Consider the following 57,671-nt stretch of genomic DNA (forward strand, 5'->3'; position numbering starts at 1 on the left):
TCCTTACTTTTTGCTGATTCAACCAGGTCGTGAAGCGTCATTTTTCGATGCAGAAGTCGCGGGTCTCGAAGCGTTTGAAGCAGCGGGTGTGACGGCGCCGAAAGTGATTGATCAAGGACAGGTTGATCAAGATGCTTACCTATTACTGAGCTATTTAGACGAAGGACAAAGTGGCAGTCAAAAAGCGCTCGGAAAATTGGTTGCACAATTGCATCAAACACATGAACGAGAAGGTCGATTTGGATTTCATTTGCCTTATGAAGGTGGGGATATTCAATTTGATAATAGGTGGGCAGACGATTGGCAAACATTATTTTTAAAACAACGGATGGACCCGCTTGCTGAGGTGATTCGTCAGCGTCAATTGTGGTCTGATTCGGATGATGCGTTATTTGAAAAGGTATACGGCTTAATGGCAGACACGTTAGCCCAACATGAGAGCCTACCGTCTTTGTTACACGGAGATTTATGGGCAGGCAATTATATGTTTTTAACTGATGGCCGTCCCGCGCTGTTTGATCCTGCACCTTTATACGGCGACCGCGAATTTGACTTAGGAGCAACGAAAGTTTTTGGTGGATTTAGTCCAGCATTTTATGAAGCTTATGATACAGCCTATCCACTCGCTGAAGGGGCGACGTTACGCATTCGATTTTATGAGTTGTATTTATTGCTCGTCCATTTAGTGAAGTTTGGCACGATGTATCTAGGTAGTGTCAGAACCACGATGGAGGAAATTGTAGATGAAGCAAATTAATCGCTGTATTCCAATTTTGTGGTTGGTTTCGATCGTCATATTAGCGCTATTTTATACGCAACTCCCTGCGCAAGTGGGGACACATTTGAACTTCAATGGTGATGTAGACGGATGGGGTGCGAAAAGTCAATTGTGGATTTTACCGGTGATATTTTTGGTTATCTGGGTTTTTCTATCTTTGTTGCTACACTATGCGCCAGTATGGGAACACACTATTCAAGGGGCAACCGTTGAAAAAAGTCGGTCACAACGTCGAGATGTATTGCACACTTTAGTTATCGTACAGTTGACAGTGTGGGTGCTTTACATGGTGTATCTGATTGGTACGATAAATGGTAAAGAAGGGATACCGTTTTGGCTCATGTGGCTTGCGTATCTCGCCATCGGATTGACATTGGTCACTCGTATCGTCCATGTCTTTAAACGAAATCAAGCATAACAACGATAAGAAAGAGGCTGAGTTTAAGTTACCAGCCTCTCTCTTTTTTATGTATGCTTTATGCAGCGATTGCGGTAAATACGACACTTAGGATGAACACTGCGATGCCTAATAGCCAAGACCACTTGGCAGGTAAATGACCATTTGAATGAAGCATGACACCGAATAACCAACCTGACAACAAATTCGTTAAACTAAAGGCACTTAAAAGCGCGTTATCTGGTGCGAAAATATTTAGCGAATCAATTTTAACTGTTGTGATATCCAAATGAAATAGTAGTTGGATGGCACTGATAATAATAGTGGCACATAATACCGTATTGTAGTAACGTAATACGCCACCGAATATCCCTTTTTTAGAGAGTGCTTTCTTGAAAATCTTATAAATGATCAATGTGATGACGAAAGTGATCCCGACAAAAATTATACTTACGATGATGACACCAATGATGCCGATCACCATGACGATAGGTGAGGCTTGTTGTGCTTGTGCTTCCGTTAATCCTTGTTCAGTGAGCTGTTGAGTGTAATCTACCGTGAAAGTAGCGAGTGCAGCATGGATGATGATTAAAACTAGAAGTAATAAAATTTTCTTCCATAAATGAGGTTGTGTCCTATCTCTGTTAAAAGCTTCTATATACAGTGGTTTTGAAAATACCATAGACCTGCCTCCCATAAAAGTATTAAAAATAGTATAGCATTAAATAATATAATTTTATACTTGAATCACGATATTTGTATAAGCTTTTGTCATATTTTAGAATTTTTACTTGAAATATAAAAAAGCCTCTAACAATGTGATAATATTAAGATAATCTTTTTGAGGAGGCAAACAAAGTTGGTCAAGACAAATCCACCTCTATTCCAACATTTTGAAGACTTGCGCAACCACCCGACATGGAAAGTGAAAGCAATTTTAATGATGGTTGTGACACTCATTCATGCGTTTTTGTTGAAAATTGATACGGATAATACAACGTTATTAGAAGGTTTTGGTTATTCAAAACAAGATATTGAAGAGTTCCATCAAATTCATTGGTTCGCTGATACGATGAGTAGTTTGATGGGGGTATTGATTAGTTTTTTGTTTACATTTGTTGTATTTATGATGTTTTCTAAACTGTTGCACTCCGATGTTTCGGCCCAAACGATATTATCTGCCTCATTCAGTCATTCGCTTATTGTGACGACGGTTGCTCTAGTATTTGTATGTATTCAACTGATCTTTCATTTACCATTTCCTACATATAACATTACAAGCTTGAATATATTTCTACCAGGGAATATGTACCTAGCTGCTTTTGATGTACAAACGATATTCAAAGGTTATGTGACATTTATCGTTTATTATGCGACAAGTCGTTTGTCTTTACGCGCTGCTTTGACTCTAGGCTTGTTAACCATTGCATTGACGATATTACTGGCGTTAGGTTCAGCGGCTCTAGAAGACACGATACTCAGTTTAGCCGGAGAATTGTAACGGTCTGCTATATATATATAAATTTATTGTTTTTTTAAAGAGAATTTATCCTTCTTAATGTTATAATACAACCAAAGTATCTTATGCCATTAAGGAGGATTTTTATTTTGAAGAAAAAAACTTTGATTGTGTCATCACTGATAGGCGTTATCTTACTTACAGGAATAGCATTTTTGGTGAAAACATTTGGTGATGTCGGAGGCCAAAAAAATGAAGCTGCTTACGATACATATACTGTAAAAACTGAAAAACCGCTGCGTGTGACGGGGAAGATCTCTCCGGAGACGATTAAAACATATTTAAATAATGCACAACTGGGGACTTTTTTAAATGTTCAAGTGAAAGATGGACAGACAGTCACTCAAGGCACGCCATTATTGAATTATGATATTGACCCAACGCAACGCCAAAAGTTAGTCAAACAATTGACGGACGCGCAACAAAGTGGGGATCAACAAGCGATTAACCAAGCTTGGAAACAATTGAATCGCTATGACGGTCAAGTGAATAACAGTGTAAATGCGACATTTAATGGAACAGTATCTTTCGTCGATAACAGTCAAGTCGGTGAAGGTGAACCAATTTTGAAATTAATTGCGAATGAGTTAGAAATTCAGTCAACGATTTCGGAATTTGATTTAGAGAAGATTAAAGTCGGCGATACGGTCAATATTAAAGTAACAAGTACCGGTAAAGAAGGTAAAGGGAAAATCACGCACATTTCACAACTTCCGACGAGCTATCAACAAGATGCTAAAGGAGAAGCTGCTGGTAGTGCGCCCGTTGTAGGTGAAGGGAGTGAAGGCGCTGATTCATTAACAACGAATAATCCTGTACAATCGCATCCAACAGGTGAAAGCGACAAAGAAACATCGAAATATAAAATGACTATTGGTGAACTAGATTTTGATGCGCGTAACGGCTATTCCGTAGAGGCAATGATTCCGTTAGAAACACTCAAAATTCCAAAATCTGTGCTAACGAAAGATCATCATGTTTATATTGTAGATCAATCTGGTGTGGCACATCGTACGAAAATTACGTATGACGAAAAGAATGGTGAATTAATCGTGAAAAAAGGTGTTAAAAAAGGCGATCGTATCATCAACCATCCTGACGCTAAAATTAAAGATGGTGAGAAAGTTGAGGTGACCAAATGATTGAACTGAAGGGGATCAATCGTCATTTTAAAAATGGGAACGAAACCAATCACATTTTAAAAGATATCGAGTTGCGGATTGAACAAGGTGAATTTGTCGCGATTATGGGCCCTTCAGGATCAGGTAAGAGTACACTTATCAATATTTTAGGTTTTATCGATCGCGGTTATGAAGGGGACTATTTGTTTAATGGTGAGAATTACCAAAAAACGTCAGATAATGAATTGGCAGCGATTCGTAACCGGACAGTAGGGTTTGTATTTCAAAATTTTAAACTCATACAAAACAACACGATTTTAGAAAATGTCAGTGTGCCGTTATTGTATGCCGGAATGCGACCAGCTGAACGTAATCGACGTGTGTTGGACATTTTACATCGTGTCGGATTGTATGATAAAGAAAATTTAGTGCCTAACAAATTATCAGGGGGACAACAACAGCGTGTGGCGATTGCTAGAGCGATTGTGAACCGTCCTCGATTTATTATTGCCGATGAGCCAACTGGGGCACTCGATTCGAAAACGTCTGAAGATATTATGGCGTTGTTTATGGAGTTGAATCAAGATCAAGGCACAACGATGATTGTCGTGACACATGATCCAAAAGTCGCTGCACAAGCGGATCGTGTCATTCACATTTTGGATGGCCGAGTTCAAAGAGAAGAGGTGCTGTCGCATGGCGTACATCGCTAACATTCTCCACGTTTCATTACGTTCGATTATGAAAAATAAACGCCGTAATATTTTTACAATGATCGGGATTATTATTGGGATTGCGGCCGTAATTACGATTATGTCATTAGGAAATGGTTTTAAAAAGACAGCCGACGAACAGTTCAGTGATGCAGGTGCGTCGAAAGATAGTGCTTTGGTCAGCTTTTTACCAAATAATTTTGATACAGTGAAAGAACCGCCTTTTACGACTGAAGATATTGAGGTTGCACGTCAAGTCGAAGGGGTTCAAGATGCGAGTATTAAAGAAGATGATACACTCGGCTTAACGGCTGAAGCGCGCACTGTGAAAAAGAAAGCGGATGTGGCCGTCGTTAAAAGTGAAACTGTCACGGAACCAGACGAAGGGGAAGGTTTTAGTAAGGAAGACAATGCATTGAAACAGCGTGTGGCAACGGTATCTTCGGAAGTGGCGGAAACGTTATTTAAAGGTGATGCAGTCGGTCAAACACTGTATATTGACGATATCGGTTTTGAAGTCGTCGGTGTAAAAGAAAAGGCACAGGTTCCGAATGCTGTCCAAATTCCGACAAAAACAGTTGAAGCGGATTTACCTAACTTGAAATCTGACTATCCACAATTGATGTTAAAAGTTGGTGAAGATGCGGATAAAAAAGAAATAGCGACAAAAGTTGCGGATCAATTGAATCAACGAGGTTCAGCTGTTGCGCAAGGCAGTTACGAATATGCAGATACTGAAGCGTTGATGAAGAGTATCGGTAAAATCTTTGACTCTATTACGTACTTTGTCGCAGCGGTGGCAGGGATTTCACTCTTTATTGCAGGTATCGGTGTGATGAACGTGATGTATATTTCGGTAGCAGAACGTACTGAAGAGATTGCCATTCGACGTGCATTCGGTGCAAAAGCAAGAGATATTGAGTTTCAGTTTTTAATCGAAAGTGTCGTGCTTTGTTTAATCGGTGGGATTATCGGTTTAGTCATCGGTATTTTGATTGCGAAATTGGTCGATGTGGTGACACCTGAATATATTCAAAGCGCTGTGAGTTTAGGTTCGATTATTTTAGCCGTCGGTGTGTCAACTTTGATTGGGATTGTGTTTGGGTGGATTCCCGCACGTGCCGCAGCGAAGAAAGAGTTGATTGATATTATTAAGTAACCCCACATATTGGTGATGCTGAAGTGTTTCAAAATTATTTATTTTAAAAATATAGGTGAGCATCTTACAGGTTGCTGAACCTTTTTTCTCAGTTTAATCATTTAACCCTTTATAGATTGTTGTTTTGGGCTTCGCGTTCCTAGGTGCCTCGCTTCAACTAACCAACGCTTGATTTGACAGTAGCAGAGGTGGATTTTCCGCTTCGACTGGATGCCTCAGGAGTCTCGCCTAGCTCGCAAACGAATAAAGGCTATTGATTTTGTGAGAGAAGAAAGGTTCTAGCAATCTTTATTTTGGTTTTCTGACTGTTAACAGGTGAATGTATGAATCTCATCATTATCGTCGCGTAGGGAGTTGAGTGTGAAGTAGTAAGAGTGGTTTTGTATTGCACTACATTTTTGAAGCGGTTTAAACAATGAAAGAGGGAGACATAGAAAATTTTAGATTTCAATCTATTCATAGATTTATGATTCATTAATAATTATAAAACAGTATTAAAATAAAGGGAGGGATTGAACATAACAAATTGATGATATTGGTCGTCATCATTTCAGAAACTTGCCCTCTGTCTCGGTGTATTAGGTCTAAGATTGCCCAGAAGGCTAAGACTCTTGAAGGAGCAGTCCCTAAGAATGCGTAACCATGAGGGCAATCAAAATCCACAAATCATACGGAAAGCAAGTTAAACAAAATAATGTATCAATAGCATCAAAATTTTTTGTGTCCGGATGCCGTGTATATTAAATAGGATTAAAATTTGAAAATCGTTTTAATGACGTTAAAAATGGATAATAATAGTTCTATTGGTGTTCCTGCCATTGTCCTAACCTCCTTATGCTGTTTGATCCTCTGATTTGACTAAGTCTTCCGCGAGTTTGTGCCAGAATTCTTTAAGTTCGTCTTGTGAATGTGCGGTATCATTCGTATCTTGACCCACAAAGTCGACGTGGTCCCAACCATGTTGTACAGGCATCACTTGCCATACCCCTTTTTTCACTTCATCTGTAGCATCGATCCATGCTTGGTTGTACGGATGTTGTGATGAAACGACTGACACGAGACCATCATTTTCACGCCATTCTTTTTCAGCAGCTTTACCGATGATATTGGCTGTGAGTGTGAATGGGAAAAACAGGTTGTAATCAGCTTTTTGTTTACCTGAAAGTGACGGATGTGTGGCTTCACCTGTGTACGTTTTATAGACGATATTTGGATTGAGTGAAGTCTTTTTGTTCAATTTTGATGCGCCTTCACGTGTTAGATCATAGAATCCGTTATCTTCGGTACGCCACAATTGGTCATTATTTGCAACGCGATTAAAGTAATCATCCAATGACTCGCCTTCTTTACGCTGTAGCCCCCATTGATTTAAGCCAAAGTCCACGCGTGCTTTATTTTTAGCAAGAACTTGTGCGACATCGAAAACGATTTGACGTACAATCGGCTCATTACCGAGTTGATCTGATGCGTGTGTTCCATTATGTGGTGTGCCGAGTGTTGTAATAGAGGATACCATGTTGTCGTTATTACCAGTGAACAGTGGAGAAATATCGCCACCGTGTTCCTTTTGGTAGGCAATTTCTTCAGGATTTCCATTGCGTAACAACGCTTCTAATTGGCGAATCGTTTGTCCACCCATGCTGTGACCGACAAGGTGAACTTTTTGACCTGGCTTCCAATCTTTGTAAACACCTTCATATGTTTTACCGTAACGTGAATGACCGTATTTTGCGGCGTGTGCTGCACCGTAATCCACAGTACCTCCCTTAATGTAGTAATAAAGTTCTACTGCACGGTCGTAGTTACTACCGAATGCACTAATACTTGCTTCATATGTGTTGTAACCGTTCTCTTCTAAGTCTTGTCTAATATTCAGTTTTTCTCCACCCCAATAGTGAGATAAGACAGAAGGGTTTATATTGTCTGTAAAGCCATTAAAACCGTGCACTAAAATGATAGGGTCGTTGTTTTTATAGAAGCCTTGTTTCGCTTTTTTATCTGCTTGTGACTTCACTTGTTCAGCTTGACGTTGTTGATTTTGTGGTTGTGTCGTCGCTACATTGGCTGTCGTTAGTGTTTTCACATCATCTTTTGTAGGTTTTGGCGCTTTTGTATTCACGAGCGTATTTTTGTCCACGCTTTTCGTTGTCACTGCTCGAGGTGCAACGCGTGCATTGAACGTTTTTGTATTATTATCAGACTGTTCTGTCAATTCTTGGCGTTGATGTGTTTCGTCAGCAGATAAATCAATTGTTGTAGGTACACGATTTTCATCAGATGGTAAATGTGCCTTCTGTGAGTGAGTGGGTTCATTTTTAGATAAAGTTTCTTCTGTTTGCTGTGCGCTGTTTTCACTAGTTTGAACTGTATTTAGCACGTCTTTTTGTGCGTCATTATCCACTTGTGCGTCGGAATCAATAACTGTTTCTGCTGTCGATGGTGATTGTTCCGAAGTTTCTTTCAAATCAGCTGTTTCTTTAGGTGCTTCTGCTACTGATTTGGATGATGCTTGATCTGTTTCAGAGGCCGTGTCATCTTGCATTTTGTCAGTATGTAAATCTTTTGTTTCGGTTGATTGTTGAGCAGAAGGTGTTTTTGTAGATGACATGACGGATGTATCTTTTGTTGTTTTCTCGGATGTTGGTGTCGATGCTTCTTTAGCTTGAGGAGAAGCGGGTGTATCTTCTTGTGCGTGATTTGTTTCAGCAGTCGATTTTGCTTGTGTAGCGTCTTTGGTCGCAGGCGCTTCTTGATTGGTCGCTTGTACAGTAGACTTTTGTTCTGATGAATGGGCCGTTGATTCAGTATCGGCTAAAGCAGGTGCGTGAGATAAACCTATGAAAAATAAAGATGCGATAACGACTGATGAGGCACCGCTGTTAAATTTACGAATACTAAAAAGTTGTTTTTGATCTTTCATTTTTCCACCTCTTTGTTTATTAAATTAAATGAATAGGGTTTAGACAAAAATGTTAATCAGTAAACGTGGTAAGAAACCGAATATTTTAGCTAAAATAGCAGACATTAGTTTTCCCCCCTTTATATTGAAAAACCGAAAATATAATTTGAAAAGGTTTTCATTAATTTGGTGTAAGGATACAGTAATTTTAAAAAAATGTCAAAACGATTAATTCAAAATTTGATTTTTTATTTTATTACTTTAAATGCTCTGAGACATGAATTTGAAGGGGAATGTGGCGTTAATTTTGACGTTCAATATGAAGTCTAAAATTTTTTGAGCATAACAAAAAGAGAGGGCTGGGATATGATGATATGCTCCCCCAGCCTCAATCCATGCATAGGTTTTTGATGGGTTAATTGATTTTAAAGCAGTTGGAAAACTAGAGTGAATGAGGTAAAAAATTGATGCTATTGTTTTGCTAGGTTTCAAAAACTTGCCCTCAGTTCTCTGAATTCGATATAAGATTGCCCAGAAGGCTGAGACTCCTGAGGGATCAGCTAAAGGCTAAACAACGTCATTTAACTTTAAAAGTGGCTACCATTTAACGCAGTAGCTGTCTGACTTCTCAATGCGCATGCTTTTTGAGAAGTCTAGTCAGCCTTGCGGGGCAGTACGACGAAATCTTTGTTACACATGTGATTCCTGTACTGCTCCCAAAATCCACAATGAATGGGTGCGCTGGGAATCAATAAACGGTGTTCCAAAAGCAGGATTTTCGACAGAACTCCCGCGATTTCGGCAAAATTTGGAAAGCAATTTTGCTCATCGCTCGGTTCTGCTCAAATCCTAAGCGCTTTTGTCACAACCTCCCTTCAGCCTCTAGGAAAGGGAAGCTATGAGGGCAATCAAAAACCAGAATCTTAGGGAGAGGGCAAGTTTAATAAAAATACTGCATCAATAGCATTAAAATTTGAAAATATTTCTTAGTAACTTAAAAATTGAAAGTAAAAGTTCTAAAGGTGTTCCTGCCATCTACACCACCTCCTTATTTTGTTGTTTCTTCTGACTTAACGAGATCTTCAGCAATACTATGCCAAAAATTTTTTAATTCATCTTGTGATCGTGACGTATCATTCGTATCTAGGCCGATAAAGTCTAAATGGTCCCAACCTTCTTGTACAGGCATGACTTGCCAAACACCTTTTTGTATTTCATCTGTTGCCTCCACCCAGGCTTGGTTGTATGGATGTTGAGAAGAAACAACAGAGACGACACCATCATTGACGCGCCAATCTTTTTCAGCAGTTTTACCGATAACATTGGCTGTCACTGTTAATAAGAAGAACATGTCGTAGTCCGCTTTTTGTTTGCCTGAAAGTGTTGGATGTGTCGCTTCACCTGTGTACGTTTTGTAAACAATATTGGGGTTCAATGATGTCTTTTTGTTCAATTTTGCTGAACCTTCTAGTGTGAGGTCATAGAAACCTTGATCCTCTGTACGCCATAACTGATCGTTATTCAAAATGCGCTCAAAATAAGCATCGAGTGATTCTCCTTCTTTACGCTCAAGACCCCATTGTTTTAATCCAAAGTCTACGCGCCCTTTATTTTTAGCAAGATATTGTGCGGCATCAAATACGATTTGACGTACAATTGCTTCGTTACCGAGTTTGTCTGATGCATGTGAACCGTTATGCGGTGTACCTAATGTTGTAATCGATGAAATCATACCATCGTGACCGCCTTTGAAGACTGGAGATATTTTACCTCCATGCTTTTTTTGATAAGCAATTTCTTCTGGGTCTCCATTACGCAAATATTCTTCAAGTTGGCGGATGGTCTGTCCACCCATACTATGGCCGACTAAGTGAATTTTTTTACCAGGTTTCCAATCTTTGTCGATACCTTCATATGTTTTGCCATAACGGGAGTGTCCATATTTCGCTGCATGAGCTGCACCATAATCGACAGTACCACCTTTGATATAGTAATAAAGTTCAACGGCGCGGTCATGGTTACTACCAAATGCACTCACACTGGCTTCATATGTGTTGTAGCCATTTTCTTCTAAATCTTGCCTAATATTCAGTTTTTCTCCACCCCAATAATGTGGATAAACCGATGGGAGTAAATTATCTGTAAATCCATTAAACCCATGGACTAAAACAATCGGGTCTCTGTTTTTGTAAAAGTTTTGTTTGGCTTTTTGACCGTCTTGTGTTTTGACTTGTTGAGTGGTGATGTTTTGATTTTGTACCTGGGATGACGTTTTATTTTCAGAATTGAGTGTTTGTACATTGCTTGTTGTTTTGGAGTGTAATGTGTCATATGATGTATTATTCACTGAAGATCGCGCTGTTTCTTGTGCTTTTTTAGAAGAAGGGTGCATCGTTTCTGAATTGGCTAAAGCGGGTGTGATGGATAAGGTTGTGAAAAACAAAGATGCGATAACGACTGATGAGACACCGCGTTTAAATTTACGAATACTAAAAAGTTGTTTTTGATCTTTCATTTTTCCACCTCTTTTTTTTAATGAGTTGAAGTTGTAATGGTTATACAAAAATATTAATAATAAGTCTTGGTAAAAAGCTGAAAATTTTAGCTAAAATCGCTGACATACGTATCCCCCCTTTACTTTAAAAGTGGCACCCTAAATATTTGTAAGGGTTTTCGTCAATCCAATGTAATAATATAATAATTTTAAAAAAATGTCAAAACGATTTATTCTAAATTTTGTTTTTTATTTTTGAACTTTTATAACATATTGTAAAGTTTTTTTAGCAGAGAGATAAAGTATGTTTATAAGCAATAAGTGATAGGGTATGATAAAATAAAAATCAACATGGAGGCTTGACTGTGGCAGTCCGCCCGTGTTTAACTGATCGACAATATCAAGTAGACGAAAGTTTAGTGAATGACGATTTTATAACATATAGCAAGTAGAACTCATGAGGTGAATGCGGCAGTGGTCGTATTCACCTCGCGTCGTTTATAAGAACTGAGAAATATTATCAAAGGAGTACTTTTATGGCTAGAAGAACATATTTTCATCATGTTGAGCATCGCAAAACACAGGCACACTCGAAAACGACATTATGGCTTTCTCTCATCATTACACTTTTTTTTACAGTTGTAGAGTTTGTAGGGGGACTCGTTTCTAACTCACTTGCACTGTTATCAGATTCATTTCATATGTTGAGTGACGTCATTGCGTTAGGTTTATCGATGGTCGCGGTTTATTTTGCGAGCCGCCGACCAACCGCACGTTATACATTTGGATTTTTAAGGTTTGAAATTCTCGCAGCGTTTTTAAATGGGCTAGCACTCGCAGTGATTTCTGTATGGATTTTTTATGAAGCCATTATGCGTATCATTTTTCCGCAAACCGTCGAAAGTGGTTTAATGCTTGTCATTGCAACGATTGGTTTGATTGTGAATATTATTTTAACCATCATTTTAATGCGCTCATTGAAGAGTGAAAATAATATTAATATTCAAAGTGCATTGTGGCATTTCATTGGGGACTTATTGAATTCTGTTGGTGTTATCGTCGCGGTCGGTTTGATTTATTTAACGGGGATTCAGTTGATTGACCCAATTTTAAGTATGGTCATTGCCTTAGTCATTTTGCGCGGTGGTTATAAAATTATGCGCAATGCATGGTTAATTTTAATGGAATCTGTACCTGAACATTTGGAGACTGATGAGATTATGGAGACGATGAAATCAGTAGACCAAGTGTTGGACGTCCATGAGTTTCATTTATGGTCAATTACGACGGATCATTATTCGCTTAGTGCGCATGTCGTGTTGGATAGCAGAAATAGTGAAGACGCGTACCGTACGATTAATCGATTGGAACGGTTGTTGAAAGAAAAGTATGGGTTGGCACATACAACACTACAGATTGAGCATTTGGATATTAATCATTTGAATGAGTCGTATTTTGAAGAAGTGAAGCATGATGAATGATGTTAGATAGCACGCACTGGACTTCATCACTTGTGTATTACTTTTAAGAGGGAAAGGTTTCACAAGCAAACGTAGAATAAGTTGAATATGCTCAAAAAAGTGCACGCATCGCGCGTATTAAGGCGATGCGTGCACTTTTTTGATGTTTTGTTTATTTGGAAATATCTGGCTAGGTTGTTGATTGCCCAGCTAAAAGTAAAGTCCATGTTGTGATAATAAATGGAAATGTCAGTGATGGGATGCCAATCGGTTCTAAAAATGTTGCGGTTGCTGCATACATCATAGGCGTCATGACTACCGTTAAAACAAAGGCTATCACTGCTTTGAGATGGTTGGCAGACCGGAATGTCACACCAATTGCGATGATAGATAGCATCAAGTTAAAGCCGAAGAGACCTTCATTCAATGTGCCAATATCTGCGCCAAAGAAAAATTCCAATAATAAACCTAAGAAGTTGGCAATTAAAAGATAAATACCCGCGCGTCTTGAAGCAATAAAACAAGCGATAACAATGAGTATACCGCTGATTGTATGTTCGACTAAAAAGATTTGACTCACGTCGCTAAAAAAGGCGTGTATCGGATGAAAAGTTGTATTTAAATTGATATGCACATCTGCAGTTAACGGTAAGACATCGACGTTCGTTTTAACAAATTTAAACTGTTGTGACATCAAGAGAACAACCCATGTGATGACGACAAAAGGTGTAGTGAGTTCGGGTAGATGGAAAGGTTTTAGAAAGTTTTTAATGGCTTGTGCAATAGGCATCGCTAATACAATACTGATTAAAATGACGAGTATACTTTGCCAAGACCAGAGTAGAAATAAAGTTAAGTCAATCGCAATCAGTACAGGATTGAAGCCTGCGAGTCCGGAATGAATCTCTTCGTCAGTATAATTGAAATGACGTGCGGTTATGAGGCTGATGGTACTTCCAATCATCGCGGCAAGTCCGATTTTCCAGTTGCCAATCCAAAGTGCGATTAAAATGAGTAAACCTGTCCACGTATTTTCGAGTAGGACGACTTGAGAAATGTTTTTGAAAAAAGTATGTATCGATTTTGACATTAAAGTTCACTTCTTTCTCTATTACTAAAACAAAATACATGTTCACATTTTAACATTTGCATATTTCAATTAACAACTATATTGTAATAATGTTAATAAGAGTATAGCGCTTTTGAATTTGAATCACACATTTCTTTGGGAAGCGCTTTTATTATTATCGTATAGTATTATGATTTGAAAGTACGGATAGGGAGGACTATAATTAAGGTCTAAGACAACTTAATTATGAGAATAAGGAGTGAATGGGATGCACTTTACACAACGAGAACAAGACAAACTGATGATTGTTGTTGCTGCGGACTTAGCCCGACGACGTAAAGCGCGTGGCTTGAAATTAAATCATCCTGAAGCAGTCGCATTAATTAGTTATGAAATATTAGAAGGTGCGCGTGATGGTAAAACAGTTGCTGAGTTAATGAGTTACGGGCGTGAAATTTTATCAAAAGATGATGTCATGGAAGGTGTCGAAGCGATGGTGACAGATATCGAAATCGAAGCCACTTTCCCAGATGGTACAAAACTAATTACGATTCATCATCCAATTGTGTAGGAGGGGATAATGATGAAACCTGGAGAAATTATTGTGAATTCAACCGAAATTATGATTAATGAAGGACGCGAAAATACAAAATTAAAGGTTAAAAATACAGGGGATCGACCTGTTCAAGTCGGTTCACATTATCATTTTTTTGAAGCGAATCCCGCGCTGTCGTTTGAACGTGAAGAAGCGTATGGAAAACATTTAGACATTCCAGCGGGTGCAGCTGTTAGATTCGAACCTGGTGACGAAAAAGAAATTCGCCTTGTACGTTATGCCGGTAAACAACATGTGTATGGTTTTCACGGCTTAGTCGATGGGCCGCTTGATCAATCTCGCATCACAGCGCCTAATATGACAGAGGGAAGTGAAGTCAAATGAGTTTTAAAATGACAGAATCACAGTATACTAGTTTGTACGGCCCAACAGTCGGCGATTCTATTCGTTTAGCTGACACGGATTTATTTGCGAAAGTCGAAAAAGATTACGCAAGATATGGTGATGAGGTTACTTTCGGTGGTGGTAAATCAATCCGTGATGGTATGGGACAAAATCCGAATGCAACACGTGATAACAAAGCCGTAGCAGACCTAGTTATTTCAAATGCTGTCGTGATTGATCACGATAAAGTCATTAAATGTGATATCGGTGTGAAAAATGGTTACATCATGAAATTAGGGAAAGCCGGCAACCCGGATATTATGGATGGTGTCGATATTATTATTGGTTCCTCGACAGATGTGATTGCAGCAGAGGGGATGATTGTTACTGCGGGCGGTATTGATACACATGTACACTTTATTAACCCTGAACAAGCTGAAGTTGCATTAGAAAGTGGCATTACAACACATATCGGCGGGGGAACTGGTGCTTCAGAAGGCTCAAAAGCGACAACGGTGACACCAGGTTCTTGGTATATTCACCGCATGCTTCAAGCTGCAGAAAATTTACCGCTTAACATTGGTTTTACAGGTAAAGGTCAAGCGGTGAACCCGACTGCATTAGTAGAACAAATTCATGCAGGGGTCATCGGTTTGAAAGTGCACGAAGATTGGGGTGCGACGCCTTCAGCATTACGTCATGCACTTGAAGTGGCAGATGACTATGATATTCAAATCGCACTGCACGCGGATACTTTGAACGAAGCGGGCTTTATGGAAGATACGATGAAAGCGATTGGTGATAAAGTGATCCATATGTACCATACAGAAGGGGCTGGTGGTGGACACGCACCTGACTTAATTAAATCAGCGGGTTATCCGAATGTGTTACCATCATCGACGAACCCAACATTGCCGTATACACATAATACGATTGATGAACATCTAGACATGGTCATGATTACACACCATTTAAATGCATCGATTCCAGAAGACGTGGCTTTCGCGGATTCTCGTATTCGTAAAGAAACAATTGCTGCAGAAGACGTTTTACAAGATATGGGTGTCTTTAGTATGATCAGCTCTGACTCTCAAGCGATGGGACGTGTCGGTGAAGTCATTACGCGTGCATGGCAAGTCGCACATCGTATGAAACAACAACGTGGACCGCTTGAAGGCGACAGTGAATATGATGATAATAACCGTATCCGTCGTTATATTGCGAAATATACGATTAACCCTGCCATTACACACGGCATATCCGAATATGTCGGTTCTGTTGATGCCGGTAAATTAGCGGACCTTGTCATTTGGGATCCACGTTTCTTTGGTGTGAAACCGGACATGGTTGTTAAAGGTGGCATGATTAACGTGGCGGCAAATGGTGATGCAAATGGTTCTATCCCAACATCTGAACCGATTAAGTATCGTCACATGTACGGTCAATATGGTGGTAACTTACAAAGTACAGCCATCACTTTCGTATCACAAGCGGCTTATATGAACGGTATTCGTCGTACATTAGACTTAAAACGTGACGTGAGACCTGTACGTAACATTCGCCAATTAACAAAAAAAGATATGAAAAATAATAGTGCTTTACCAAAACTTGACGTTGATCCAGAAACATATGAAGTTTTCGTGGATGGGGAAAAAGTAACGAGTGAAGCGGCAACAGAATTACCGATGACCCAACGTTATTTCTTATTCTAAAGTGGCTTTGACATAATATTAACGCCATTAGCTATGTAAATAGAAATGAAGCTTGTTCGAATGTATCGTCATGACACTCGAGCAGGCTTTTTCGTATTGTTTCATCGTGCGTTTATGAAATATGCGCAACGGGTATGAACATCTCATCTGGTTGCGTTGTCAAAAGATTTTTACGATTATATAACATTGCTTATTTATTGTATTTTGATAACATTACTCGAAAATAAAATGAAAAATATTCAAAAAAATCTTGTCCGAATCTTCTGGACATGATAAATTATGAAAACATCACGCTACGTAAAAATGATGATTTATATTTAAGAAACTGAGGTGCATCGTATGATTTTGTCAGATAGTGATATTAAGGCGTATCTCGAACGTCAATTATTGAATATTGAACCATTAGTAGAAGCGCATATTGAGCCAGCATCTGTTGATTTAACATTAGGGTCGCACTTTTTAAAACCGATACCACCCGAAACAGGGGTGCAACGGATGAGTGATCCGATTGCGTATGAGACGATTGAACAACCTCGAGTGGTGATACCTGCGCACGCTTTTATTTTAGCTACGACAGAAGAATATATCACGTTACCCCAACAATTAACTGGGTTTATTGAAGGGCGGAGTTCAGTCGGTCGAGCAGGACTTTTCATACAAAATGCAGGTTGGGTCGATCCAGGGTTTGAAGGTAAAATTACATTGGAACTTTACAATGCCAACGACTTTCCGTTAGAAATTGAACAAGGCCAACGTATTTGCCAAATCGTATTAGCTGAAACAAAAACGGTACCAGAAACAAAATATCAAGGGAAATATCAAGGCCAACATACCACAACGGGAAGCCGGTTATTTCGTGATTGGATGAAAGATGGAGGAGATTAGATGGATATCGTCATATTAGCGGGCTTCTTAGGTGGCGGTAAAACGTCTACACTGAACTTTTTAATACAAGATGCGATTGATCAAGAGTTAAAACCAGCTGTGATGATGAATGACTTTGGGGCTAAAAATGTCGATGCACAGCTCGTGACTGAAGATGTGAAAATGGAAGTGTTGACGAATGGTTGTATTTGCTGTGATTTGAAAGCGAATGTCTCACAACAACTCCACGAATTGTATTTAACACATCAACCTGACATTGTCTTTATCGAATGCAGTGGTGCCGCACATCCAGTTGAAGTGTTTGATGCATGCATGACGCCTGTGCTTGCGCCATTCATTCAAGATTTGAGTGTGTTAGGTATTGTCGATGCGGCAGCCTATGAAAGTCGAGATACTTTACCAGAAACGATTCAAACGTTAATGGATGAACAAATTCGTTACTGTAGTCATTTGATTATTAATAAAATTGATTTGCTAGAAAGTGACCAGTTGTTAGCCGTTGTCCAAACTATACAACAACGCTATCCTGATATACCGTACATACTTACACGTTACGGTGAAATTACATTACAAGAGATTCAACATGCGTCGAAATATGATATGAGTGAACGTTCATCCGTCCATCATCACGGGCATTTGTCACATATGTTGTATGAATTTCAATCGCCCATCCAACAAAGTGCGTTAATTGAAGGATTAAAAGGGTTAAAAGATGTCTTTAGAGTTAAGGGCTTTGTCTATTTTAAAGGTTGTGAAACACCCTATGTCGTACAATATACGCCCGGACATTTAGAGTTGAAACCGTGTCCAATTGAAATGTCACCTTATTTGGTCGTGGTAGGGCACGATTTAAATGATGCTGACATTACTGAAACACTAGATATTATAGAATTTTCATCATAAATTTTTAGACACTTCATTTTTTTGAGAAGTGTCTTTTTTAGTGTAGAATCATTTTTCATGTTACAGAGGGGACATTGTAGAGGGATGCACTTTCTAGAAGTTGAAATGCATGTCTGACATTACGAGAGTAGCGTGTTTGTGTAAAAAAATAATTTTATGCATGTGCACCATTAACAAAGTAGGGCGCCTTGAGAAAGCGTTATCATAGTGCTAAAATAAAGGTAATGAGAAAGCCGTCTCCGATATAGTCATGTCGACATGAGAATAAAGGAGACACCAAAAATGAGGAGGGATTAGATATGTTTAGCAATATTCTCGTTCCATATGATTTTGGCAACAGCTTTAAAAATGTCCCTGAACAATTAAAAAAGCTAACAGGCAATGATGCACCATACGAAATTGTCGTTTTTAATGTCATTTCAGAGACAGAATTAGCGAATTATGTTCGCTATCAAGGTAAACATTTTGAAGAAGTGGTAGAAGAAAAGAAAAAAGAAATGAAGCCATTCTTGAAAACGATTGAAGATGTTGGCTTATCTTACAAAGTGAAATTTGCGACAGGCTCACCGACAAAAGAAATCGTCAATGAAGTTGGAAATGAACATTATGATATTGTCGTGATGAGTAATAAACGTTCAGAAATGGATATTAAACATGTACTCGGTCACGTGACACATAAAATTGCTAAGCGTGTGAACATCCCTGTGCTCATCGTGAAATAATAATAAATAGCTTCAACAAATTATATTATTATAACTTTAACCCCTTCAGCCATTCGTTGCTTGAAGGGGTTTTTAGGATTTATGGGATGAGAAGACATGCTACATTGACTCAAAATTACTTTGTGGATATAATATAAAAATAATAGAAGTGATATATTATATTGTTTTTGTTTTGTATTAAAGTGGTGAAGGGAGGGAGTTGATGAGCTATTATGCGTATGTAGACAGAGACATGTGTATTGCTTGTTCAGCTTGTGGTGCTGCGGCGCCCCGATTGTTTCGATATGATGCGCAAGGGATAGCGTACATGTGCTTAGATTGTAATAGTGGCACGGCGCAAATACCCGAATGTGACTTAGGAAATTTAGATGATGCAGTTGAAAATTGTCCCACGTCAGCAATCACAGTGGGGCAGCAGCCTTTTTCGTTACCCATTATATTAGACAGAGAGAAGGAATTGTAATGAAGCAAAAAGGGTTTGAACAGTTGTTGGAAGAAACGCATGCAAAGGTGACACAGCTTGAGCAACCGTTAGCAGTGATTGACACGATGTTGACATTGGATGGTAAGATTCCACTTGAGATTGCACGACAAAGTTTGAATTTTGAACAGTGGGCGATATATCAACATTTGGCGCATGGCACTTGTCTGTTTACTGATGAAAAACCGTCAGATTCTGAGCAAGTCATCAGTTTTGGAATGTCAGCCTATGGTCGTCTTCATCTAGGACCAAGTTTTAATGATGACTATACGCAAATTTGGGGTTATGTCACATTGACGACAGAAGCAATGACTGAAATTCAACAATTGACGACACGTTTGCATACGGAGGAAATGTTGCGCTATCAATCAGAAGTTGTTCCATTTTTTCGGCGCCTCGAACCGCAAGAGGTTATAGAAGTGATTGATGCGATTAAAGAAAAAGTCGATTTTATGGCACCGGTGCTCCTCTATTACAATAGCCATACGTATACGACGTTTTATCATTACAACAATTTATTGAAAAGTTTAGAAGGGGATACGACGCACTTTTTATTGGATGAGTTGGCTGAGAAAAATAAGGACACGTGGACGAAAGATGAACGCATTTTTATTTTTAACCTCTACACATTGTTGCAATCTGGTCCGCCTGCCAGAGGAGAAGAGGTGAATGGTGTTCATTTTTCACTGCATTATTTATCCCACTATTTAGAAGAAAAGTTAGCCGTTTATCAAGAAATGACTGATACACCATCCAAACCTGTGCCAAAATCTCTTTTAGCGAAATCACGGTTGATTTGTCAATTACGTGAAAAAGTTGCCGAAAACTATGTCATTTATCGAAAAATTAATGGGCTCAATTTACATAAGCAAGAACAGTTTTTAAATCAACAAGAAGTGGGACTGTATCGTGATGAAGCGATGGAGAATGAATTAGCGCAAATTTTAGGGATGGCTTCAGAACAGACGTATTATGACGCATTTTTAAACGATATTGCGCAACATCCGGATATGACCACAATTCAAACTTTACTCGAAAAAATGGTGGGTTATGCGATACGGGCGACGCATTCAGATGTTGGTATGACGCGAGGGTTTAGATATCCATGGATGTATTACGATGCATTAAAACATCATCAGCTAGAAACAATTTTTGAATGGAAACAACAAATGTATTTTTGCTGTGCGATACCGAGTGAAGCGATGAAACAAGCTTTTCGCAATCAAAGTCAGATATTGGTAGGTATTTTGACAGCAATTAGTAAACGAATGGAATACAATAGTTGGCATTATACGCCGGGAAATTTTTTGTATGAGCGCCATCGTATTCAGCGACATTACTATTTTCCGCCAGTGATGAGTGACATTACCGAATGGAGCAATCAGCATCATAAAGGGCATGTATTTGCAAATGTAAAACATGCCATTCGTTGTCCTGGGGCGATTCAATGTCCACCGTATACGTTAAACGCCTATTACGATTTACGGTTGATGAAAACATCTGGCGTAGTGTATTCTGAAATAGACTTAATGAAAGCGCTTTATTACAGAAGGGTTGTCGGTGCACTTTATCAAGCGTGGTTTGATTATTGTCGTGAACATCAGAGTCAACTTGATATGGCAGCATATGATCGTAAATGGTATCAACAGCAATTTATAGAGGTTTAACATAGGAGCGTGAAGTGCGTGAAAACATTACTATTTATTAATTTGAGAAGTCATAAAGTCGAGCGAATCGCACCGGTCATTGAGGCAAAAAGACAAGGGTATCGTGTCGTATTGATGACAGATCATGATCCACAACTGATTGACAGTGGTCTAGATGAAGTGATTGAAATCGATACGTATGACGAAACAGCAGTCGTTGAAGCGGTGATCGCGTATCATCAACAGCACCATTTAAGCGGGATATTGACATGGTCTGATAAAGATGTAGAGCTCGTTGCACAATTAAATGACCGTCTGCAATTACCGGGCATTCCAGTCTCGCATGTTAAAAATGCTCGCAATAAATATTTAATGCGTATGGCGTTTGACCAAGTCCCTGACATTTCGCCCGACTATGAAAATGTGCGTAGTGAAGTAGATTTACGTCATGCTGTTGCGCGTATTGGAACGCCTGGGATATTGAAGCCGGTGGGCGCTTCTGGAAGTAAAGGCATTTTTAAAATTGAAAGTGAAGAATGTATTGAATATGTGTACGAAACATTACGCCATGCGACATCACCAGAACGTGACAAAGTGTATCATTATTATCCGAATGATTATATTTATGAAGGGTATCTTGTCGGTGAAGAAGTATCGGTTGAAGGTGTCGTGCAAAATGGAGAAGTACGTATTGCAGGGATTACGGACAAAGCGGTCACACCTGAATATTCACTGGAGTACATTGCGATTTTCCCATCTGATAAAAATGCGGCCTTACAACAAGAAATTAAGACGAAAGCGACGCAAGCTATTCAAAGTTTAGGCATTGACCATTGTGCTTTTCATCTAGAAGGTAGAGTGACAAAAGACGGTTTTAAAGTGATTGAATCAGCGGCCAGACCAGGAGGGGGCTTCATTGCGTCACATTTAATTCCAGGTGCATCTGGCCATTCATACATTGAAAAAATATTAGATGTTGCAGTCGGTAACGATGTGACTGAAAATTGGCCTACTTTTGATCAAACGTCAAAGAAAATGTGTTTTTATAGCGTCATGGCCGAGCAAGCTGGGATATTTAAAGGGGTTCAAGGGCTTGACCGCTTAGTTGAAATACCAGGTGTGCACTATGTTGTGTCTTTGAAAAATTATGGAGATTCGGTGATTTTACCTCCTGAACACTTTTCGAGTTGTTTTGTGCTCAATATCGTTTTTGAAGCTGAGTCGACTGAAGCGGTGCAGCAAAAAATTGATTGGATTCATGAAGTGATTGAGGTGATTGTGGAATGACAATACTGATGTTATCAAGTACGGACCATGCTAAAACACCGTATAATGAATGGTTTCCGGATACAGCAGAGCAAATGATTTTATTTTGTCCGGTTGAGAAAAAAAACAGTTATGCAGACGAAGATTATTTGCGAATTGAAGCATTTGAACATTATATGGTAAATCCCGACATTGAAATGCGTGCGCTCGAATTAAGTCAACAATATGACATTAGCCACGTCCTATCGATTTCGGAATTTGACGTGATAAGAGCAGCCAAAATTAGAGCGTTGTTGAAAATAGAAGGTCAGTCGTTAATCAGTGCAGAAGCGTATCGGGATAAAGTGCTCATGAAACAGTTGTTACAAAGCACATCAGTGAAAACACCACATTTTGATAAAGCGATAGACAGCGCGAATATACAACGATTTGTAGGAAAATATGGCTACCCTGTCGTACTTAAACCGATAGATGGATCAGGTTCGTCGGATGTTGTGATTGCACGTGCACAACAGGATATTGACACGTTTTTACAGGCGCATCCCGACATCGGAAGATATGAAATTGAACAGTTTATTGATGGGGAGATGTATCATGTCGATGGACTTGTTCATAATGCAGAAGTGAAGTGTGCCTATGTGTCGCACTATTACAATGGATGTTTAGCCTTTAAAGACCATCAGCCACTAGCGAGTTATATGTTGAAGGCAGATAATCCACTCAGTCAAGCGCTACAACAGCAAGTGGAGCAAGTTGTTGCGGCATTACCGACCTTGCCGAGCGGATCATTTCATGCAGAATTTTTCGTGACGCCGACGAACGACATCTATTTTTGTGAAATTGCGAGTCGTACAGGGGGTGGTGAAATCGGTCGTACGCTAGAACATGCTATTGGGATGCAGCTCAATCAAATGAGTCTTTACTTACAAACAGGACGTGCAGAAGAGGTCGAGGCGCACATACAAATTCAGCGGTATGGCGGGTTCATCTTGTTGCCCCCTCAAAATGCGACATTTCAAGGGATACAACATCCGTTAGAGGAAGATTGGGTACTTTTTCAATCTCTTAAAGCAACACCAGGCCAACCATTTGGAGCAGCGCAATTGAGTGTGGATCATATCATGTCAGTTGTGGTCGAAGGAGAAGATGAGGCGACATTGATTGCGCGAATTGATCAAGTCATCACATGGTATCAGCAAGAAGTACAGTGGAAATCATTGCAAGCAACAACATACAATGATAACGTATGATATGTAGACATATCAGTTGAAAAAAGGAGACCGGATGAACGAACATCATCACACGGTGCCAAAATCATAGTAAATCTCGCTCGCAGTGTTTCTAATGATTTTAATACTAGAAATTGAATTAACCGCCTTTTTCGTTTCATTTAGTTCATTTATTTTTAAAGGACTGAGCATTGTACATGGCTTACTAATAGCCGTATTTATCAGTCGACAAATCACACGAAAAGGGATGTAGTTGAAATTTTTAATGCCATTCATCCTCATTTTTTGACTATTTTAAAATCATTAATCAGCCAAATATATGTGAAAGGATTGAGACTTAATACGCTATGTCTCAATCCTTTTAACTATGCTTTTTTAAACTGCCTCGTATCGTTTGACAGTTGACAGTAATAATAGAAAACCTGTTATGACTGTTGCTAAAACTAAACCTGACATCATCAGCGGCGTGAGTACGGTACCAATAATTAAAAATAGCCGTGATATGAGTTCTGCACCAATTGGCACCCAACTATCCAATGCGGAATGGGCACCGCGTGTGTCGGCAGGGATAAAACGTATTTTTTCTGCTTCCACAGTTGGCGTGAACAAAATTTCACCAATCGTGGCCATCAACATAAAGATAACGAGGACGAGTGCGTGGTTATTACTCATGACGACCGTATAGCCTCCCGCGAAAAAGAGGAAGCCGATATTTAAAATGGTCGCGACTTTGAAGCGTTTGAAATAATGTAAAATCGCAAAACTTAAACTAATAATCGTTATCGTGTTGATTAATAATAGGATTGAAAACATACGGACGCCATCAATCGGGAAGTCATACAACTGAATCGTTTTGAATTGATGTTCTAAACGCACTGCAACATAGGATGAGAGCGACATTTCCGCACTTAATATGAGCATACTACTGATGAGTAATAAGACGAAAGGACGATTCCGATATGCTACTTGATAACGTTGAAATATTGCCACAAAGCGACGTGCTGATGGATGGCTGATTGTGCGTCGTGTTTCTTGTACACCAAAATAGAGAATCAACACATTCACAGTTAAACAAATATAAATTAACACAAATAAACTCACTTTGAACGAGCCGTAAAATAATCCCCCCATCAGCATACCGAGCGCAGTGGAAGTGTTCGAAATCCAATATTTGAAGCGGGCATAGCGTTGTCGGTGTGTCTCGTCAATACTATCTAAAGCTAAAGCGTTGTACATCGGCTTGGCTAAGGCAGTCAAAAGTTCATTGAGAAGATAACAGGCCAAGAAAACAACAAATAATAATTGAAAGGACTGCACCCCCTCTAACTGCGCTAATACGGCTCCCATACCTAAGAAAAGGAATGCGCTCATTAACGTCAAACAAGCGATGACATTCTTCTTGAGTGGTAAATGGTCGCTCAAATAACCCCCGATAATCGAACCGCTAAACTTTAATAAAATCCCAATAATAAGCATCATTCCAGCTTTTTTACCGCCTAGATAGTGTGTAAGTAATAATGCCATAAACGGAAAAACGGCATTCACAGAGGCATTTTGGATAAACAACATGAGTAAACGCAACTTCACATTTTTAGGTAATGTCATAAGCATATCTCCATTGTATAAGATAAAAAATATGTAAAATTAGTATTATATTACCCTTAAAATGTAAGTGTGTCAAAATTTGTATGAGAGCGCCATGCGCGCTACAATTTATAAGAAGCATTACGCTATAATAAAGAGAAAGAAGGGAGGAGGACAATTGGATATTAAACAGATGAAGTATTTTATAGAGATTGTCCGTCAAGGTGGGATGACGCGTGCAGCCGAGACGTTATATATTGCGCAACCGACGATTAGTAAGGCGATTAAAGAGTTAGAGTCTGAAATCGGTGAGCCGTTGTTTGATCGCACACGTCGCCAATTGTTGCTGACAGATGTGGGGGAAGTGTTTTACCATAAAGCGGTTGAAATTTTAAAGTTATACGAAAGTTTGCCGAATGAAATCAGTAGTCTGCTGGGGTTGGAGAAAGGGTATATTTCGATTGGCATTTCTGCATTGATGGATATGGAACGCCTCGTCCAAGTGCTCGGTCAGTTTCATCAACAGTATCCCAATGTCGTATTTAATTTAGATGAAAATGGTGGGAAGACGATTGAAAACCAAGTGCGGAACAATGATATTCATCTCGGGCTGACATCGTTACCTGTAGATAGTAAGCTTTTTGATTCATTTCCATTGTACAAAGGTGAATTTCAAGTCGTCATGCATCACACGCATCCACTTGCGCAAAAGGAAAATGTGACGTTCAAAGATTTAAAAGATGAAGATTTTATTATGTTTAATGAAGACTTTTATATCAACGACAAAATTATCGCGCTCACTCGACAAGCTGGTTTCGTGCCACATATCGTTTCTAAAATCTCACAGTGGCAATTTATCGAACATTTGATTACAGCCAAAATGGGCATCAGTATTTTGCCAGATAACATTGTACGTATTATTAGTCGCAATCCAGAAATTCGTGTGTTGTCAATTGATGACAGTACAGTTGATTGGACGATGGGAGTCATTTGGCGGAAAGATGTCTATTTAAACCATGCGACACAAACATTTTTAGACTATCTCAACATTCAATTACCGTTAACGACAGTGCCTGAAAACCATTCCATAGATAAAAGTAATGATTAACATGAAAAACCAATATTTTTATAATGGTTGATTACCCGTTACAATAGAATCATTCGAACGAAGAAAGGATGATTGAAATGGCAAAAGTGAAACAGCTATTGAAAACTGTAACGCAATTATGCATCATTTATGGGATTACGATGTTAGGTAATCAAATACAGCAGTTTTTCAACATCCCCCTAGCTGGTAGTATTATTGGGTTACTTTTATTTTTCATTTTACTTCAATTTAAAATTGTTAAAGTAGAATGGATTAAAGAAGGTGCTAATTTTCTACTGGCGACGATGGTGTTTTTCTTCGTTCCCTCTGTGATAGGGTTAATGGATGTCGTCTCAGAATTAAACTTAAACTTCATTATATTTTTTACATTAGTTGCTGTTGGTACGGTGCTCGTGGCATATAGTTCTGGTTTAGTGGCAGAAAAAATGGTGACAGGCCGTATCTTCCGGAAAGGACAAAATCCATCATGATGATCTTGCAAGGCATTGCGATGATTGTATTAACGGTCGTGATGTTTATATTGTCCAAAAAAATATATCATAAGTTTAATTCACCAATACTCAACCCCGCTTTAGTGACATCTCTTGGCGTTATTGCGATATTATTACTTTTTAATATCGACTATCACAGTTATATGGTGGGAGGGCAATGGATCAATCAACTATTGAGTTCCACAGTCGTGTGTCTCGCTTTTCCACTGTATTTAAACCGGCATAAGATTGTAAAGTATTTTAAAACAATCTTCGTCAGTGTATTCACAGCGGTAATTTTAAATTTCTCCCTAATTTATTTTTCTTTAAAATTACTCGGCTATGGACGCGAAGATATTGTGACACTCCTCCCCCGTTCGATTACAGCAGCGGTCGGTATTCAAGTGTCACATCAGCTCGGTGGCGAGGATACAGTTACGATTCTCTTTATCATCGCAACGGGCTTGTTAGGAAGTATGATAGGCGCATCCCTTGTACGTATGACGAACTTCCAATCTTCTATCGCACGCGGCATGACATTTGGTAATGCTTCTCATGCATTTGGAACCGCACGCGCATTCGAAATGGATTTAGAGTCAGGTGCATTTAGTTCGATTGGTATGATATTATCAGCCGTCATGAGTTCTGTGATGCTTCCAATACTATTGATGTTGTTCTATTAATATTCAAAACCATCATGGCCAACCCCTATATATGCCATGGTGGTTTTTTTGAGGTTGAAAGATTTGATATTCCCTAAAATTAACCTTAAAGAATTACCAATCATAGACATTCTTTCTTTATTCATATTACATTCCAAGTATTACAGTCATGGCATTAAAAACAATAGAAAAGGTAGTTGTGTGGTATTCAAGCTTGATATCGTAAAGATAGGAGATACAAACACTATAGATACTCTCCATTTCCTATTTTTTACTAGCACTCAATCATATGTTGGCTGCGTCAGTAATCACTCATGTTATTTTTAATGTATAAACCTATTTTCCATAACAGATGGTGTATGGATCATATGGGAACTAGGATATTAAGTTTTCCCAATTTCTGTCTTATTTATAGACCTTTCAACCCAATTTATAATCTCAAATGGAATACATAAAAATGAGAGAGTACCGTTAGGCATGTATACCAAAACTTTTAGGATTCGATGTTTTTGTGACATCCACACTTTATATTTTTCTGTAATCATTTTTATGATAATATGAAGTTATTCATGATTGAACACGGGAGGAGCTAGCGGTGTATATTATAGTAATTATTTTGGCAGTGCTGACCGTCATTGCTTGGATTACGGCAATTCGTGCATTTCGTCAGACGGGACAAAAGGGCAAAATCAATCCAAATACATGGGTTATCATCGGTGCAGTGTTGACAACATTGACGATCATGATGATGTTTATTTTCAGTCAAAATTAAACATGTATCGTATACATGTTGATAATAGAAATGAAAGACAAAAGTGAGAAATTGCATGGGCAGTTTTTAAACTTTTGTCTTTTTTGATGTAGCAGCGGGCATGAATCATTTGTTAAATTTTGGTGAGAATCTACTATAATTCAGTGTATGAAAGTGGAGAAGTGGTATAATACTAAAAAATGAAACAGATGAGAGAGTGAAAGACATAGTGAATATTTTAGTGATTACTGATGGTCACCCCTATACCCATAATTATGTAGCCATGTTGGTTGCTGAAGGACATGACGTTTTTATCCAGACACCGCCGACGATGAGACAAACGACTGTTGCACAAACACGAGAGATTGACTTGTTTGATTTGTCGAATGTTGTCTCTGCATTAGAAGATATTGCACTTGTTGTCGTGATTGGAAACCCACTATTTTCAAATACGCGGCTCACGCAAAGTCAGCCAATACAATTGCAACGATTAATGTATGACAATTTAGGTTATGCGATGAAGCAGGCGAATATTCAGCAATGTATCGTTTGGCAATCGCAATTGCAGCCTGTGCTTAAACAAATGATGGAGGCTTTTCAAATTGAAGTGATTCATCATGCTTTGAAAACAACGAAATGGTTTCCGAATCGCCGCGTCCTTTATCAATGGAGTGAGGAGCGACAAACAGTACGTTCGATTCAGGCGTTAAATATTCCACAAAGTGTATCAATGGAAGCGGTCACTGCCATGTACGGTCGATTTTTAAAAACGTTGAATGGGCGACTTGTGAATGGTATTTATGATGGACAACAGTTTACAATTGTGCTCATGCCATTTAAAATACCACTTATCCAAATGCGTCATCATTCGAGCAGTGACTTAACACAGCGCGTGATTTTGAATATTACAGGAGGATGGCTTGCACAACAAAGTGGACATACAGCACGTATGGAGTTTCGACGTTTAGAGGGTGATACAACGACATGCTTAATTGCATTGCATGACTTTGTTCCGCGATTACCTTGGGGTGTGTATCGCTTGACACAAGCACCAATGCATCGATTTGTCTCTTATTTATTCCGTCAATATTGGCATCAATTTAAGTAAAGGAAAGGAATAACGGGGCGTGTTAGGCTATAACGACATCGGGGGAGTAGAAATGTGATGGTCATGATTCTACTCCAGCGGTCCGATTGTAAATGAAGATGGCGCTATTATGAATAATAGCGCTAAAAGGAATAACTGCAATGATACTGGGGAGGTAGCGATATTTATATCTGTAGCACATTGCCCCGTCGTTAACACTATGGTTATACAGCTGTAAAATTAAACTGTTACAGGGTGCGAAGGAAAGTTGTTTTCAAGAAATCGTTGTAAGATTCCGACTAATTCTGTCATATCCGTCCCTTCCATTGATAATGACGCATGTACCTCTTCATTTAAATGTGCGAGTTGTTGCTTCAGTTTGCGTCCTTTATCAGTAAGTGAAATGTTCAAGTTACGTTCATCTTCAGGCTTTCGTACTTTTTTGATCAAGCCCTGAGCCACTAATTTTTTAGTCAGTGGTGTCAAAGTGCCGGAATTTAAATATATGCGATCACCGAGTCGTTTGATATTGACAACCTCATCATCCCCAATTGAAATGAGTGTAATATAACCTGTGTAAGTGAGTTCATATTCTTTTAAACAAGCAGTATATTTTTTGATAACTTCCTTCGATGCAACATAAAATAAAAAACATAATTCGTCATGCAGCGCTTTCGGATGTTTTGTCATGTTGTAGACCCCCAATACTTTTAAACAATAGTTACTACTATTATACATACTTTTTTCTTGATTCAAAACTATGTATAAAATATAATTGAATCGCACTTTATTTAATGAAATGTTTACATTATAAAAGGAAAGGTGACTATTATGACACACGAACAAGATTTTCAAACAATCCTTACAGGCCGTCGCTCTGTTAAGTTATTCGATACAGAAGTAAAGATTCCACGTGAAGAAATGAATGAAATGATTAGAAAGGCAACATTAGCACCGTCATCAATTAACATGCAACCTTGGCGTTTTGTTGTTGTGGATACTCCAGAAGGTAAAGATACATTACGTCCACTCGTACAATTCAATAGCCGTCAAAATGATACTTCAGCAGCGATGGTTGTCATTTTTGGTGATATGTTGAATTATGAACATGCTGAAGAAATTTACGGGGCAGCCGTTGAAAAAGGGTATATGCCTCAAGAAGTCAAGGACGATTTAGTAGGCAAATTTGTCGCAATGTATGAAGGGCTAGATCAACAATCTATGAATGACGTTGTTAAAGTCGATAGTAGTTTAGCGGCAATGCAGTTCATGCTCGTTGCACGTGAACATGGTTATGAAACAAATCCAATCGGTGGCTTTAACCGTGAAGACATTGCAGCAGGCCTTGGTTTAGACCCTGAACGTTATGTACCAGTCATGATCATCGCTATCGGTAAAGCAGCTGAAGAAGGTCGTCCAACATCACGCTTAGATGTTGAAAGAATTGTACAATATCGTTAAAAATAAACATACTTTAAGAGATACAGTTGAGTGATGTCCATTCAACTGTATTTTTTTGCAACGCTTCATCTAAAGTGACAAACATGATGCATGCTACACGAAAAACACAAAGTTTTTAGTCGAACGCACAACGACTTAAGCACCTTCAAATCATAAAAAAACGTGATTTTATCTAAAAATTCATTGCTTCAAGGACAAGTTTTTATCACATTTTTAAATTTCACTGCAGCTTTAAGGAAAAGTAGTAAAGGACTATTGAACCTGATATGATGATGAAAGATAACATAGCATTTAGGACCTTGATTTTAAATATAGTTATGTTGAGGTGAAAGAAATGTTCGTAGATAAAAACACACCTTTTAATGAAGAAAGTTTAAGACAAGAAATCGCTAAATATATGAACCGTGATTTGAAGGACATTAGTAGTATTGAAGAAATTGTCGCATTTATTGAACTAGAACATTTATATCGTGCGGCTTTAGAAGAAATTAGTACAAAGTTGCGTATTTTGGACGAAGATTTCCAAATTAAATATGCACATAATCCGATTCATCATATGGAACGTCGGGTCAAAGAGATTCCGAGCTTATTGCAAAAACTAAAAAGAAAAGGCTATCCGCTGACAGCACAAGCCGCAAGAGAAAATATTATGGATATTGCCGGTATTCGCGTTGTTTGTAACTATATTGACGACATTTATACCGTCGAACAATTGTTGTTGAAACAAACCGATATTCAATTATTGACGCGAAAAGATTATGTTGAAAATCCAAAGAAAAATGGCTATAGAAGTTTGCATATTGTCATTTCTGTCCCGATTTTTCTCACAGATGGTATGAACGACACGCCTGTAGAAATCCAATTGCGCACTATTGGAATGGACATGTGGGCGAGTTTAGAGCACAAGTTGCATTATAAAAATCAACGTGGTGATTCTGAGATGTATTGTGATACGTTGAAAGCGTGCGCAATGGAAATTGGTGATGTGGAGGAGAAAATGCAACGAATTCATTTGAGTATCCAGCGTGACAGAGAAAAATTAGGGACCTGTTGATATGTGTAGATTTCTTTAAACATTTTCCCTTTCCTAAGGGGCTTGCGCGGTTTTGATAATCTGGATGGACCTTACTCTTATGTGACGCTATACATCAAGAATACATCCCAATTTTTTCCAATAGTCAATTTAAATTTAATCAAGTTTCTCACCATTCTAGGCATGATAGTTGAAACGTTATAGCCATTTTGTTGATTTTGTCTTATATTTTATTTTCACTGAACAGAATGGGAAGTAAGAAACATGAAAAAACAGGTGCTAAAAGGAATATAACCTTAAAGCACCTGTTTTTTATTTTATCAGTCTCATCTAGTTCAATCGATAAAGACTACGCTGTTGATCTGGAAGTTGGTCGACAAAGTCATCGGGGTCTTCAGCGAAACGATTGCCTACGCCCCCATGCATTCGTTGAAAATGGAGATGAGGTCCTGTCGTTTGTTCGCCCGTATTTCCGGACAATGCAATGACGTCACCGGCAGCTACAGTATCGCCTGCTTTCACTTTGAATTCATTTAAATGCATGAACCATTGAAAGTATTGACCATTATCTTCGCGGATTTCTAACACATTGCCACCGAGTTTGTCTTTGAAAGTTCTTGTTACAGTGCCATTCGTAGGTGCAAGGACAGATGTATCTTCGGGTAAACGGTAGTCATTACCGTAATGTCGGTTGTCGCCGTTGAAAGATAGATCGCGATTGTACGTGCCAAAGCCGTGTGTTTTACGGTCTTGATTGAAAAATGAGTCAGATAAGGTATGATATTTGTTCGATGTTTCGTGCTGAATTGCATCGTAATGCATGACAACTGTGACAGCTATCACAATAACGATGCTTAAAAAGAGCAGAGGAAAAAACCATTGCTTCATAAGCTCACCTTGTTTTTAAGATTGTTTTCTATTGTATAAGGCGCTGTATATCAATGCAATGATTTTGACTGAAAAGTGATTTAGATGTTAGTCAAGAGAGGCGAAACAATAGAAAAAGAACTTGAAGTGTGTCACACACTTCAAGTTCTTTTAATGTTATATGAAGATTACATACCCCAAGCAGATAAACCTTGTGCATTGTAAGCTTTTGTAGCTGCAGCAATTTGACCTTCATAAGTGCTTGTTGAACCCCAACCAGGCATAGTTTGGAATAAACCAGATGCGCCTGAAGCGTTACGAGCATGTAATTGACCGTTTGATTCACGTGCAATAATTGTTTCCCATACTGATGCAGAAACACCTGTACGGCTAGCCATTTCTTGAGCAGCTCTTGTTCCGTAGCTACCAGCAGTGTTACCATTAGCTAATTTAACTGAACGAGTTGATGTTGATTGTGTTGTGTATGATGGTGCTGTTTGTTGTTTTGGTGCTTGACTAGTCGCTTGTTGCGTTGTTGATGGACCATTGCTGTAAGATTGTTGTGAAGCTAGTCCACTTACGTCAGCCATTTGTGTTGGTTGTGCAATTGATGAGTAGTCTTGTGTTGCTTGACCAAAACCATTGTATGACCAACCGAATTGTACACCGTTTGACCAAAAGTTATATGATACACCGTCTAAAGTGAAGTTGTATTCGTATGAACCTTCTTCAATTGGGTGTTGGTTTAATGATGGATCGTTGTGTTGCGCCATTGCTGCTAATTTAACTTGATCAATCCCTTGTTCTGCTGCATTTGCATCATGTCCGCTTGCTGCTAATCCTGCTGTTCCGATTGTTGCTGCAAGTGTAGTAGTTAAGAGTAATGATTTTTTCATAATAAATAAGTCCTCCAGTAAAGTAAGTTTTATATATTCATTTTCAAAAGTATGCGTAATTAAAAAATTCAACAATCACACTCTACCAACGAAACGCCATTTTGTAAATTACGCGTAATTAACAAAACATTACAATCGTTTTTCATTTCGCTGTTTTGTAACATAAATGTCATGTTGTTAAAAAGTTGTTCATCACTATTCATGCTGATAAAGGTGATTATAGCAAGGGTTATAGGAATATTTTATGAATTAATAAAAATCGACATATATTACAAATATTACAAGATAAAGTTGAATTGTAATGAAACAAGGGGAGATTTTGGGATAAAAAAAGAGCTTGTCAATATATTCATGATGTAAAAAAGATATTCCATTGCTCAATTTGAAACGACTTATATATAATAAGAGTAACGAGGTGAGAATGATGAAAAAACTGGATACGTTACGTTTAGAAATTGCGAGATTAACACGACAAACACATGCACTCGGTATACCAATGATGATTATTTTTGAAGGGGTGCCTGCTTCGGGAAAAACGAGATTAACGAACGAGTTGTTGCTCAATTTAGATGCAAAGTACACAAAATTTATCGCGACGAAAACACCATCAGAGTATGATTTAAGGTACCCATTTTTACAGCGCTTTTGGGAAACTTTACCTGAAAAAGGTCACATTAATATTTATTTTAGAAGTTGGTATTCACACTATGTGGATTATCAAGTGCATCAAATCAAATATCCGTTGTTTAAAAACCCACAAATTTTAAAGTCTGAAATAGATGACTTTGAAACGATGCTAGACAATGATCACCATGAAATGATTAAGTTTTTCATTCAAATTAATGAAGACAAGCGCCAAGAACATATTGCGCAAATGAAGACGAACCCATTAACGAGTTGGAAAGCACAAGAATATGAACAAGTTGTTGCACCGGATACCTATTTAGAGTACATGCAACCGTTATTGGATGATTCATGGGAAGTGATTGATTACGATGAACGTGAAAAAGCGCTCGTTCAAATGTACACACATATTCATGAGCGTTTGACACAAGCCATTTCACGTCATGAACAACGTGACACACATCGAGACGGCCGTTTTTCTGATACATTTGAAACCGACTTATTTGATAATAAGCAAACTAAAATTTCGAAAGAGGACTATAAAGAGAAGTTGACAGCGTTACAAAAACGAATGCGCGAACTTCAATTTGCTTTATATGAACGAAAAATTCCGCTCGTGCTCGTATATGAAGGTATGGATGCAGCTGGTAAAGGGGGGAACATTAAACGTGTTCGTGAGTTGCTCGATCCAACTGGTTATGAAGTCAATGCCGTGAGTGCGCCGACAGATGTTGAGTTAAGTCATCATTATTTATGGCGTTTCGCACAAACGATGCCGAAAAGTGGTCACATTGGAATTTTTGACCGCAGTTGGTATGGTCGTGTGTTAGTCGAGCGTGTGGAAGGTTTTGCGACTGAGAAAGAGTGGTCTCGCGCTTATGATGAAATTAACGCGTTCGAAAAAATGTGGACGGATGATGGCGCAATTATTTTGAAGTTCTTCCTTTCTTTAGATAAAGACGAGCAATTGAAACGATTTAAAGCGCGTGAGATAGACGTAGATAAACAGTGGAAAATTACGGATGAAGATTGGCGAAACCGTGATAAGTGGGACCAATATCTTGAAGCGAGTTATGATATGATTCAAAAAACAGATACTGCAGATGCACCGTGGCTTGTCGTGGCTGCGGATCATAAAAAGACAGCGCGTATTGAAGTGTTAAAGTACATCATTCAAAAATGTGAAGAAAAGCTTTGGGGTGTGCAACAATATTAAGAAAATCAGACTCAAGCCCTTTTTTATTGTGATGGTTTTCTACTATAATATAGAGGCATATCACCCACGCGTAAAAGAATAGAACTGAGATAGAGGAAAAAATATGTCACTAGCTAATTATGAAACAAATATTATGAAATTATCACAGTCAAACGATGCAGGATTAGAAGTCGCAATCATGGGGAAACAAGAGACAGATAAAGCTGTTGTACTGCTTCATGGTGCGATTATGAATTATAAGATTATGACGATCTTTGCGAAATACATTCATGATGTCAAACTGATTTTTATCAACTGTCCTGGTCGCGGAAAAAGTACGAGTCTTGAACGCCAAGATTATGACCTTTCTGAATATGCGAAACGAATTAACGAAGCGCTTGTCACTATTGTTGAGGCTTCTCACATTTCAGAAATGTCCATGATTGGTTATTCGATGGGCGGATTAATTGCGACAAAACTTGCGGGATACAACACGCTACCGATTAAACATTTAATCTATTTAAATAGTGCCGCCAAAATCGATTATAAAGAGTTGCGTTTTTCTAAATTATTGTATGAAATTATGAAAGACGTCAAACCTGGTGAGCAAAATGAAATGATCAACAGTATTCCTGAATTCGTATTGTCTCAAGGCGTTTCTAAAAAACAGAAAGAAGGCTTTAACTTTTCTCAATATTTCGCGCCAATGGAAACGATGATTACAGATTTAATGTACACGTTACGTGCAGATTATTTGGCAGATATTGATAAAATTAAAGAAATGCCCAAAGTGCTCTTTTTACTCGGCGAAGATGACGTGATCTTTCCGAATAAGGACTCGAAAATTACCCATGAAAAGTTCGAGGCATTAGGTGCTGACGTCCAATCAATCATTTATCCGGATGTGGGGCATTTAGACTTTTTACGTGTGCTTGATGATTCGAGTATCGCAGAACAAGACAGTATGACTTATCACATTAATCAACTCTTGGCAGAATGATGAGTAAGGTGAAATCAAAAATGCGCATTTGAGCTTTGTCTAACAAAGTGTCGATGCGCATTTTTTTAGTTTGATATTCAGTTAAAAGAAATCAGAAGGCAATAAATCTTCAAATTCCAACTGCTCTATTTTTTGCAGAGCTTGACTGTTTAAAAAGTCTTGTACATAAGAAGACTGAACAATATCATTTTTGTAATTTTCGACAGCCGCTAAGTTGTCATTATCTTGAAAATAGTGTGCTGCAAATAGGATCACACCGATCGCAATGGCAGCACGTAAAAGAACACGCATTGTAGAAACCTCCTTGTCGCATGATAATTTAAGTATACATGAATCGCAATCATGTGGCATGCGTCTAGAGCAACAATTCGCTCTCCAACCTTAGCATGAGCATACGACAATCAAACGTCGCTTTACATCAAATTAACATCATTACGTTACGATAAAACAAAAGAAGAATCAAAGGAGGCGCATGATGTGAAAGTGACGTTCGAAGCGATTCGACATCAGCAAGGGTGGATTGAAGCTGTTTATTATGATGAGAGACATGAAGGCACGATTCGATTTGAAATGGCAGACCCTATCGAAGTGCGCAATGATTTGGTAGCGGAAGCATTGGCAGCGCTTTGTGGTCAGTACTATGACATGATCGAGATGGAGTGGAAAGTTTCTCAACGAACGAAACGACAGATTGAACAACGCACGGGTGCCAAGCTGATTTGTAAAGGGCGTATGCTCTTTTGGAATATTAATACAATAATGCGACATGATATCAAAACGCTCAATTTTAACGGAGATGTATATAATTTGTCAGCATTTGCACTGACGCCAGGTGATGTGAATGCAGTGTCACTCGATTTTGGTTGGGAATCTGCACATATGTATGACATGTTTGATGAATGGCAAAGTCGCATCGTGAAAACGAATGTGATGGAGACGCATTTTCCTTTGATTACTTCAGATTATTATATGATAGGCAGTATTTTGTACAAAGATTTTTTCAATACCACTTATATGGTGACTGGGATGCAGTTGAATCCATTGACAGTGAACATGACGAAAATGGAGGCTGAACAGGCGATTGCAGGCATGGTGAACTTGCCTCATTCGCTAGGGTTAACTGCAGTGGGGCATACGAAAATTGCTTGTCAACGTTGGCCCCATATGCTTGAACAGGCGTGTCGTGCGGTGAGAACGTCGCAACCGCATATCGGTGTACAACAACGTCTCCTTATAGATGTTGAAAATGAACGGGGACGTCTCGGATTAGGTGCGTATGCCAATCAAGTGCAACCGACAGGAATCGCTTGGGGAACGGACGAACGATTGGACTTTTTAGCACTCTTCCTATTGAAATATGGTGGTAGGGCGCAAGCGGAAAAGTTAGTCCAACATATCCCATTAGAAGCGGATGCCCTTGTTCAACAATGCGATTTTCAATTTTATGACCGTTATTATCCCGGGGTAATGCATTATATGGATAAGTCTATACGTGAGGCAGTCCAACAACAGTTAGAAAAATATGGCATTGTGATGATGAGTGAGTCGGATTGGCAAAATTTTATGGCGGTCAGAACGTGGATACAACAAACAAGAAGGTAAAAGCGTAGTAAGAGACTGGGAAAACATAATGTCCCAGTCTCTTACTGTTTAAGGGGGTTAAGGTAGGGTTGATATGATTGTCCGAGAAATCCGCCCACAACGCTTCTATGTCGCTTTTAACCTTAGCGTCGTCTCGTTGGATTGTGGCATTGGAATTCATCGGATAATTTGTGTTGTAACTCAGTTGTCATGATTAAGGCAAGCAATTATACGCCTACTTCTTCCCATGCAGCTTCGACTTGCCTCGCTACATCTTCACCATATAAATCTAATGCAGCACGAACTAATGACGCTTTGGCATCTGCAAAATTTGAAGTAGAAGTTAAGTAAGATGTTAATGCTCTGTAATAAATTTGTTCAGCTTGTTCTTGACCGATTTTATTAACAGTAAGGTAAGCAGCTTTATTTGGAATGCCTGAGTTCGTATGTACGCCACCATGGTCACTTGACGTGTTGACATAGTCTCTCATATGGCCCGGTTGGTTAAATTGTTCTGGATTTGACATGCTGCGTAATGCATCACCTGGGCGTCTTGGTGTATACACATCTTCACCGATTAAAGTATCGCCCGGATCCATAAAGTAAGCAAATGTGTCAGACATACTTTCGTTCAAAGCACCTGGTTGGCCACGGTAAACTAGTCCAGCTGTCTCTTGTGTTACACCGTGTGTAATTTCGTGAGCAACGACGTCATCTGCACCAGATAAAGCTGTAAATGTAGTGCCATCGCCGTCACCGTAAATCATTTTGTCACCAATCCAAGCAGCATTGTTACGGTTGTCTTGACCTTGGAAGTTATTGACATGCACAATTGACATAATATCACTGTCTCTGTTGTCATAAGAACGACGATCAAATTTTGATGCGTAGTAGTCATATACTTTTTTCGCGTAATAGTTCGCATCAACACCTGCGCGTTGGTAGTCATCTGTAAAGTTTGTGTCTGGGTCTGTAATTAAGTCTGCAGAACCTGACGCAGGGTTAAAAGCATACGTAGCCATTACTGCAGAACCTGTCACATCTTCTAATGAATAACCACCATCAATAGAGTTGATGTTAATACGTTTAGTGTCACCAAGAACACCTCGACCAGTACCTGTTGCAGCTGCATGGGCAACTAAGTCTGTTTTTTCTACAACTTCTCCTGTTTCGGCATCAACTTTAAGATCCCAGTGTGACACATCGGGTTCCATTGTTACTAATTCTACATGATAAACGTATTTGTTGTCTTCACCATCAATTTCGACATCATTGACTTTAACGACATCTTCATCTAAGTTGGATGCTTCAGATTGTTTTATATCTACAGCTTTAAAGGCAGTTGAAAGGGCAGCATCTTTAGAAATACTTACGCTGTTTGTTGGATCGACTTTTTCTGCGTTTACTTCCCCGTTAATGAGTACCACTTGTCCTTTTTTGTCAACGTGGACTTTTACCTCTTGATCTTTCGCATGAACACCATCGACAACAGGTTGAAGTGTGTAGTGTGTATAACCAAGGTCGTCAGTGAGTGCGTCGACTACATCGTAATCCTTATAATTGTCTTTCACATCACTTGGCAATTCTTTTAAGGCTTTGTTTGCATCTGCTTTCGATTTAACGGTGGTTTTAAAGTTTTTCTCTAGTGGCTTTTCCGACGACGATTCAGCATATACATTTGGAGATAAAGATAATACTGATAAACATAAAGTACCAAATAAAACCTTTTTTGACAATTTAAACATTTAAACAACTCCTTAACTTTTGGTATGTTTAAATTTTAATAAATTTATAAATTGCAAAGTATATTTTTGCCTAAGTGTTATATTTTTATGCCTAAGTGTAAAATAACTTCTTTTGGGCTGCGATTTTCGACAGCTAGGGTATGCCGTTTCGTTAGAATTTTCAATTAAAAAGAGTCTCATTTAAAAATGATACTATAAATAAAAAAATTTTCGTATGTAAAAGATGTTAAAAAGAGTAAATTTAAATTCAGGTTCAGACGTTGAATATAACAGGAGAATTAAAAGAAAATGCCCAGAATTTTATATAGCGTGTTCAAAATGAATGTTTCTTTCAAGGGGATATCGGGAATTTTAGAAGTAAACTATTGAAAAGGAGTTTTATAATGACTCAAAATAATCCAACAAACCGCTTTTACAATGAAGACTTTCCGAAACAATATCAACCTTATCCAGGCATACAAAATCAAATGACACCGGTACCTGATTGTGGTGAAGAAACATATGAAGGTTCGAACAAATTAGTGGGCAAAAAAGCATTAGTGACAGGTGGCGACTCAGGTATTGGTAGAGCAGCGGCGATTGCTTATGCGAAAGAAGGCGCGGATGTTGCTATTGCTTATCACCCTGACGAACAAGCCGATGCGGATGAAGTGAAAGCCGTCATTGAGAAAGCAGGTCAAAAAGCTGTCTTGTTACCAGGTGACTTACGAGATGCAACATATGCGAAACAAATGGTTAAAGATGCACATGAACAACTCAATGGTTTAGATATTCTCGTATTAAATGCAGGTATGCAACAATTCGAACATGAAATTGAAAACTTATCTGCTGAACAATTGACGGATACGTTTGAAGTGAATGTGTTCTCAACAGTTTATTCAATTCAACAAGCGTTAGAATACTTCGAAACAGGTGCGAGTATTATTTTAACGTCATCGATTCAAGGTGTGAAACCAAGCGCACATTTAGTGGATTATGCGATGACCAAATCATGTAACATTTCATTAACTAAAAGTCTCGCAGCGCAACTAGGACCTAAAGGCATTCGTGTCAATGCTGTGGCGCCTGGCCCAATTTGGACGGCGTTGCAAATTTCAGGAGGTCAACCGCAAGAAAGTATCCCTGAATTTGGTCAAAATCAACCGTTACAGCGTGCAGGTCAGCCAGTTGAACTCGCGGATGTTTATGTCCTGCTTGCTTCTGATAACGCAAGCTATATTACAGGGCAAGTTTATGGTATCACTGGTGGTGCACCGATTAATTAATAGAATGAGAGTGAGTATTAAAAGAGTTAGGACGTTGAGTAAATGACGTCTTAGCTCTTTTTTAGGTTGATGAGTATCGCGATTTTTAAAGAAGACATATTAAATGTAATGCCTTCCTTTTTATAAGGAGGAAATCCGACATGTCTTTTTACGAAAATAGTTGATTCATACGTCAAAGTCCTTTATTATAAATCGTAATCATTCCTATATAGAAAGAGTGAATCCTATGACATACGAATGGGTTATTATCGGTGGGGGTGTGCATGCGACAACGATTGCATTACAACTCCGACAACTTGGATTACCCGTGGAACAACTGAGAATGATTGATCCACATCCTCATTTATTAGATCAATTTGATAGACAAACAGCGCGTATCGGGATGCCTTATTTACGTTCGCCATTAGTGCATCATTGTCATCCTGAACCTTTTAATTTGAAAAAATTCGCGAAACAACAAGGCTATACGCAACCGATGATTGGTCCGTATCAACGCCCAAGATTAGATATGTTTTTCGACCATACACGTCATTGGATACGTCATTACGGTTTAGAGACATGTCATATTTGTCAAAAGGCAGTACACCTATGCCGTTGCTGTGAAGATTGGGAAATTACGTTAGACAATCAGCAACAAATTCGAACACAACACGTCGTTTTAGCTATGGGTACACACCATACGCCGTTTATTCCACCTGCATTTCAAGATCAACCGCACGTGCAACATATTCATAGTCTTGACCTCGATACCTCAATGCAAGGTTCTCATGTAGTCGGAAGTGGGATTTCGGCAGGGCATCTCGTTATTAAATTGCTCACAGAAAGTCCAGATAAAACTGTTCATTTATGGATGAAGAAGCCTTTTGATGTCCATCACTTCGATGCGGATCCAGCGTGGTTAGGTCCGAAAAATATGAAGCCTTTTGAAGCGATGCCGTTAGCCGAAAGAATACACGTTAACAAAAAAGAACGTCATAAAGGGTCTATGCCGAGAGATATGTATATGACATTGAAAAATTATGAAAAAGCGGGTCGTTTGATCGTGCATCATACGCCTATCGAGCGACTAGAAGACCATTGTATCGTTTCCGGAGAGACGCGCGTGGCATACGATGGCATTTATTTAGCGACGGGCTTTGTTCTTGATGTGATGACACAGCCACTCATTCAAGATATTTTACGACTACCTGAAGCACAACTCGTCGCAGGTTATCCGAAAACTACAACACAGCTGGAGTGGGTGCCTCGTTTATACGTTTCAGGCATGTTAGCTGACTTGGCACTAGGTCCTTTTGCCCGTAATATTATGGGTGGTCGACAAGCGGCGTTACGTATCGGTCAAGCGTATACCGAAAGTACGACAGCTTATCAGAACGCAGTCTAATTAAGATTTTGTAATCGCACTATGAAATGATTCGCATATCCGATATAATGCGAGTGATAGGAGCGATAACTATGAAAAAAACGAAAGGCGAAAAACCTCCAAAATATCGAAAAATCAATCATCGTGTGATGCAGGTTATCTTTGCATTTGGTATGATCTTACTCATTTTATTTATTGGTATGGGCACTGTGATTCCAGAACTTAACCGTCACACGTATGAAGGTATCATCGTAGAAAAATATAGAGAAGATCATGGAATGACGACAGGCACAACACAGTTTATTGAACTGAAACAAGGCGATCGTACGATTAAGATTGAGAACAGTGATATTTTATTACATGGCAAATGGGATAGTCTGGCGGTACAAAAAGACATTCGTGAAGGTGAGAAGGCGACCGTGCATACGATTGGATTTGACGTCCCCAGTCTTGGTATCCATCCGAACTTGTATCAAATTGAGCAATAACCATTTTTTTAATGAGACACAAAAAAGTAGAGACTAGGACATGATGTTTTCCTAGTCTCTGCTTCTATTTATGGATTGATATCCATTAATGGTGATTAAACCGTTGAAAAATAAGGGTGTATGTAAAAAACGATGCGATCGTTTTCTTGATTTCATCAACTTGCAAGCAGTTGTGCAGTATTTGAAATATGATTGCCCAGAAGGCTGAGACGCCTGAGGGATAAGTTAAAGGCTAAACAACGTCATTTAACTTTAAAAGTGGCTACCGTTTAACGTAGTGGCTGTCTGACTTCTCAATGCGCATGATTTTGAGAAGTCGAGTCAGCCTTGCGGGGGTAGTACGACGAAAGCTTTGTTACACATGAGATTTCTGTACTGCTCCCAAAATCCACAATGAATGGGTGCGCTGGGAATCAATAAACGGTGTTCCAAAAGCAGGATTTTCGACAGAACCCCCGCGATTTCGGCAAAATTTGGAAAGCAATTTTGCTCATCGCTCGGTTCTGCTCAAATCCTAAGCGCTTTTGTCACAACCTCCCTTCATCCCCTAGGAAAGGGAAGCCTTGATGGCAATCAAAAACCGAAAATCGTAGGGAGGGCAAGTTTAACAAAATATTGCATCAATCGCATCAAAAGTTTTTATGTCCCGCCCCCTACCTTTTTATGGACTTTTATTCATTATGATGATAACATCGGCGAAAAATGAGGGGGAATGGGATAAAAATTTTATGTCTTAACCTCATGTTTTTAAATTTATTCTGAACCTTCATAAAGCAACTGTGCAATTCTTAATAACACAATCCCATCAATTGTATTCGGATCCCAACCTGTAATTTCATGGATTTTTTTAATACGATAATTCAATGTATTCCGATGAATAAACAAATCATTCGCAGTTTTGACTAACTTCCCGTGGTTTCTAAAATAAGCTTCAATCGTTTCTCCTAAGTACTTGTCTTCCCCTAAATGCAGTAGTTTCTTATAATTTGCGACCAATGTCGTTTCATTTTCTGGTGTGAATTTTTTAATATTATTACAAATCGTTGCAAGTTCATGTGATTTATAAGTATGAAGCCCTTCTTGAATTTTTAAATCGTGCAATAGGGACTGCAACGAACGCGCTTCATGATAGGACTGAACTAAACCTTTGATACCCGTTGTAAATGAGCCAAGTGTAATTAATGTACGGTCAAATACTTCATTTTGTACATTTTTATCGAAACCATCAATTAATTCTTCATGAGATTTACCGCGATTAGGGTTAGATTTGACGATATAAACGTATTCTTGTGGCGAAATTTCGATAATCTCATCCCCTGGTAATCTCAATGATTCTAATGCCTCACGTAAAGCTGACGTTTTGGATTTGCTCGAACTTTGCATAGAAATAAGCGCAACGGCAAATTCATCATTTAAGCCTAAGCGATCGATCAAACTTTTGCGTTGGTAATTTTGAAAGTAAACGTCAGGATTGAATAAAATATGTGCCAACATTTGCGTGCGTGACAATGTTTCTTGAAAACGAGAGTAGTGTTCTAACTCTTCTTCAACGATAAATTCGGCATGAAGTTTTAATAAATGCGAATAAGCACGTATTTCATCAGGATTGCCACTGACAAGTAGGGCACCGTAAACTCTTCCATGTAGTTCGATAGGAAGAATAACACCAGGATGTTGCGCGTTCCAAAAAGACATATCTTCTAATTCAATATCGATGGGCAGGTTACGTTCAATCGAGTGGCGCGCAGCTTGATGTACTTCACCTACACGATCAGGGTTAGATGTTGCGATAATTTGACCACCCCGATTCGTAATCAGTACTTCAGCTTTAATGATAGATGACGCTTTTTTTACGACTTTTTGAGCCCAATGTTGTTTTATCATTTACTCCAGCTCCTATTTTTTATATGTATTCTAAATAAAGGTAAAGCAGTTCCCTTTTGTTGAATAGTAGAATGGACATCAGAAGTTGAGTCGGCCTGTTGGATTTGTCACACGAACCCTTTTGATTGCATCGTCTCATGACTGGCAAAATACCAACACTTCCTAGCTTGTAGTGAAAGGGCTGTTGTCATACATGTTGAGAAAGGGCAATCTTCATATCATAGCGTGTTTCCAAAACGAACAACAGAAAAAATAGAATATAATTTTTTTGTTCTGTTACGCTTGATTTTTCACTGAATGATATTAAATGTGTATATCATATCATAGAATGAATGGATTGTAATAGGTTTACCGAAACCTTTTCTTTAAGTTTTTTTGAACTTTGTTAACTTTGATTTACAATGTAAAGGTGCAATTCAATCACTCTTGTTTAAGTGTTAACTGTACTTTTATGATAAAACACTTTTTACTTTTTATGCAAATTTATATCTAATTACCTTAGAAGTTATATATTATTAATTTAACAATATAGTTATGATGGCTAGTAAAAAGTTGTGATATTTTATATTATAACAATAACAATTAAATTTTAAAGTAGGATAAGAAAATTTTTCTTCTTTAAACTGATTTGTTAAAAAGTGTGTGATTTTTAGTGTTAAAAAAAGATGCATATGTTTAAGAATGGCGTGAAATCAACGTTTGTTGTTTGATGGAGAAAATGAAAAAGAAGGGAGGACCATCGTGCGAATGCACAGTATGTCTCCCCCTGGAGTGATTTTACAACATGCCAATCATCACTAAAATGATCAAACTTGTCACAATTAAAGCAGCCCAAGTCATCATTCCTAACAAGATAGGGCGAATACCTGCTTGCTTAAATTGGCTAAATTTGACTGATAACCCAACCCCCGCAAGTGCAATTGTAATGAAAAACAGTGCCGCTTGTTTGAAAATCGTAATGATACCATCAGAAAAATTAAAAATGGTACTAACCAGTGATGCAACAATAAACCAAATAATAAAGTTCGGAATCATCGCCCATATATTTTGACGTTGGCCACTGTCATTTGTTGCTTGTTGACGTTTAGCCACCCAAAACGCCAGACCAATCGTGATAGGAATAATAAAAAGTGTACGTGTTAATTTAACAATGGTCGCGACTTCAAGTGCCTTTGAACCATATAACGCACTTGCTGCTACGACACTAGATGTATCGTTAATTGCTGTCCCACTGAAAAAACCAAATGCTTCTTGACTCATATGAAAAAAGTGGCCTATCGGAGGGAAAATAATGACCGCAATTAAGTTAAATAAAAACACTGTAGAAAGGCTAAAAGCGATAATATTGTCTTTAGCTTTAATGACTGGGCTTGTTGCGGCAATAGCAGAGCCCCCACAAATAGAGGTACCGACGCCGATTAAAATTCCTGTATCTAAATCAATATGAAATAACTTGACTAACAATGTGACCACAACAAAGGCAACGAGTAGCGTCACAATGAGTATCGGTAATGACTTGAGGCCTACTGTTCCGATTGATTGAAAACTCAATGTAAAACCGAGCAAAATGATGCTGTAATGCAATACTTTTTTACTGCTATATTGAATACCGGGTTTGAATGATTCAGCTAGTTTTAACGTATTATTCAAAATCATACCGATGACCATTGCAAAAATCGCACTACCTACAATTGGAAAAAAGTGACCTAAGAGGGTAGCGATAATAGCAATAGTGAACGTTAGGCATAATCCTTTTACTTTTGACATAGTCATCGATCCTTTCGTGAAATGACATCGTAACATGTGAACATGACGTATATTTTTGCGCTAAGTTTAACAAAGTGGCAATCGTACAAGCCATCCTCGTTTGTTCTCAAGTATAGGCGTATCAGAATCGTTTTTCAATAGTCATTGACAGTTATAGGTCAATAATGTTGACTTTATTATCGCGGGCGTATAAAATGTAAATTGTAATCAATAAAGAGAAAAAGGACGGGATGATGATGAAAAAACGTATTGGACAATTTTTGATAGATGAAATCGCAAAACAAGGCGTTGATAAAATTTTTGGTGTTCCTGGTGATTTCAATTTAACTTTTTTAGATGATATTGAAGCACATGAGACGTTAGAATGGGTTGGTAATACGAATGAATTGAATGCAAGTTATGCTGCAGACGGTTATGCACGTTTGAACGGACTTGCAGCTATGGTAACAACTTTTGGTGTCGGTGAATTAAGTGCAGTCAACGGCATTGCGGGTTCATACGCAGAAAATGTACCCGTGATACAAATTACAGGCGCACCGACGACAGTAGTTGAACAAGCCGGCAAATATGTGCACCATTCTTTAGGTAACGGCAAATTTGATGACTATCAAAAAATGTATGCACAAATTACTGAAACACAAACAGTATTAACTGTAGACAATGCATTAACAGAAATCCCGCGTATCATTAAAGTAGCAACAGAAGAAAAACGTCCGGTACATGTCCACTTACCAATTGACATCGCAGCAAAAGAAATCGAAGTACCAGATGACGTCGCATATCCTGCAACTCAAAAAGCAGAAAACGTTTCAACTGTAGTAGAAAAATTAACAGAACGATTAAAAGCCGCACAACAAGTGACGTTAATTGTCGGACATCAAATCAATAGTTACGGTTTGCAAAAAGATGTTCAAGCAATTGCAGAAAAATTAAACTTACCTGTAGCACAATTGTCACTCGGTAAAGGCTCATTTAATGAAGAAAGTGCGCAATATATGGGGGTATACGACGGTTATATCGCAGAAGACAATATCCGTGATTATGTCGATGGTAGCGATTTGGTCATTACTTTAGGTGCCAAATTGACAGACTCAGCAACTGCAGGTTTCTCACAAAAATTCTCAAATGATGCGATTGTAACTTTGAACCATCGCGACGTTAAAGTAGGCGACTATACAACAACTGAACCGTCATTACCTGAAATTGTAGAAGCGTTCAAAGACATTGATTTCAATTATGGAGGCGACTTCCCAAAATATCAATGGCCAGATGTATCCGCAGCAGTATATAATGATGAACCATTAACACAAGAAAACTATTTCAACTTAATGCAAGACTTTTTACGTAAAGGTGACGTTATATTAGGCGAGCAAGGAACATCATTCTTTGGTGCATACCGCTTAGCACTTCAAGAAGGCACGACATTTATCGGCCAACCTTTATGGGGCTCAATCGGTTATACGCTCCCATCAACATTAGGTACATTACTTGCAGCACCAGAACGTCGTCATGTATTACTCATTGGTGACGGCTCATTACAATTAACGGCACAAGAAATGTCTACAATGGTACGTCAAAACTTAAATCCAATCATCTTTATTATTAACAATGACGGTTATACAGTTGAGAAAAAGATTCATGGTGAAAATGCCAAATACAATGACATTCAAATGTGGGACTATAAATTATTACCAGCATTATTTGGCAACAAAGACATCCCAACATACGACGTCAAAACATCCAATGACTTAAAAGTAGCAATGGATCAAATCGATCAAAACCCTGATACGATGCATGTTGTTGAAGTTCACATGGATGTATTAGATGCACCAGCGAACCTAAACGAAATTTCTAAAGCCTTCGCTGCACAAAACAAATAATCTGTTGTAGAGGGCAAAATTTTATGGTTGACATGAAATTGAAATGCATGTATAGTGTTGGATAACTTCATAAAACGTATGGTTGATAAGTAGTTTTTACGAATGTAGCACGCAGAAAGCTAACGGTTGATGCAAGTTAGCACAAACGTAGAGATGAATTGGGCAATCGCAATATACGACCAATTGAATTGTAATCAAAAGAGCGAACATGATATAGAAATTCATGTTAACTAAGGTGGCACCACGGTAACGCGTCCTTACAGAAGAGACGTCTACTGTGGTGTTTTTTAGTTTTTGTCGGCTATCTAAAAGTATCTTAAAGCCATTAATGACGTCCGTTTCGTTGAGGTGAGGCGCCTCGTAAAGTGAGTCAAAGTGAAGCAATAACTTAGATTGTGTGGAGGTGGGTTTGGGACATAGAAAATTTCAAGCCTCAATCCATTCATAGGTTGATGGTTCATTAATGACTTTAGAACAGTCGGAAAGTGATGGAGAATGGGATAGAAAAAATTGATGCTATTGGCTTTCTTGATTTCATAAACTTGCCCTCAGTTTCGCTGTATTTCATATAAGATTGTCCAGAGGGCTGAGACTCCTGAGGGATCAGCTGGTCCGGAAAATCCAATTCGGCATCCATCTAGTGTACACTTCAATCAAGCCGAATTTAGTTGAAGGGCCAGCCCCTAGGAAAGCGAAGCCACTATGGCAATCAAAAGCAAAATTCGTAGGGAGAGGGCAAGTTCAACAAAAATACTTCATCAATAGCATGAAAAATTTTAATGTCCCATCTCCAAAAATTAAAGAAATGCCTTATAAACGGAACAAAGTGAGTCGTGTTCCTTTCAACCGAAACAAACAATTGTGAGGTAAGAAAAAGTAGTTTGAACAATCGGTAGTTCCAGAAAATAGACGGTTGATGCGAGTCTATACCGACCTCAAATGAATTGGGTCTTACTTGAAGCAACCAACTGAATCATAACTTAAAGCGAACAGTGACAATATTGTTAACAAAGGTGGTACCGCGCGTGAGCGTCCTTTCGGAGGACAATCATGCGCTTTTTTAGTGCCGAAAATTGAAGGAGGAGCCCTATGAACATTGCCTATCGCGTTTTAGATGCACCGATCAATCCAGAAACATTAGCACGACATCGTCAACATAAAATTGTATTAGAAAGTGCCACAACATCGCAAACAAAGGGGCGATATTCTGTTGTCGCTTTTGATGCTTATGGGGAAGTCATTTTAACAGAATCACAATTAAATATTTTGGCCCCGCATCAAACGATTCAAGAAACGACTGCACCGTTTGAACAATTGAAAGCTTTTGTAGGGCAATATCACGCACAGATTTCTGAACCAGAGCTTGAGGTATTACCTTTCATTTCAGGCTTTGTCGGTTATTGTAGTTTTGATTTAGTCCGACACGCGTTTCCAGTGCTACAACAATATCCGGCAGCAGGTACAACGCATGATGTTCATTTTTATATGATTGAATCGGTATATGTATTTGACCATTATAAAGAACAAATTTACGTGATTGCGACAAACCTCTTTTCTAAAGCGACGGAACATGAATTATATGAGCGTCTAGATGAGATGATTGCGGAATTCAATCAAATTGAGTTGTTTGAAACGACGCAAGTACCTGATTTACCTGAAAAAGTGATTGAGCCGAATATTGATGAGGCAACGTTTATTGCACAAGTACAGCTATTTAAAGGACGTATTCAACAAGGTGATATGTTCCAAGTCGTCCCATCACGCATTTATCGTTATGCACATCATTTTGGTGAACAATTGCATCCATTGACGTATCAGTTATATCAAAAATTGAAAAGGAACAATCCAAGCCCTTATATGTTTTATTTTAATATGGGTGGTCCTATTTTAGTGGGGAGTTCTCCTGAAAGTTTTGTGAAAGTCAAGGCAGGCAAAGTGATGACGAATCCTATTGCAGGAACCATTAAACGCGGCACCACTGATGAGGAAGATCAACAATTGGCAGAAACCTTGTTAAGTGATGAAAAAGAGTTGAGTGAACATCGGATGCTCGTTGACTTAGGACGTAACGATATTTTACGTATTGCTCAACCAGGAAGTTTGGAATTGACGAAATTGATGACGATAGAACGTTACGAACATGTTATGCATATTGTCAGTGAAGTTATTGGTGATGTGGACCCAACACTTTCTCCTATTGATGTCATTGCGAGTTTATTACCGACTGGAACGGTATCAGGTGCGCCGAAATTACGTGCGATTCAACGTATTTATGAAACGCAACCTTTAAAACGTGGTGTTTATAGTGGTGGCGTCGGTTATATTAATTGCGACCATACGTTAGATTTAGCACTCGCGATTCGTACGATGGTCATTGATGAGACCTATGTGCATGCTGAAGCAGGGTGTGGTGTTGTCTATGATTCGATTCCAGAGAAAGAATTGGCAGAAACACAATTGAAAGCTAAAAGTTTATTGGAGGTCACGCTATGATTTTAGTCATTGATAATTATGATTCGTTTACGTATAACCTCGTCGATATGTTTCGCTTAAAGGAAGACGTTGTGGTGAAGTATCCGGATGACGACACATTGTATGACCTTCAACCAGATGCACTTGTTATTTCGCCAGGTCCAGGACATCCCGATGATACGACGCGACTCCATGAGATTATCGAGCATTTTAAAGGTATACCGATTTTAGGAATTTGTCTCGGTGCACAAGCATTGTATCGGTATTATGGAGGCCGAGTCGTCGTCGCGTCGAAGGTCATGCATGGCAAAATTGATACGTTACAATTTGAAAAGTCGACACTGTTATATAAAGGGATTTCAGAACATTCTGATATTATGCGCTATCACTCACTCATTTGTGAAGAACAGTCGTTACCTAAAGGAATCCATATTACCGGTAGAACAAGTGACAGTATTCAATCGTTTGAACATCGAGTCCGACCGCATTATGGCATTCAATATCATCCGGAATCATTCGCAAGTATCGCGGTATCGGGCATTGTAGAAAACTTTTTAACAATCGTAAAGAAAGGTGTGTTGCCACATGACGTTACTGAATAAAATGATGAACTTTGAAGCACTCAATCATGAAGAAATGGGCGCGTTTATAGCGACGTTATTATCTGAAACGACGCCATTAGAAGATAAAGTCGCATTACTTGTCGCTTATACGATGAAAGGTGAAACATCAGACGAATTGTATGCGTTATGTGAAAGCTTGATTCATACGATGTACCCTGAACAACCGCAATATCTAGGCAGTATGTGTGTCTGCGGGACAGGTGGCGATGGCTCGAATAGTTTCAATATCTCCACAACTGTATCATTTGTGGCGGCAAGTGGTGGTATTGAAGTTGTTAAACATGGTAATAAAAGCGTCACATCACAGTCAGGGGGCATGGATATTTTACAAGCGATGGGCATAGCGACGACCCCTGTACAATCTGTGGTGCAACAGTTAAAAGATACACATTTGGCTTTTGTTAGTGCGACAGAATCTTACCCTGTGATGAAAAATATGCAGCCGGTCCGCGTGAAAGTGGGACGTCCAACGATTTTAAACCTTGTCGGCCCGATCATTAATCCGTTTGCGTTAGATTATCAGTCGATGGGGGTGTTTGATCCGACGAGAATGATAAAAATTGCTGAAGTGTTACAGCGATTAGGCCGTAAAAGAGCTATTGTCATTCATGGGGCGAATGGCATGGATGAAGCGACGTTATCGGGTGACAATCAAATCGTTGAAATGGACCAAAGGATAGGGATTCGTGAATATACAGTCAATGCGGCAGATTATGGATTGCGTTATGCACCAGATGAAGCGCTTCGAGGTGGGACGCCAGAAGAAAATAAGGAAATAACACTAAACATTTTAAATGGAACGGATCAATCTGTAAGGAGAGACGTCGTGTTACTTAATGCAGGACTTGCGTTTTACACAGCGGAAATTGTCGACACGATTGAAGCAGGGATCGCCCATGCAGTGTCATGTATTGATTCAGGCGCTGCATTCAAACAATATGAACAAGCAGGAGGTGTAGTCGTATGACGATTTTAGATGACATTGTCGAATATAAAAAGCAGTTACTCGCTGAAGGTTACTATGAAACGTTATTGAACAATTTAGAAGAAGTAGCTGTGTCACACAAACGGACTGTAGCGGAACAATTTGAAAATGACCGTACAATCGGCGTGATCGCGGAAATTAAGTCAAAAAGCCCGACCGTTTTAGATATACCGGACCGTAATTTAGAGGAACAATTGCGATTGTATACAGCAGGAGGCGCATCAGCGATATCGATTTTAACGGATGAACAATATTTTGGGGGCAGTTATGAACGGATGGCAGCCTTGACAAAACAGACGGATGTGCCGGTACTCTGTAAAGACTTTATGATTGATGAGCGACAAATCGATGTGGCGAAAAAAGCAGGGGCGTCTATGATTTTACTCATCGTCAACATTTTAACAGATGAAGCATTGGCGCGATTACATGATTATGCGACAGCTCTCGGATTAGAAGTGCTTGTGGAAGTCCATGACCGACAAGAACTGGCACGAGCACATCGTATTCGACCGCAATTTGTTGGTGTAAACAACCGTGATTTGAGAAGTTTTAAGACTGATGTCAGTCATACCGGACAAATTTTAACTTCACGACACCCGGGTATACATTACATTTCAGAAAGTGGCATTAAGACGGTGTCGGATATCGAAACGCTTGTACCAACTAGGATTGCAGGCGTACTGATCGGTGAAACATTGATGAAAGCGAATGATCCACAAGCAGAACTCCAAAGCTTTAAATTGCGTAAAGAGGTGTAACATGTATTTGAAATTTTGCGGATTTACACAAGAAGAAGACATCCGAGAAGCAGTCCAGCACGATATACAAGCAGTCGGATTTATCACGTATCCCAAAAGTGCACGCTACGTTGATTTAGCGCAACTGCAAAAACTAACTGCGCACGTTCCTAAAACGATGGATCGCGTGGCAGTGACTGTGAACACAACGATGGCACAACTAGAAGCCATCATCGAACAAACTGCTATTAATACGATACAGTTCCATGGTACCGAATCAATAGACATGATTGCTACAGTGAAGGCGCGCTATCCTGACATAAAATTGTTTAAAGCGATTCCTGCCGATGAAAAATTGTCGGACAACATCGAACGTTATGGAAATGTTGTTGATCGACTGTTAATTGATACACCGTCTAGCGCTTTTGGAGGCACAGGACAAGTATTTGATTGGCGTGTGTTGGATACGTTGTCGACGTCGAATTGTTTGGTGGCAGGTGGCGTCAACAGTGAGAATGTACGGCAGTTAATCCAACGTCACCCGAATATCGCGGGTATTGACATTGCAAGTGGCATTGAAAAGGCAAAAGGCCAAAAAGATCATGACAAAATGGCATATATTGTAAAAGTTTTGAAAGGAGAATGACAATGAAAAACATTCAATTAGAAGCAGATGAACATGGATTTTTCGGAGAGTACGGGGGCAAATACGTACCCGAAACGCTCATGCCAGCTATCGAAGAATTGAAAAAGGCTTATGATGCGGCGAAACAAGATCCTGAATTTCAACGTGACTATCATCATTATTTAAAACATTACGTTGGACGCGAAACGCCGCTTACGTATGCCGATTCTTACACGAAAGCATTAGGTGGCGCGAAAATTTATTTGAAACGTGAAGATTTGAATCATACGGGGGCACATAAAATTAATAACGCGATTGGTCAAGCTTTACTCGCGAAACGCATGGGTAAGAAGAAGCTTGTCGCTGAAACTGGCGCAGGTCAACATGGTGTCGCAAGTGCAACAATTGCAGCGTTATTCGATATGGAACTCGTTGTATTTATGGGGGAAGAAGATATCCGTCGTCAACAACTCAATGTCTTTCGGATGGAGTTACTCGGGGCGGAAGTCGTACCTGTGACTGACGGACAAGGGACGTTATCAGATGCGGTGAATAAAGCACTTCAATATTGGGTCGCACATGTCGATGATACACATTACTTACTTGGTTCAGCGCTCGGACCGGACCCATTTCCGACGATGGTGCGCGATTTTCAACGTGTCATTGGTGATGAAATCAAAGCACAACTTCAAGAAAAAGAAGGGCGTTTACCGAATGCCGTCGTCGCGTGTGTCGGTGGTGGTTCCAATGCAATCGGTACGTTCTATCCATTTATTGAAGATGCATCAGTGAAGTTGTATGGCGTGGAAGCAGCAGGGGAAGGTATCGATTCAGAACGACATGCTTTAGCAATTAATAAAGGAAAAAAAGGTGTACTCCATGGAACGAAAATGTATTTAATTCAAGATGACAACCATCAAATTAAATTGGCACATTCTATTTCAGCAGGCCTCGATTATCCGGGTGTGGGCCCTGAGCATAGTTATTACCATGACATAGGGCGCGTCGATTATGTCACTGCTGACGATAAAGAAGCGATGGAAGCACTCGTACGTTTCACAAAAGCAGAAGGGATTATTCCAGCAATTGAAAGTGCTCATGCTTTAAGTTATGTTGAAAAGCTCGCACCACAATTGGATAAAGATGACATTCTCGTCGTAACAGTGTCAGGTCGTGGTGATAAAGATATGGAAACAATTAAACATTATATGGAAGAAAAGGAGGCGTAACGATGCATGCGAAACAATTTGTAGCGTACATTATGGGTGGTCCAGAGTTTATAGCACAATTGAAAGCATTAGATGAAGTTGGCGCGGATTATGTTGAAATTGGTATCCCATTTTCTGATCCTGTCGCGGATGGTCCCATCATTATGGAAGCAGGACAGGCGGCGATTCGAGCAGGGATGACGGCCCAGAAAATTTTTGATCAGCTGAAAACAGTGAACGGTCAGCTCAACACACGTTATTTACTGATGACGTATTATCATACGATTGAAACTTATGGAGAAGCGGCATTTATGGCTGAAGCAGAAGCGGCCGGTGTAGAAGGGCTCATCATTCCGGATATGCCGTTTGAATATATCGAACAATTGAAAGCCCGTTATCCAGAGCAACAGTTGAAATTCATCTCACTAATCGCGATGACTGCTGCACCTGAACGACGTCAACGCATCGCTCAATCCGCTGAAGGATTTATTTATACGATCACAATGAATCAAATTACAGGTCAAAACGGCAATTTCCACCCTGAATTGAAGCAAAATATTTTAGATATTAAACAACATAGTGATGTGCCGGTGATGGCCGGATTTGGTATTCGTACACCTGAACATGTTCAAGAAATCATCGAAGTGGCTGATGGTGTCATTATCGGAAGTGAAATCGTTCGCCGTTTTAATGAAGAAGGCATTGAAGTAACGAAACAATATTTAGCGAGGGTTCGTGAAGCACTTGGTAAGCATCGTTCAACTGCACAGTAATTTGTCATATCAGTGTGAAGTTCAAACGCTATTCATTCAGGCACCCCCGTTATATAATAAGTGTCAGTATAAAAATGATACTTGTAGGGGTAAGTTTTAAAATAAAGAGGTGCTGAACAATGAATAAAGTGATGATTTTTGATTTAGACGATACGTTATATGATCAACTTTCAGGTTTTGAATATGCTTATTACCGTCATTTTGGTGATACGGATATCGGTGTAGAAAGGCTTTATCGTCATTTTCGTTTATATAGTGAAGAATTATTCGAAGCGACACAAACAGGCGCATTGTCGGTGCCGGACATGCATGTTGTACGCATCACACGTGCAGTGGCGGACTTTGATATCGAGTTGCCTGAAGAGAAAGCACATGCCTTTCAACGTGATTACGAATATGCGCAACAACATATCAAATTGTCAACTACGATTGTTGAAATGTTACAGTATTTAGTTCAAAAAAACGTCAAATTAGGTTTATTGACAAATGGGGAGTCAGACCGTCAGCGTGCCAAAATAAAAGCTTTAGGACTCGATCAATATATTCCAAAATCCAATATGTTTGTCTCAGCGGAACTGGGCTTATCGAAACCAGATCCAGCCATATTTGAAACAGTGGGCAAACAGATGGATGTCGGTGCGAGTGACGCATACTTTATCGGTGATCATTTTGACAACGACATTTTAGGTGCAATGCAAGTCGGTTGGAAGGCTATCTGGTACAATCGCCGCAATCGCCCGCAAACTGATATGACTAAACAGCCGACAAAAACAGTGATGACGGAAAAAGCATTGTTTGAAGCGATTCAAAATATCATAGAAAGTGCATAATATGAAAGCATGTGGAAGGATTAACGTTTCTTTCACATGCATTTTTAAATTTGTAATTAATAAGTCAATCTTAAGTAGGCTAATATGAAATCTAGCGAGTCAATATTCATTGCCAAGTGTGGTGTACTAACAAGGTAAAAGTAGTTGTAAGCACACGAACGAAAGCAAATGGAACGAATCTAGAAATAGGATAAAGAGTACAAGAAATTAAAAAAAAATATATATAAAACGCATAAAATGACAAAGTATATTACTGCGGTTCAGTGGGGTGGTATCTTTTTTGTGACATTAAGAAAATCAATAAATTATACATAAAATTAATAGTTCTGAAACATCACTGTAACAATAAAATTAATATTTTTTAATATAATTATAGTATAAAGTAATTATAAGTGACATGCTGGGTATAATGTTGAAAGTGCATACAAGATATTAAAAGTGTAAAGGTGGAATAAAAATGAAAAGAAAAATTTCAATCATACTCTGCTTATGTTTTTTATTGCCTATACTAACCTTAAGTAGTGCGAACGCTCAACAGCCAAGCCCTGGAACACAAACGATAGTAGATACGCAGAAAGACCCTAATGGTAAATTAAACGCTAGATACGACCCGAGTTATACGCTTTATTGTTCCGCTGTTTTGATTACACCCAACATGTGGTTAACTGCAAAACATTGCGCTGGTAATCAAGAAAAAACAGGTTATATTGGTGCAGTGTATCCAGGTCAGTCCGGTGCGTCTACACCTTTTGGAATGATGAATATAAGTTTATATAAGCCAGACCCGGGTGTTGATATTGCGATTTTAAAAGGGACCGAAACAGATAAAAGTAGTGCTTATAAGTATTATATTAAAGGCTTTAAAACAGGTATTGTTGCTTATGATTTAGAGGGACTTAAGAAATTAATTGGAAAGAAAATATATAGTTATGGATATCCTGGTGATAAAGGTGAGACGAAGCAGTATAGAAGTGAAGGCATTATCACTAATGTTAACCCAATCACTAAGGAATTAAGTACTTCAATGCCATCCTCTCCTGGTCAATCAGGGTCGGGTGTGTTTTTAGAAAATGGCCAGTTTTTAGGTATCCTATATGGCAATGAAAATAGAACAACCTATAAGAGCGCTAAAATACAGCCTATCGATCAAAGATTAAAAACATGGATTGATAATAACAAAGAGTAAACAGATAAAAGTAATTCAAAAAAGAGAAAGACCTCCTGCTTTATAAACATCTCTCTTAGCACATAGGCAAAGGTGACTTGAACTGAAACGCTTTACCTCAGTTTAGTCATCTTTTGTCTTATAGTAAG

At 38.9% G+C, this 57,671-nt stretch carries 51 protein-coding genes and 2 pseudogenes (1 of these 53 cut by a window edge); 40 read left to right on the forward strand and 13 right to left on the reverse strand.

What is annotated here, in order from left to right; translation table 11 throughout:
* Both P3U61_RS01365 and P3U61_RS01370 read left to right on the forward strand, forming a co-directional pair.
* Positions 1-757, forward strand: partial view of a fructosamine kinase family protein gene (locus P3U61_RS01365; RefSeq protein WP_096536075.1) — the 3' portion only. The gene continues 107 nt to the left of window position 1, outside the view; 757 of the gene's 864 nt are visible here — the last part of the coding sequence; its start codon lies beyond the left edge, outside the window; it ends in the stop codon at positions 755-757.
* Positions 744-1,196 carry a DUF1648 domain-containing protein gene (locus tag P3U61_RS01370; RefSeq protein WP_063279097.1) on the forward strand — a complete coding sequence of 151 codons (453 nt, stop codon included), beginning with the start codon at positions 744-746 and terminating at the stop codon, positions 1,194-1,196. Before P3U61_RS01365 ends, P3U61_RS01370 begins: the two co-directional genes overlap by 14 nt.
* Positions 1,197-1,254: 58 nt before the next feature.
* On the opposite strand, the gene P3U61_RS01375 is transcribed toward P3U61_RS01370, so the two are convergent.
* Entirely contained in the window at positions 1,255-1,857 is a 603-nt protein-coding gene (locus P3U61_RS01375) for a YIP1 family protein (RefSeq protein WP_063279096.1), read from the reverse strand.
* Between the two features lie 177 nt (positions 1,858-2,034).
* On the opposite strand from P3U61_RS01375, the gene P3U61_RS01380 reads away from it, so the two are divergent.
* The 4 genes from P3U61_RS01380 to P3U61_RS01395 all read left to right on the forward strand — a co-directional run bounded on the left by P3U61_RS01380 (position 2,035) and on the right by P3U61_RS01395 (position 5,687).
* Positions 2,035-2,676, forward strand: a complete 642-nt coding sequence (locus tag P3U61_RS01380; RefSeq protein ID WP_199569136.1) for a hypothetical protein — start codon at positions 2,035-2,037, stop codon at positions 2,674-2,676.
* A gap of 107 nt (positions 2,677-2,783) precedes the next feature.
* Entirely contained in the window at positions 2,784-3,836 is a 1,053-nt protein-coding gene (locus P3U61_RS01385; RefSeq protein WP_015729651.1) for an efflux RND transporter periplasmic adaptor subunit, read from the forward strand.
* Positions 3,833-4,528 carry an ABC transporter ATP-binding protein gene (locus tag P3U61_RS01390; RefSeq protein ID WP_063279094.1) on the forward strand — a complete coding sequence of 232 codons (696 nt, stop codon included), beginning with the start codon at positions 3,833-3,835 and terminating at the stop codon, positions 4,526-4,528. The genes P3U61_RS01385 and P3U61_RS01390 overlap by 4 nt, the downstream gene beginning before the upstream one ends.
* Positions 4,512-5,687, forward strand: coding sequence for an ABC transporter permease (locus P3U61_RS01395; protein ID WP_063279093.1), 1,176 nt, complete (start codon positions 4,512-4,514; stop codon positions 5,685-5,687). The genes P3U61_RS01390 and P3U61_RS01395 overlap by 17 nt, the downstream gene beginning before the upstream one ends.
* Positions 5,688-6,519: 832 nt before the next feature.
* On the opposite strand, the gene lip (P3U61_RS01400) is transcribed toward P3U61_RS01395, so the two are convergent.
* The 3 genes and pseudogenes from lip (P3U61_RS01400) to P3U61_RS12225 all read right to left on the reverse strand — a co-directional run.
* A complete protein-coding gene (gene lip, locus P3U61_RS01400) occupies positions 6,520-8,607 on the reverse strand; it encodes a YSIRK-targeted triacylglycerol lipase (protein WP_063279092.1) in 2,088 nt (695 codons plus the stop codon).
* A gap of 1,027 nt (positions 8,608-9,634) precedes the next feature.
* Positions 9,635-10,942 (reverse strand): annotated as a pseudogene (gene lip / locus P3U61_RS01405) (YSIRK-targeted triacylglycerol lipase); the annotation flags it as partial.
* A 105-nt stretch (positions 10,943-11,047) separates the two neighbouring features.
* Positions 11,048-11,101, reverse strand: a pseudogene (locus tag P3U61_RS12225) (hypothetical protein); the annotation flags it as partial.
* A gap of 515 nt (positions 11,102-11,616) precedes the next feature.
* On the opposite strand from P3U61_RS12225, the gene P3U61_RS01410 reads away from it, so the two are divergent.
* Positions 11,617-12,561 carry a cation diffusion facilitator family transporter gene (locus tag P3U61_RS01410; RefSeq protein WP_063279158.1) on the forward strand — a complete coding sequence of 315 codons (945 nt, stop codon included), beginning with the start codon at positions 11,617-11,619 and terminating at the stop codon, positions 12,559-12,561.
* A 169-nt stretch (positions 12,562-12,730) separates the two neighbouring features.
* Here P3U61_RS01410 and yut read toward each other — a convergent pair whose 3' ends face one another.
* On the reverse strand, positions 12,731-13,630 hold the full coding sequence (gene yut / locus P3U61_RS01415) for an urea transporter (RefSeq protein WP_014612951.1): 900 nt from the start codon (positions 13,628-13,630) through the stop codon (positions 12,731-12,733).
* A gap of 247 nt (positions 13,631-13,877) precedes the next feature.
* On the opposite strand from yut, the gene P3U61_RS01420 reads away from it, so the two are divergent.
* The 10 genes from P3U61_RS01420 to P3U61_RS01465 all read left to right on the forward strand — a co-directional run bounded on the left by P3U61_RS01420 (position 13,878) and on the right by P3U61_RS01465 (position 23,414).
* Positions 13,878-14,180 carry an urease subunit gamma gene (locus P3U61_RS01420; RefSeq protein WP_014612952.1) on the forward strand — a complete coding sequence of 101 codons (303 nt, stop codon included), beginning with the start codon at positions 13,878-13,880 and terminating at the stop codon, positions 14,178-14,180.
* A gap of 12 nt (positions 14,181-14,192) precedes the next feature.
* The gene (locus P3U61_RS01425; RefSeq protein ID WP_014612953.1) at positions 14,193-14,549 is read left to right on the forward strand and encodes an urease subunit beta; all 357 of its coding nucleotides are present in this window, start codon (positions 14,193-14,195) and stop codon (positions 14,547-14,549) included.
* Complete coding sequence (ureC, locus tag P3U61_RS01430) at positions 14,546-16,261, forward strand: urease subunit alpha (RefSeq protein ID WP_014612954.1); 1,716 nt, start codon at positions 14,546-14,548, stop codon at positions 16,259-16,261. The genes P3U61_RS01425 and ureC overlap by 4 nt, the downstream gene beginning before the upstream one ends.
* 339 nt (positions 16,262-16,600) lie before the next feature.
* The gene (dcd, locus tag P3U61_RS01435) at positions 16,601-17,146 is read left to right on the forward strand and encodes a dCTP deaminase (RefSeq protein ID WP_014612955.1); all 546 of its coding nucleotides are present in this window, start codon (positions 16,601-16,603) and stop codon (positions 17,144-17,146) included.
* On the forward strand, positions 17,147-18,049 hold the full coding sequence (locus P3U61_RS01440; protein WP_014612956.1) for a CobW family GTP-binding protein: 903 nt from the start codon (positions 17,147-17,149) through the stop codon (positions 18,047-18,049).
* 299 nt (positions 18,050-18,348) lie between these two features.
* Positions 18,349-18,771 carry a universal stress protein gene (locus P3U61_RS01445; protein ID WP_014612957.1) on the forward strand — a complete coding sequence of 141 codons (423 nt, stop codon included), beginning with the start codon at positions 18,349-18,351 and terminating at the stop codon, positions 18,769-18,771.
* 202 nt (positions 18,772-18,973) lie between these two features.
* Positions 18,974-19,234: a ferredoxin gene (locus tag P3U61_RS01450; protein ID WP_020219461.1), complete on the forward strand. Its 261-nt coding sequence runs from the start codon at positions 18,974-18,976 to the stop codon at positions 19,232-19,234.
* Entirely contained in the window at positions 19,234-20,919 is a 1,686-nt protein-coding gene (locus tag P3U61_RS01455) for a hypothetical protein (RefSeq protein ID WP_101457523.1), read from the forward strand. Before P3U61_RS01450 ends, P3U61_RS01455 begins: the two co-directional genes overlap by 1 nt.
* Positions 20,920-20,937: 18 nt before the next feature.
* Positions 20,938-22,185, forward strand: a complete 1,248-nt coding sequence (locus P3U61_RS01460; RefSeq protein ID WP_014612960.1) for an ATP-grasp domain-containing protein — start codon at positions 20,938-20,940, stop codon at positions 22,183-22,185.
* Positions 22,182-23,414 carry an ATP-grasp domain-containing protein gene (locus tag P3U61_RS01465; protein ID WP_014612961.1) on the forward strand — a complete coding sequence of 411 codons (1,233 nt, stop codon included), beginning with the start codon at positions 22,182-22,184 and terminating at the stop codon, positions 23,412-23,414. Before P3U61_RS01460 ends, P3U61_RS01465 begins: the two co-directional genes overlap by 4 nt.
* A gap of 354 nt (positions 23,415-23,768) precedes the next feature.
* Here the strand turns inward: P3U61_RS01465 and P3U61_RS01470 are convergent, their stop codons facing one another.
* A complete protein-coding gene (locus P3U61_RS01470) occupies positions 23,769-24,998 on the reverse strand; it encodes an MFS transporter (RefSeq protein ID WP_041613207.1) in 1,230 nt (409 codons plus the stop codon).
* A gap of 157 nt (positions 24,999-25,155) precedes the next feature.
* Between P3U61_RS01470 and cidR the strand changes: the two genes are divergently transcribed.
* From cidR to P3U61_RS01495, 5 genes are all read left to right on the forward strand, one after another.
* Complete coding sequence (cidR, locus tag P3U61_RS01475) at positions 25,156-26,085, forward strand: cidABC operon transcriptional activator CidR (protein ID WP_015729636.1); 930 nt, start codon at positions 25,156-25,158, stop codon at positions 26,083-26,085.
* Between the two features lie 77 nt (positions 26,086-26,162).
* Positions 26,163-26,555 (forward strand): CidA/LrgA family protein, encoded by a 393-nt coding sequence (locus P3U61_RS01480; RefSeq protein ID WP_014612964.1) that lies wholly within the window; start codon positions 26,163-26,165, stop codon positions 26,553-26,555.
* The gene (locus P3U61_RS01485) at positions 26,552-27,238 is read left to right on the forward strand and encodes an LrgB family protein (protein ID WP_014612965.1); all 687 of its coding nucleotides are present in this window, start codon (positions 26,552-26,554) and stop codon (positions 27,236-27,238) included. Before P3U61_RS01480 ends, P3U61_RS01485 begins: the two co-directional genes overlap by 4 nt.
* Positions 27,239-27,812: 574 nt before the next feature.
* Positions 27,813-27,989, forward strand: coding sequence for a hypothetical protein (locus P3U61_RS01490; RefSeq protein WP_014612966.1), 177 nt, complete (start codon positions 27,813-27,815; stop codon positions 27,987-27,989).
* Between the two features lie 262 nt (positions 27,990-28,251).
* Complete coding sequence (locus P3U61_RS01495) at positions 28,252-29,076, forward strand: hypothetical protein (protein ID WP_101457575.1); 825 nt, start codon at positions 28,252-28,254, stop codon at positions 29,074-29,076.
* 219 nt (positions 29,077-29,295) lie between these two features.
* On the opposite strand, the gene P3U61_RS01500 is transcribed toward P3U61_RS01495, so the two are convergent.
* Positions 29,296-29,745 carry a MarR family winged helix-turn-helix transcriptional regulator gene (locus P3U61_RS01500; protein WP_014612968.1) on the reverse strand — a complete coding sequence of 150 codons (450 nt, stop codon included), beginning with the start codon at positions 29,743-29,745 and terminating at the stop codon, positions 29,296-29,298.
* A 141-nt stretch (positions 29,746-29,886) separates the two neighbouring features.
* Here P3U61_RS01500 and P3U61_RS01505 point away from each other — a divergent pair, with 141 nt between their 5' ends.
* Both P3U61_RS01505 and P3U61_RS01510 read left to right on the forward strand, forming a co-directional pair.
* Positions 29,887-30,516, forward strand: a complete 630-nt coding sequence (locus tag P3U61_RS01505; protein ID WP_015729635.1) for a nitroreductase family protein — start codon at positions 29,887-29,889, stop codon at positions 30,514-30,516.
* Positions 30,517-30,850: 334 nt separating this feature from the next.
* Positions 30,851-31,570, forward strand: a complete 720-nt coding sequence (locus P3U61_RS01510; RefSeq protein ID WP_014612970.1) for a GTP pyrophosphokinase — start codon at positions 30,851-30,853, stop codon at positions 31,568-31,570.
* A gap of 309 nt (positions 31,571-31,879) precedes the next feature.
* Here the strand turns inward: P3U61_RS01510 and P3U61_RS01515 are convergent, their stop codons facing one another.
* Together P3U61_RS01515 and P3U61_RS01520 are read right to left on the reverse strand one after the other, a co-directional pair.
* Entirely contained in the window at positions 31,880-32,437 is a 558-nt protein-coding gene (locus P3U61_RS01515) for a M23 family metallopeptidase (RefSeq protein ID WP_014612971.1), read from the reverse strand.
* 167 nt (positions 32,438-32,604) lie between these two features.
* The gene (locus P3U61_RS01520) at positions 32,605-33,312 is read right to left on the reverse strand and encodes a hypothetical protein (RefSeq protein ID WP_014612972.1); all 708 of its coding nucleotides are present in this window, start codon (positions 33,310-33,312) and stop codon (positions 32,605-32,607) included.
* A 421-nt stretch (positions 33,313-33,733) separates the two neighbouring features.
* Between P3U61_RS01520 and P3U61_RS01525 the strand changes: the two genes are divergently transcribed.
* Together P3U61_RS01525 and P3U61_RS01530 are read left to right on the forward strand one after the other, a co-directional pair.
* A complete protein-coding gene (locus tag P3U61_RS01525; protein WP_041614885.1) occupies positions 33,734-35,152 on the forward strand; it encodes a phosphate--AMP phosphotransferase in 1,419 nt (472 codons plus the stop codon).
* A gap of 103 nt (positions 35,153-35,255) precedes the next feature.
* Entirely contained in the window at positions 35,256-36,131 is an 876-nt protein-coding gene (locus P3U61_RS01530; RefSeq protein ID WP_101458225.1) for an alpha/beta fold hydrolase, read from the forward strand.
* 81 nt (positions 36,132-36,212) lie between these two features.
* On the opposite strand, the gene P3U61_RS01535 is transcribed toward P3U61_RS01530, so the two are convergent.
* Positions 36,213-36,422, reverse strand: a complete 210-nt coding sequence (locus P3U61_RS01535) for a hypothetical protein (protein ID WP_014612975.1) — start codon at positions 36,420-36,422, stop codon at positions 36,213-36,215.
* 186 nt (positions 36,423-36,608) lie between these two features.
* On the opposite strand from P3U61_RS01535, the gene P3U61_RS01540 reads away from it, so the two are divergent.
* Positions 36,609-37,733 (forward strand): hypothetical protein, encoded by a 1,125-nt coding sequence (locus P3U61_RS01540; RefSeq protein ID WP_129945733.1) that lies wholly within the window; start codon positions 36,609-36,611, stop codon positions 37,731-37,733.
* Between the two features lie 206 nt (positions 37,734-37,939).
* Here P3U61_RS01540 and P3U61_RS01545 read toward each other — a convergent pair whose 3' ends face one another.
* A complete protein-coding gene (locus tag P3U61_RS01545) occupies positions 37,940-39,457 on the reverse strand; it encodes a M4 family metallopeptidase (protein WP_140241519.1) in 1,518 nt (505 codons plus the stop codon).
* A 380-nt stretch (positions 39,458-39,837) separates the two neighbouring features.
* Here P3U61_RS01545 and P3U61_RS01550 point away from each other — a divergent pair, with 380 nt between their 5' ends.
* From P3U61_RS01550 to P3U61_RS01560, 3 genes are all read left to right on the forward strand, one after another.
* A complete protein-coding gene (locus P3U61_RS01550) occupies positions 39,838-40,722 on the forward strand; it encodes an SDR family oxidoreductase (RefSeq protein ID WP_096533450.1) in 885 nt (294 codons plus the stop codon).
* 226 nt (positions 40,723-40,948) lie between these two features.
* The gene (locus P3U61_RS01555; RefSeq protein ID WP_014612979.1) at positions 40,949-42,106 is read left to right on the forward strand and encodes an FAD/NAD(P)-binding protein; all 1,158 of its coding nucleotides are present in this window, start codon (positions 40,949-40,951) and stop codon (positions 42,104-42,106) included.
* Positions 42,107-42,177: 71 nt separating this feature from the next.
* Complete coding sequence (locus P3U61_RS01560) at positions 42,178-42,573, forward strand: hypothetical protein (RefSeq protein ID WP_214520586.1); 396 nt, start codon at positions 42,178-42,180, stop codon at positions 42,571-42,573.
* A 753-nt stretch (positions 42,574-43,326) separates the two neighbouring features.
* On the opposite strand, the gene P3U61_RS01565 is transcribed toward P3U61_RS01560, so the two are convergent.
* On the reverse strand, positions 43,327-44,457 hold the full coding sequence (locus tag P3U61_RS01565; RefSeq protein ID WP_214520588.1) for a sugar diacid recognition domain-containing protein: 1,131 nt from the start codon (positions 44,455-44,457) through the stop codon (positions 43,327-43,329).
* 777 nt (positions 44,458-45,234) lie between these two features.
* Complete coding sequence (locus P3U61_RS01570; RefSeq protein WP_110179150.1) at positions 45,235-46,224, reverse strand: YeiH family protein; 990 nt, start codon at positions 46,222-46,224, stop codon at positions 45,235-45,237.
* A 233-nt stretch (positions 46,225-46,457) separates the two neighbouring features.
* Between P3U61_RS01570 and P3U61_RS01575 the strand changes: the two genes are divergently transcribed.
* The 10 genes from P3U61_RS01575 (at position 46,458) to P3U61_RS01620 (ending at position 57,543) form a co-directional block, all read left to right on the forward strand.
* Entirely contained in the window at positions 46,458-48,104 is a 1,647-nt protein-coding gene (locus P3U61_RS01575; protein WP_110179156.1) for an alpha-keto acid decarboxylase family protein, read from the forward strand.
* Positions 48,105-49,193: 1,089 nt separating this feature from the next.
* Positions 49,194-50,597, forward strand: coding sequence for an anthranilate synthase component I (locus P3U61_RS01580; protein ID WP_096533389.1), 1,404 nt, complete (start codon positions 49,194-49,196; stop codon positions 50,595-50,597).
* Positions 50,594-51,178 (forward strand): anthranilate synthase component II, encoded by a 585-nt coding sequence (locus P3U61_RS01585; RefSeq protein ID WP_020219473.1) that lies wholly within the window; start codon positions 50,594-50,596, stop codon positions 51,176-51,178. Before P3U61_RS01580 ends, P3U61_RS01585 begins: the two co-directional genes overlap by 4 nt.
* On the forward strand, positions 51,162-52,166 hold the full coding sequence (gene trpD, locus P3U61_RS01590) for an anthranilate phosphoribosyltransferase (protein WP_014612987.1): 1,005 nt from the start codon (positions 51,162-51,164) through the stop codon (positions 52,164-52,166). Before P3U61_RS01585 ends, trpD begins: the two co-directional genes overlap by 17 nt.
* Positions 52,163-52,942 (forward strand): indole-3-glycerol phosphate synthase TrpC, encoded by a 780-nt coding sequence (gene trpC / locus P3U61_RS01595; RefSeq protein ID WP_037542283.1) that lies wholly within the window; start codon positions 52,163-52,165, stop codon positions 52,940-52,942. Before trpD ends, trpC begins: the two co-directional genes overlap by 4 nt.
* A 1-nt stretch (position 52,943) precedes the next feature.
* Positions 52,944-53,567, forward strand: a complete 624-nt coding sequence (locus tag P3U61_RS01600; RefSeq protein ID WP_014612989.1) for a phosphoribosylanthranilate isomerase — start codon at positions 52,944-52,946, stop codon at positions 53,565-53,567.
* 2 nt (positions 53,568-53,569) lie between these two features.
* Positions 53,570-54,775: a tryptophan synthase subunit beta gene (gene trpB / locus P3U61_RS01605; RefSeq protein ID WP_015729625.1), complete on the forward strand. Its 1,206-nt coding sequence runs from the start codon at positions 53,570-53,572 to the stop codon at positions 54,773-54,775.
* A gap of 2 nt (positions 54,776-54,777) precedes the next feature.
* A complete protein-coding gene (gene trpA, locus P3U61_RS01610; protein ID WP_096533388.1) occupies positions 54,778-55,527 on the forward strand; it encodes a tryptophan synthase subunit alpha in 750 nt (249 codons plus the stop codon).
* A gap of 119 nt (positions 55,528-55,646) precedes the next feature.
* Complete coding sequence (locus tag P3U61_RS01615; RefSeq protein WP_014612992.1) at positions 55,647-56,357, forward strand: HAD family hydrolase; 711 nt, start codon at positions 55,647-55,649, stop codon at positions 56,355-56,357.
* A 457-nt stretch (positions 56,358-56,814) separates the two neighbouring features.
* Positions 56,815-57,543 carry a S1 family peptidase gene (locus P3U61_RS01620; protein ID WP_014612993.1) on the forward strand — a complete coding sequence of 243 codons (729 nt, stop codon included), beginning with the start codon at positions 56,815-56,817 and terminating at the stop codon, positions 57,541-57,543.
* The last annotated feature ends 128 nt before the right edge of the window (positions 57,544-57,671 follow it).

It is taken from the genome of Staphylococcus pseudintermedius (genome assembly GCF_034042775.1).
In the GTDB taxonomy this organism is placed as follows: Bacteria; Bacillota; Bacilli; order Staphylococcales; family Staphylococcaceae; genus Staphylococcus; species Staphylococcus pseudintermedius.

Excerpts from the sequence above, each read along its gene's own strand:
- P3U61_RS01370 (WP_063279097.1), top strand. The coding sequence starts at position 744 with ATGAAGCAAATTAATCGCTGTATTCCAATTTTGTGGTTGGTTTCGATC.
- P3U61_RS01375 (WP_063279096.1), bottom strand. The coding sequence starts at position 1,857 with ATGGTATTTTCAAAACCACTGTATATAGAAGCTTTTAACAGAGATAGG.
- P3U61_RS01390 (WP_063279094.1), top strand. The coding sequence starts at position 3,833 with ATGATTGAACTGAAGGGGATCAATCGTCATTTTAAAAATGGGAACGAA.
- P3U61_RS01395 (WP_063279093.1), top strand. The coding sequence starts at position 4,512 with ATGGCGTACATCGCTAACATTCTCCACGTTTCATTACGTTCGATTATG.
- lip (WP_063279092.1), bottom strand. The coding sequence starts at position 8,607 with ATGAAAGATCAAAAACAACTTTTTAGTATTCGTAAATTTAACAGCGGT.
- P3U61_RS01410 (WP_063279158.1), top strand. The coding sequence starts at position 11,617 with ATGGCTAGAAGAACATATTTTCATCATGTTGAGCATCGCAAAACACAG.
- yut (WP_014612951.1), bottom strand. The coding sequence starts at position 13,630 with ATGTCAAAATCGATACATACTTTTTTCAAAAACATTTCTCAAGTCGTC.
- P3U61_RS01420 (WP_014612952.1), top strand. The coding sequence starts at position 13,878 with ATGCACTTTACACAACGAGAACAAGACAAACTGATGATTGTTGTTGCT.
- P3U61_RS01425 (WP_014612953.1), top strand. The coding sequence starts at position 14,193 with ATGAAACCTGGAGAAATTATTGTGAATTCAACCGAAATTATGATTAAT.
- ureC (WP_014612954.1), top strand. The coding sequence starts at position 14,546 with ATGAGTTTTAAAATGACAGAATCACAGTATACTAGTTTGTACGGCCCA.
- dcd (WP_014612955.1), top strand. The coding sequence starts at position 16,601 with ATGATTTTGTCAGATAGTGATATTAAGGCGTATCTCGAACGTCAATTA.
- P3U61_RS01440 (WP_014612956.1), top strand. The coding sequence starts at position 17,147 with ATGGATATCGTCATATTAGCGGGCTTCTTAGGTGGCGGTAAAACGTCT.
- P3U61_RS01445 (WP_014612957.1), top strand. The coding sequence starts at position 18,349 with ATGTTTAGCAATATTCTCGTTCCATATGATTTTGGCAACAGCTTTAAA.
- P3U61_RS01450 (WP_020219461.1), top strand. The coding sequence starts at position 18,974 with ATGAGCTATTATGCGTATGTAGACAGAGACATGTGTATTGCTTGTTCA.
- P3U61_RS01455 (WP_101457523.1), top strand. The coding sequence starts at position 19,234 with ATGAAGCAAAAAGGGTTTGAACAGTTGTTGGAAGAAACGCATGCAAAG.
- P3U61_RS01465 (WP_014612961.1), top strand. The coding sequence starts at position 22,182 with ATGACAATACTGATGTTATCAAGTACGGACCATGCTAAAACACCGTAT.
- P3U61_RS01470 (WP_041613207.1), bottom strand. The coding sequence starts at position 24,998 with ATGACATTACCTAAAAATGTGAAGTTGCGTTTACTCATGTTGTTTATC.
- P3U61_RS01480 (WP_014612964.1), top strand. The coding sequence starts at position 26,163 with ATGGCAAAAGTGAAACAGCTATTGAAAACTGTAACGCAATTATGCATC.
- P3U61_RS01485 (WP_014612965.1), top strand. The coding sequence starts at position 26,552 with ATGATGATCTTGCAAGGCATTGCGATGATTGTATTAACGGTCGTGATG.
- P3U61_RS01495 (WP_101457575.1), top strand. The coding sequence starts at position 28,252 with ATGTTGGTTGCTGAAGGACATGACGTTTTTATCCAGACACCGCCGACG.
- P3U61_RS01500 (WP_014612968.1), bottom strand. The coding sequence starts at position 29,745 with ATGACAAAACATCCGAAAGCGCTGCATGACGAATTATGTTTTTTATTT.
- P3U61_RS01505 (WP_015729635.1), top strand. The coding sequence starts at position 29,887 with ATGACACACGAACAAGATTTTCAAACAATCCTTACAGGCCGTCGCTCT.
- P3U61_RS01510 (WP_014612970.1), top strand. The coding sequence starts at position 30,851 with ATGTTCGTAGATAAAAACACACCTTTTAATGAAGAAAGTTTAAGACAA.
- P3U61_RS01515 (WP_014612971.1), bottom strand. The coding sequence starts at position 32,437 with ATGAAGCAATGGTTTTTTCCTCTGCTCTTTTTAAGCATCGTTATTGTG.
- P3U61_RS01520 (WP_014612972.1), bottom strand. The coding sequence starts at position 33,312 with ATGAAAAAATCATTACTCTTAACTACTACACTTGCAGCAACAATCGGA.
- P3U61_RS01525 (WP_041614885.1), top strand. The coding sequence starts at position 33,734 with ATGATGAAAAAACTGGATACGTTACGTTTAGAAATTGCGAGATTAACA.
- P3U61_RS01530 (WP_101458225.1), top strand. The coding sequence starts at position 35,256 with ATGTCACTAGCTAATTATGAAACAAATATTATGAAATTATCACAGTCA.
- P3U61_RS01535 (WP_014612975.1), bottom strand. The coding sequence starts at position 36,422 with ATGCGTGTTCTTTTACGTGCTGCCATTGCGATCGGTGTGATCCTATTT.
- P3U61_RS01545 (WP_140241519.1), bottom strand. The coding sequence starts at position 39,457 with ATGTTTAAATTGTCAAAAAAGGTTTTATTTGGTACTTTATGTTTATCA.
- P3U61_RS01555 (WP_014612979.1), top strand. The coding sequence starts at position 40,949 with ATGACATACGAATGGGTTATTATCGGTGGGGGTGTGCATGCGACAACG.
- P3U61_RS01560 (WP_214520586.1), top strand. The coding sequence starts at position 42,178 with ATGAAAAAAACGAAAGGCGAAAAACCTCCAAAATATCGAAAAATCAAT.
- P3U61_RS01565 (WP_214520588.1), bottom strand. The coding sequence starts at position 44,457 with ATGATAAAACAACATTGGGCTCAAAAAGTCGTAAAAAAAGCGTCATCT.
- P3U61_RS01570 (WP_110179150.1), bottom strand. The coding sequence starts at position 46,224 with ATGTCAAAAGTAAAAGGATTATGCCTAACGTTCACTATTGCTATTATC.
- P3U61_RS01575 (WP_110179156.1), top strand. The coding sequence starts at position 46,458 with ATGATGAAAAAACGTATTGGACAATTTTTGATAGATGAAATCGCAAAA.
- P3U61_RS01580 (WP_096533389.1), top strand. The coding sequence starts at position 49,194 with ATGAACATTGCCTATCGCGTTTTAGATGCACCGATCAATCCAGAAACA.
- P3U61_RS01585 (WP_020219473.1), top strand. The coding sequence starts at position 50,594 with ATGATTTTAGTCATTGATAATTATGATTCGTTTACGTATAACCTCGTC.
- trpD (WP_014612987.1), top strand. The coding sequence starts at position 51,162 with ATGACGTTACTGAATAAAATGATGAACTTTGAAGCACTCAATCATGAA.
- trpC (WP_037542283.1), top strand. The coding sequence starts at position 52,163 with ATGACGATTTTAGATGACATTGTCGAATATAAAAAGCAGTTACTCGCT.
- P3U61_RS01600 (WP_014612989.1), top strand. The coding sequence starts at position 52,944 with ATGTATTTGAAATTTTGCGGATTTACACAAGAAGAAGACATCCGAGAA.
- trpB (WP_015729625.1), top strand. The coding sequence starts at position 53,570 with ATGAAAAACATTCAATTAGAAGCAGATGAACATGGATTTTTCGGAGAG.
- trpA (WP_096533388.1), top strand. The coding sequence starts at position 54,778 with ATGCATGCGAAACAATTTGTAGCGTACATTATGGGTGGTCCAGAGTTT.
- P3U61_RS01615 (WP_014612992.1), top strand. The coding sequence starts at position 55,647 with ATGAATAAAGTGATGATTTTTGATTTAGACGATACGTTATATGATCAA.
- P3U61_RS01620 (WP_014612993.1), top strand. The coding sequence starts at position 56,815 with ATGAAAAGAAAAATTTCAATCATACTCTGCTTATGTTTTTTATTGCCT.